General features: G+C 62.9%; 57 protein-coding genes, 1 pseudogene and 1 riboswitch (1 of these 59 only partly in view). Of the genes and pseudogenes, 30 read left to right on the forward strand and 28 right to left on the reverse strand.

The window, feature by feature from the left end:
- The 4 genes from AC59GX_RS19850 to AC59GX_RS19865 form a co-directional block, all read right to left on the reverse strand.
- A partial coding sequence (locus AC59GX_RS19850; RefSeq protein WP_497302435.1) for a chloride channel protein occupies positions 1–949 on the reverse strand: 949 nt, incomplete at its 3' end.
- Positions 950–1004: 55 nt separating this feature from the next.
- On the reverse strand, positions 1005–1286 hold the full coding sequence (locus AC59GX_RS19855; protein ID WP_132833781.1) for a hypothetical protein: 282 nt from the start codon (positions 1284–1286) through the stop codon (positions 1005–1007).
- A gap of 25 nt (positions 1287–1311) precedes the next feature.
- Entirely contained in the window at positions 1312–3087 is a 1776-nt protein-coding gene (locus AC59GX_RS19860) for an SLC13 family permease (RefSeq protein ID WP_056019265.1), read from the reverse strand.
- 37 nt (positions 3088–3124) lie between these two features.
- Entirely contained in the window at positions 3125–3562 is a 438-nt protein-coding gene (locus AC59GX_RS19865; RefSeq protein ID WP_056019268.1) for a DUF202 domain-containing protein, read from the reverse strand.
- A 1138-nt stretch (positions 3563–4700) separates the two neighbouring features.
- Between AC59GX_RS19865 and AC59GX_RS19870 the strand changes: the two genes are divergently transcribed.
- On the forward strand, positions 4701–5285 hold the full coding sequence (locus tag AC59GX_RS19870) for a recombinase family protein (RefSeq protein WP_037535053.1): 585 nt from the start codon (positions 4701–4703) through the stop codon (positions 5283–5285).
- A 4-nt stretch (positions 5286–5289) separates the two neighbouring features.
- A pseudogene (locus AC59GX_RS19875) lies at positions 5290–8268 on the forward strand (Tn3 family transposase).
- A gap of 63 nt (positions 8269–8331) precedes the next feature.
- Here AC59GX_RS19875 and traA read toward each other — a convergent pair.
- Positions 8332–11304 carry a Ti-type conjugative transfer relaxase TraA gene (traA, locus tag AC59GX_RS19880; RefSeq protein ID WP_056677703.1) on the reverse strand — a complete coding sequence of 991 codons (2973 nt, stop codon included), beginning with the start codon at positions 11302–11304 and terminating at the stop codon, positions 8332–8334.
- Between the two features lie 194 nt (positions 11305–11498).
- Between traA and AC59GX_RS19885 the strand changes: the two genes are divergently transcribed.
- From AC59GX_RS19885 to AC59GX_RS19905, 5 genes are read left to right on the forward strand one after another with little or no spacing between them, the layout of a single operon-like run.
- Positions 11499–11825 (forward strand): YnfA family protein, encoded by a 327-nt coding sequence (locus AC59GX_RS19885; protein ID WP_133032460.1) that lies wholly within the window; start codon positions 11499–11501, stop codon positions 11823–11825.
- A gap of 10 nt (positions 11826–11835) precedes the next feature.
- Positions 11836–12165, forward strand: a complete 330-nt coding sequence (locus AC59GX_RS19890) for a conjugal transfer protein TraD (RefSeq protein ID WP_133032461.1) — start codon at positions 11836–11838, stop codon at positions 12163–12165.
- 13 nt (positions 12166–12178) lie between these two features.
- On the forward strand, positions 12179–12403 hold the full coding sequence (locus AC59GX_RS19895) for a conjugal transfer protein TraD (RefSeq protein WP_133032462.1): 225 nt from the start codon (positions 12179–12181) through the stop codon (positions 12401–12403).
- The gene (locus tag AC59GX_RS19900; RefSeq protein WP_133032463.1) at positions 12400–12681 is read left to right on the forward strand and encodes a hypothetical protein; all 282 of its coding nucleotides are present in this window, start codon (positions 12400–12402) and stop codon (positions 12679–12681) included. Before AC59GX_RS19895 ends, AC59GX_RS19900 begins: the two co-directional genes overlap by 4 nt.
- Positions 12681–14231, forward strand: coding sequence for a type IV secretory system conjugative DNA transfer family protein (locus tag AC59GX_RS19905; RefSeq protein ID WP_207893472.1), 1551 nt, complete (start codon positions 12681–12683; stop codon positions 14229–14231). Before AC59GX_RS19900 ends, AC59GX_RS19905 begins: the two co-directional genes overlap by 1 nt.
- 579 nt (positions 14232–14810) lie before the next feature.
- Here the strand turns inward: AC59GX_RS19905 and AC59GX_RS19910 are convergent.
- From AC59GX_RS19910 to AC59GX_RS19920, 3 genes are read right to left on the reverse strand one after another with little or no spacing between them, the layout of a single operon-like run.
- Entirely contained in the window at positions 14811–15764 is a 954-nt protein-coding gene (locus tag AC59GX_RS19910) for a replication initiator protein A (RefSeq protein ID WP_056421025.1), read from the reverse strand.
- On the reverse strand, positions 15761–16099 hold the full coding sequence (locus AC59GX_RS19915) for a hypothetical protein (RefSeq protein WP_056421022.1): 339 nt from the start codon (positions 16097–16099) through the stop codon (positions 15761–15763). Before AC59GX_RS19915 ends, AC59GX_RS19910 begins: the two co-directional genes overlap by 4 nt.
- On the reverse strand, positions 16099–16752 hold the full coding sequence (locus AC59GX_RS19920; protein ID WP_056421020.1) for a nucleotide-binding protein: 654 nt from the start codon (positions 16750–16752) through the stop codon (positions 16099–16101). The genes AC59GX_RS19915 and AC59GX_RS19920 overlap by 1 nt, the downstream gene beginning before the upstream one ends.
- 443 nt (positions 16753–17195) lie before the next feature.
- Here AC59GX_RS19920 and AC59GX_RS19925 point away from each other — a divergent pair, with 443 nt between their 5' ends.
- On the forward strand, positions 17196–18308 hold the full coding sequence (locus AC59GX_RS19925) for a hypothetical protein (protein WP_056421017.1): 1113 nt from the start codon (positions 17196–17198) through the stop codon (positions 18306–18308).
- 1123 nt (positions 18309–19431) lie between these two features.
- Here the strand turns inward: AC59GX_RS19925 and AC59GX_RS19930 are convergent.
- From AC59GX_RS19930 to copC, 6 genes are all read right to left on the reverse strand, one after another.
- The gene (locus tag AC59GX_RS19930; RefSeq protein ID WP_133032464.1) at positions 19432–19830 is read right to left on the reverse strand and encodes a hypothetical protein; all 399 of its coding nucleotides are present in this window, start codon (positions 19828–19830) and stop codon (positions 19432–19434) included.
- Between the two features lie 3 nt (positions 19831–19833).
- The gene (locus tag AC59GX_RS19935; RefSeq protein WP_056421012.1) at positions 19834–20439 is read right to left on the reverse strand and encodes a recombinase family protein; all 606 of its coding nucleotides are present in this window, start codon (positions 20437–20439) and stop codon (positions 19834–19836) included.
- 235 nt (positions 20440–20674) lie between these two features.
- Positions 20675–21058, reverse strand: coding sequence for a MerR family DNA-binding protein (locus tag AC59GX_RS19940; protein WP_055763348.1), 384 nt, complete (start codon positions 21056–21058; stop codon positions 20675–20677).
- Entirely contained in the window at positions 21055–23529 is a 2475-nt protein-coding gene (locus AC59GX_RS19945; protein WP_082445487.1) for a heavy metal translocating P-type ATPase, read from the reverse strand. The genes AC59GX_RS19940 and AC59GX_RS19945 overlap by 4 nt, the downstream gene beginning before the upstream one ends.
- A 126-nt stretch (positions 23530–23655) precedes the next feature.
- Positions 23656–24585 carry a copper homeostasis membrane protein CopD gene (gene copD, locus AC59GX_RS19950; RefSeq protein WP_055763342.1) on the reverse strand — a complete coding sequence of 310 codons (930 nt, stop codon included), beginning with the start codon at positions 24583–24585 and terminating at the stop codon, positions 23656–23658.
- A gap of 1 nt (position 24586) precedes the next feature.
- On the reverse strand, positions 24587–24958 hold the full coding sequence (copC, locus tag AC59GX_RS19955; RefSeq protein ID WP_055763339.1) for a copper homeostasis periplasmic binding protein CopC: 372 nt from the start codon (positions 24956–24958) through the stop codon (positions 24587–24589).
- Positions 24959–25080: 122 nt separating this feature from the next.
- Between copC and AC59GX_RS19960 the strand changes: the two genes are divergently transcribed.
- The 13 genes from AC59GX_RS19960 to arsH all read left to right on the forward strand — a co-directional run bounded on the left by AC59GX_RS19960 (position 25081) and on the right by arsH (position 34546).
- The gene (locus AC59GX_RS19960; protein WP_055763369.1) at positions 25081–25353 is read left to right on the forward strand and encodes a hypothetical protein; all 273 of its coding nucleotides are present in this window, start codon (positions 25081–25083) and stop codon (positions 25351–25353) included.
- The gene (locus AC59GX_RS19965; RefSeq protein WP_055763336.1) at positions 25350–25790 is read left to right on the forward strand and encodes a periplasmic heavy metal sensor; all 441 of its coding nucleotides are present in this window, start codon (positions 25350–25352) and stop codon (positions 25788–25790) included. The genes AC59GX_RS19960 and AC59GX_RS19965 overlap by 4 nt, the downstream gene beginning before the upstream one ends.
- On the forward strand, positions 25787–26380 hold the full coding sequence (locus AC59GX_RS19970) for an RNA polymerase sigma factor (RefSeq protein ID WP_055763333.1): 594 nt from the start codon (positions 25787–25789) through the stop codon (positions 26378–26380). The genes AC59GX_RS19965 and AC59GX_RS19970 overlap by 4 nt, the downstream gene beginning before the upstream one ends.
- A gap of 43 nt (positions 26381–26423) precedes the next feature.
- Positions 26424–28361: a copper resistance system multicopper oxidase gene (locus AC59GX_RS19975; RefSeq protein ID WP_056405756.1), complete on the forward strand. Its 1938-nt coding sequence runs from the start codon at positions 26424–26426 to the stop codon at positions 28359–28361.
- Positions 28358–29569, forward strand: a complete 1212-nt coding sequence (locus tag AC59GX_RS19980; RefSeq protein WP_055763326.1) for a copper resistance protein B — start codon at positions 28358–28360, stop codon at positions 29567–29569. Before AC59GX_RS19975 ends, AC59GX_RS19980 begins: the two co-directional genes overlap by 4 nt.
- Entirely contained in the window at positions 29566–30312 is a 747-nt protein-coding gene (locus tag AC59GX_RS19985; RefSeq protein ID WP_268795171.1) for a PepSY domain-containing protein, read from the forward strand. The genes AC59GX_RS19980 and AC59GX_RS19985 overlap by 4 nt, the downstream gene beginning before the upstream one ends.
- 36 nt (positions 30313–30348) lie before the next feature.
- Positions 30349–30738, forward strand: a complete 390-nt coding sequence (locus AC59GX_RS19990) for a DUF305 domain-containing protein (protein WP_235516307.1) — start codon at positions 30349–30351, stop codon at positions 30736–30738.
- Positions 30739–30792: 54 nt separating this feature from the next.
- Positions 30793–31236 carry a DUF411 domain-containing protein gene (locus AC59GX_RS19995; RefSeq protein WP_055763320.1) on the forward strand — a complete coding sequence of 148 codons (444 nt, stop codon included), beginning with the start codon at positions 30793–30795 and terminating at the stop codon, positions 31234–31236.
- Positions 31237–31409: 173 nt separating this feature from the next.
- Entirely contained in the window at positions 31410–31742 is a 333-nt protein-coding gene (locus AC59GX_RS20000; RefSeq protein WP_055763316.1) for an ArsR/SmtB family transcription factor, read from the forward strand.
- An 11-nt stretch (positions 31743–31753) separates the two neighbouring features.
- Positions 31754–32182, forward strand: coding sequence for an arsenate reductase (glutaredoxin) (gene arsC / locus AC59GX_RS20005; protein WP_082445493.1), 429 nt, complete (start codon positions 31754–31756; stop codon positions 32180–32182).
- Positions 32182–33468 (forward strand): arsenic transporter, encoded by a 1287-nt coding sequence (locus AC59GX_RS20010; protein ID WP_055763311.1) that lies wholly within the window; start codon positions 32182–32184, stop codon positions 33466–33468. Before arsC ends, AC59GX_RS20010 begins: the two co-directional genes overlap by 1 nt.
- Positions 33465–33788: a YnfA family protein gene (locus tag AC59GX_RS20015; RefSeq protein WP_056421056.1), complete on the forward strand. Its 324-nt coding sequence runs from the start codon at positions 33465–33467 to the stop codon at positions 33786–33788. The genes AC59GX_RS20010 and AC59GX_RS20015 overlap by 4 nt, the downstream gene beginning before the upstream one ends.
- Positions 33788–34546, forward strand: coding sequence for an arsenical resistance protein ArsH (arsH, locus tag AC59GX_RS20020; RefSeq protein ID WP_055763304.1), 759 nt, complete (start codon positions 33788–33790; stop codon positions 34544–34546). Before AC59GX_RS20015 ends, arsH begins: the two co-directional genes overlap by 1 nt.
- A gap of 56 nt (positions 34547–34602) precedes the next feature.
- On the opposite strand, the gene AC59GX_RS20025 is transcribed toward arsH, so the two are convergent.
- Positions 34603–34818, reverse strand: coding sequence for a hypothetical protein (locus AC59GX_RS20025; protein WP_055763301.1), 216 nt, complete (start codon positions 34816–34818; stop codon positions 34603–34605).
- Positions 34819–34997: 179 nt separating this feature from the next.
- On the opposite strand from AC59GX_RS20025, the gene AC59GX_RS20030 reads away from it, so the two are divergent.
- Positions 34998–35186 carry a hypothetical protein gene (locus AC59GX_RS20030; RefSeq protein WP_041394287.1) on the forward strand — a complete coding sequence of 63 codons (189 nt, stop codon included), beginning with the start codon at positions 34998–35000 and terminating at the stop codon, positions 35184–35186.
- Between the two features lie 244 nt (positions 35187–35430).
- Here AC59GX_RS20030 and AC59GX_RS20035 read toward each other — a convergent pair whose 3' ends face one another.
- From AC59GX_RS20035 to AC59GX_RS20055, 5 genes are all read right to left on the reverse strand, one after another.
- Positions 35431–36117 (reverse strand): ZIP family metal transporter, encoded by a 687-nt coding sequence (locus AC59GX_RS20035; protein WP_133032467.1) that lies wholly within the window; start codon positions 36115–36117, stop codon positions 35431–35433.
- A 3-nt stretch (positions 36118–36120) separates the two neighbouring features.
- Entirely contained in the window at positions 36121–39354 is a 3234-nt protein-coding gene (locus AC59GX_RS20040; RefSeq protein ID WP_056677697.1) for an efflux RND transporter permease subunit, read from the reverse strand.
- A 3-nt stretch (positions 39355–39357) separates the two neighbouring features.
- Complete coding sequence (locus AC59GX_RS20045) at positions 39358–40512, reverse strand: efflux RND transporter periplasmic adaptor subunit (protein ID WP_243645710.1); 1155 nt, start codon at positions 40510–40512, stop codon at positions 39358–39360.
- An 11-nt stretch (positions 40513–40523) separates the two neighbouring features.
- Positions 40524–41789, reverse strand: a complete 1266-nt coding sequence (locus AC59GX_RS20050) for a TolC family protein (RefSeq protein WP_133032468.1) — start codon at positions 41787–41789, stop codon at positions 40524–40526.
- A gap of 420 nt (positions 41790–42209) precedes the next feature.
- Entirely contained in the window at positions 42210–42872 is a 663-nt protein-coding gene (locus tag AC59GX_RS20055; protein WP_055843156.1) for a cation efflux transmembrane domain-containing protein, read from the reverse strand.
- A 69-nt stretch (positions 42873–42941) separates the two neighbouring features.
- Between AC59GX_RS20055 and AC59GX_RS20060 the strand changes: the two genes are divergently transcribed.
- Entirely contained in the window at positions 42942–43346 is a 405-nt protein-coding gene (locus AC59GX_RS20060; RefSeq protein ID WP_235516308.1) for a MerR family transcriptional regulator, read from the forward strand.
- Between the two features lie 49 nt (positions 43347–43395).
- On the opposite strand, the gene AC59GX_RS20065 is transcribed toward AC59GX_RS20060, so the two are convergent.
- Positions 43396–44124 (reverse strand): DUF6118 family protein, encoded by a 729-nt coding sequence (locus AC59GX_RS20065; RefSeq protein WP_192143182.1) that lies wholly within the window; start codon positions 44122–44124, stop codon positions 43396–43398.
- Between the two features lie 375 nt (positions 44125–44499).
- On the opposite strand from AC59GX_RS20065, the gene AC59GX_RS20070 reads away from it, so the two are divergent.
- The 3 genes from AC59GX_RS20070 (at position 44500) to AC59GX_RS20080 (ending at position 47731) form a co-directional block, all read left to right on the forward strand.
- On the forward strand, positions 44500–45585 hold the full coding sequence (locus AC59GX_RS20070) for a sulfite oxidase (protein ID WP_043150693.1): 1086 nt from the start codon (positions 44500–44502) through the stop codon (positions 45583–45585).
- Positions 45555–46025 carry a YidH family protein gene (locus AC59GX_RS20075; protein WP_207893473.1) on the forward strand — a complete coding sequence of 157 codons (471 nt, stop codon included), beginning with the start codon at positions 45555–45557 and terminating at the stop codon, positions 46023–46025. Before AC59GX_RS20070 ends, AC59GX_RS20075 begins: the two co-directional genes overlap by 31 nt.
- Before the next feature lie 241 nt (positions 46026–46266).
- Positions 46267–46343, forward strand: a riboswitch (Fluoride riboswitch).
- 23 nt (positions 46344–46366) lie between these two features.
- Positions 46367–47731, forward strand: coding sequence for a voltage-gated chloride channel family protein (locus AC59GX_RS20080; RefSeq protein WP_056421043.1), 1365 nt, complete (start codon positions 46367–46369; stop codon positions 47729–47731).
- Positions 47732–47740: 9 nt separating this feature from the next.
- Here AC59GX_RS20080 and AC59GX_RS20085 read toward each other — a convergent pair whose 3' ends face one another.
- From AC59GX_RS20085 to AC59GX_RS20110, 6 genes are all read right to left on the reverse strand, one after another.
- Positions 47741–48217 (reverse strand): hypothetical protein, encoded by a 477-nt coding sequence (locus tag AC59GX_RS20085; RefSeq protein WP_056421040.1) that lies wholly within the window; start codon positions 48215–48217, stop codon positions 47741–47743.
- A 13-nt stretch (positions 48218–48230) separates the two neighbouring features.
- Positions 48231–49475 carry a molybdopterin-dependent oxidoreductase gene (locus AC59GX_RS20090; RefSeq protein WP_200910428.1) on the reverse strand — a complete coding sequence of 415 codons (1245 nt, stop codon included), beginning with the start codon at positions 49473–49475 and terminating at the stop codon, positions 48231–48233.
- Between the two features lie 107 nt (positions 49476–49582).
- Entirely contained in the window at positions 49583–50734 is a 1152-nt protein-coding gene (locus AC59GX_RS20095) for a TDT family transporter (protein WP_055843147.1), read from the reverse strand.
- Complete coding sequence (locus AC59GX_RS20100) at positions 50731–51603, reverse strand: LysR family transcriptional regulator (RefSeq protein WP_055843145.1); 873 nt, start codon at positions 51601–51603, stop codon at positions 50731–50733. The genes AC59GX_RS20095 and AC59GX_RS20100 overlap by 4 nt, the downstream gene beginning before the upstream one ends.
- Positions 51604–51691: 88 nt before the next feature.
- Positions 51692–52741 carry a malate dehydrogenase gene (locus tag AC59GX_RS20105; RefSeq protein WP_497302436.1) on the reverse strand — a complete coding sequence of 350 codons (1050 nt, stop codon included), beginning with the start codon at positions 52739–52741 and terminating at the stop codon, positions 51692–51694.
- Positions 52722–53891: a YncE family protein gene (locus AC59GX_RS20110; protein WP_056421035.1), complete on the reverse strand. Its 1170-nt coding sequence runs from the start codon at positions 53889–53891 to the stop codon at positions 52722–52724. Before AC59GX_RS20110 ends, AC59GX_RS20105 begins: the two co-directional genes overlap by 20 nt.
- Positions 53892–54135: 244 nt before the next feature.
- On the opposite strand from AC59GX_RS20110, the gene AC59GX_RS20115 reads away from it, so the two are divergent.
- The 4 genes from AC59GX_RS20115 (at position 54136) to AC59GX_RS20130 (ending at position 56955) form a co-directional block, all read left to right on the forward strand.
- Complete coding sequence (locus AC59GX_RS20115) at positions 54136–54615, forward strand: hypothetical protein (protein ID WP_043150680.1); 480 nt, start codon at positions 54136–54138, stop codon at positions 54613–54615.
- A 23-nt stretch (positions 54616–54638) separates the two neighbouring features.
- On the forward strand, positions 54639–55019 hold the full coding sequence (copM, locus tag AC59GX_RS20120; RefSeq protein WP_244647482.1) for a CopM family metallochaperone: 381 nt from the start codon (positions 54639–54641) through the stop codon (positions 55017–55019).
- A complete protein-coding gene (locus AC59GX_RS20125) occupies positions 55016–56434 on the forward strand; it encodes a YncE family protein (protein ID WP_133032469.1) in 1419 nt (472 codons plus the stop codon). The genes copM and AC59GX_RS20125 overlap by 4 nt, the downstream gene beginning before the upstream one ends.
- A 299-nt stretch (positions 56435–56733) precedes the next feature.
- Positions 56734–56955: a hypothetical protein gene (locus tag AC59GX_RS20130; protein WP_056019259.1), complete on the forward strand. Its 222-nt coding sequence runs from the start codon at positions 56734–56736 to the stop codon at positions 56953–56955.
- Between the two features lie 28 nt (positions 56956–56983).
- Here the strand turns inward: AC59GX_RS20130 and AC59GX_RS20135 are convergent.
- Positions 56984–57303 carry part of the coding region annotated (locus AC59GX_RS20135) for a chloride channel protein (protein ID WP_497302437.1) on the reverse strand (this coding region is incomplete at its 5' end). The annotated region continues 533 nt past the right edge of the window, so 320 of the 853 annotated nt are shown.

Raw genomic sequence — 57303 nt, forward strand, 5'->3', positions numbered from 1 at the left:
CCGCGCACTTGACGACGAAGATGGCGGCGAGGAAGCGCAGCGATACCTCGGCTTCAAGATTGAGGTGGAGGGCGCCGTGACCAGCAGAGAGAATTTGCGGCGTGAGCATCGCCAGAGGGATGAGCAGAAGACCGCCCAATATCGGCCGGCAAATCGAGGGTATCGGCAGTTTGCGTGTAGCTGCTTCCATCTCCGCAACAGCCCGCATCAGCAGTATACCAGCGCCAGCGGCACAGGCCCCAAGACCGGCGTAGAGAAGGTAGTGGAACGTCTCGATCTGTTCGCCTGCATTAGCCGCAACCAGATACGGTTGAGCACCAAACGCCTGCGCCACAAGGACACTCGCCAGGCACGCCGCAGCGACAGGTGCCAGCGCTGATATCGTATAGGCCCCGATTACGATCTCAAAGGCATAGAAGGCCCCAGCTAATGGAGCCCCGAATGCACCTGCGATGGCGGCGCCCGTTCCGGCGCCGACCAAGATGCGCAGATCGGACCTGCGTAACGCAAACCAGTTGCCGCTGAGCGAGGCGACGAGCCCTCCCAACTGCGCATACGCCGCCTCAAGCCCCACAGACGCACCGAAGCCGTTGGAAAGGATCGTTTGCCCGGAGATAACGAGGCTGTCGGACCATGACATGCGACCACCATGAAGGGCGTTCGCCTCTACAGCGTCGACCATCCGGCGCCGGCGAGCATGAGTAACCCAAGAGAAGAGTGCGAGGACGGCTCCACCAGCCGGCAGGGCAAGTAGAGCAAGGTAAGGGATCGTCGTGGCCGCACTCAGCCTTTCATCCGGCGACAAGGCATAAAGCAGATGCTGCATCGCCTGTGCGAGCGTACCCTGGACGACACTGAGCAATCCGGCTGCACTGCCGATCATGATGGCCAGCACGATGAGTGCAGCTTCGCTGGATCGAAAAGCTTTACGGAGCCACGATGGCGCCACCCGACCAGATCCAGGTGGACTAGCTGCGCTATCGATCAGTGGCGCTGAAGCCATGTCAGTCGGCGTCCTGCATCAAGGTTGCAAACAGGGCTGCGGCGAGAACGGCGCTCGAAAGCCACATCACAATCGACAGCGTCCAAGACGTCGCCAGTCCAGCTGCCGTGATTGTTGCAAGCAGTAGGACGATGAGAACGGGCATGGCTGCCCGCGAGTGGAAAAAACGCATGAAGCCGCCTACGCCTGCTACATCTGCGGTGCCACAACCTTCCGAGCCGCCCGGTACGCTTCCTCGCCACGGACGCCATTCAGTATCTTCGAACGCCTGCGGCTTGGCCATGCTGCCCATCAACAGTACCCGGCGATCAGTGCAGTGGCCAAGTCCACATCACTAGAGGCGTACCAACCAAGACCACCAGAACCGATAGTGGTGCGCCCAGCCGGGCGTAATCGCTGAAGCGGTAGCCCCCAGGACCAAAAACCAAGGTGTTACACTGATGCCCAATCGGCGTCAGGAAATCGCATCCTGCCCCGATAGCGGTCCCGATGAGGAAGGCTTCGGGGCGATATCCGAGGTCATGCGCGAACACCGCCGCGATTGGCGCCATCACCAAGACCGTCGCGGCATTGTTGAGAAACGGCGTCACAGCCATCGCCGCTACGAGGATCAGGGCGACCGCGCCCCATGGCGGCAAGGAGGCCGCCAGATGGGCAAGCGAGGTCGCGAGTACATCCGACGCGCCGGTGGTGCGCAGGGTTTCACTGACCGGAATGAGCGCGCCCAGCATGATGAGAATTGGCCATTCGACGCCATCATAGGCATCTCGCAGCGGTAGCGCTCCGGTCGCCATCATTAGACCGGCAGCGGCGAAGAAGGCGACGGCCACAGGCACATAGCCGGTCGCGGTTACGGTCATCGCCACCGCGAGGATGATAAGTGGTAGGAAGCGACGCTTCGAACTTCCCAGACGCAGGGCACGCTCTGCCAGCGGCAGCGTACCGAGGTCACGCATGCGTTCCGGCAAGAGTGTGAGGGGTCCTTGAAGAACAATGACATCGCCGGCGCGCAAGACGGTCTCGCTGAGCTGCTTGGTCAGCCGTTTGCCGGCGCGCGATACCGCGATGAGATTGACGCCATAGCGTTGCTGAAGCCGCAGTCGTCCAGCGGACTGGCGGACCAACACGGAGCCGGTGGTGATGACCGCCTCAATGACGCCAACCTCATCATCTTCGCTGCCTTCCGGTAGGTCACGATGCTGTCCGGCAAGTGCTAGGTGGTCACCCGCAATGACACGCTCAAGCGTATCCGGGTCACCGCCCAAGATCAGCGTGTCGCCGGCAGCCAGAAGGAACTCGGCCGTAATGCTCGTGCGCACATCGTCACGGACAACATTGGCGATCGTCACCTCATTATCATGACGGTCGATGAAGGACTCAACCGTTTCGCCGACAGCGGGCGATCCGTCTTGGATGGTCGCCTCAGTGACATAGTCCGTGATGTTTAGAGCTTCGCCCATGGTCGGCGCTGCGCGGCGTTCCCTGGGCAGGAGGCGGTAGCCGAAACGCAGGAAAATGAGGCCGACCACAAGCAGGCCCAGCCCCGTTGGCAGATAATCGAACATGCCGAACGGCTCACCGGTCATCTGCTCTCGTACTCTGCTGACAATAATATTCGGCGACGTACCAACGAGGGTCATCAACCCGCCAAGGAGCGAAGCGAACGACATCGGCATCAGGAACACCGAGGGGCTAGTGTCCGATTTCTTCGCCGTCTGCACGGCTGCCGGCATCAGCATAGCCAAGGCACCGACGTTCTTTACGAGCCCGGACGATACCCCGACTGCCGTAGTCAGCACCACGAGTTGCGACCGGACGCGTGTCACGCGCCGCGCCAGTATCCCGAGCGCGCTCTCGATTAGGCCGGAACGCTGCATTGCCGATGAGATCACCAGCGCCGATCCAACGATGATAACGATGTCATCGGAAAAGCCAGTAAATGCCGCTTTGGGCTTCACCAATCCCAGCGACAGCCCGGCAAGCAGGGCGATGATGGCCGTGACATCATAGCGAAATCGGCCCCAAAGAAAGAGGCCCATCATGCCAATCAGCAGGCCAATCGACATAAGTTGCGGCGTGGTCATGCAAGCAGAATCCGTAAAATGGCGATAGTCACGCCGGTTATTGCAGCCAAATCCCGACGAGTGCCGCCAAGACGGCAATCGCTAGGAAGCCGTTCACAGAGATCAGCAACCAAGCCGGCAGTCGCTGAGTGTCGGGCCGCGGTGGGGCGATAGGAATCATTTCACGCCAGACCGCTGCAACGAAGCAGAAGCCGCTGAACAGGATCAGGACGGTTGCGGTCGCACCGGCAAGCCAGCCGGGCACGATGTTCTCAAGCAATGCGCGGGCGCCAATTCCTGCGGCTAGAGCGGCAAGCCCGGTACGGACCCAGGCTGCGTAGGTGCGCTCCGCTGCCATGACTGTTCGATCGGCAGCAAGCTCCGTGCGCCGATCGGCGCTATCTGCTTGCTGCTTGGCGCTATGCTCCAACCGGTCCGCACCGTGAACGAATGGGCCGTTGAAATCACGGGTCAATGACAGTCGTTCGTTGGCCATGGATGATCAACGATACCCACACGCTTTCAGCACATCGAATGTTAAAAAGGATCATGCCGAATAAGTTATCGAGGTTAGCAGATCCCCCGCCTTCACAGGTGTCAAAACCGGCTGGTTGCGGCACGAAACCTTTCTCGAAAACGATCCAGACCGTGCGAAAACTCCAACCCCGAATGTAGCGTACTAATATAGCTGCGTGTCGGTTGCCAGGTGATTGGCTATCTTGCGTCGCAGCCATATCTGGCGACGTTATGTTTCGAGCATCACGTCTGTATCGGGGGCGGCGGTGAGTTTTCGCACGGTCTGGATCGAATTTCGGGAATGTCCGGGTTGGGCAGGAAAGCGGAACGGCGGCTTTCGGGAAGGTGCTGGCGATGGCCGACATTCTGTGGCGCTGCCTCCTTTTACAGGAGTATCTATCGTTACATTCACACGCTCGGCGGTCTGCTACGATCGAACTCCATTTTGAAGATTCCGTCAGACCTCAAAACATAGGTGCAATGATGCCAATCTTCCTGACTCTCTTTAAGCATGTCACGCCTTAGGGCGGATAGAGCATCATTGACGGATCGGTTCATGGTTCTCTCACCTTCCACCCCCTCAACAAGCTTACCGTTGCACACGACATCGTAGCGCCTCTGTATCCAGTCGTCATGAACTTCTGCCACGATCCATACTTCGGATACAGAAGTCGCTAGCATTGGAGCAATTGCGAGGGCGATGCTCTCCAGCTGACGGCTACTTTCCATTTCTGCATTTACCTCCGATGCCAGATTATATCAGCGTAATCGCTTTTGCGATCCATTTTACCGCGCTTGCCCATTGGCCGTAACTAGACAGCTTTACCAATCCCGAGCGCCCCGATTGCAACTCATGTCTGGAAAGTTCCCCATAATCCCACTGAACGAATGACTACTACCGGGACTCCGAATTACTAACCCGAGCGTCCGGGTGTGGGCGTGAACGGCCCTGCCGTTTTTAAGCGCCGACTAGCCCCGCCAGTGTCGGAAAACACATGATAGCCGACACCCCTGACCTGGGCCTTCGCCGAACCACACGCGCCTCGGCCCATAACGATCGACAAACCCTGTCGCTTTGATAAAGTGTGCGACAACATGCTTTTGATGGTTTGTCGTACATGCTCGTCGGATATATGCGGGTATCGTCGGCTGACGATCGCCAAACGGTCGATCTCCAGCGGGACGCGCTAGTCGCAGCCGGCGTCGATCATCGGAATCTCCATACCGACAAGGCATCCGGCGCGCGCGACGATCGACCGGGCCTGAAAGCCTGCCTCGACTATCTGAACGCGGGCGACACGCTGATCGTGTGGAAGCTCGACCGGCTCGGGCGCTCGCTGCCGCACCTGCTGACGATCGTCACCGACCTGAAGGCGCGCGGCATCGCGTTCCGGTCGCTGACCGAGCAGATGGATACGACCACGCCGCACGGCGAGTTGCTGTTCTCGCTGTTCGGCGCATTGGCGCAATATGAGCGTGCGCTGACTCGCGAACGGGTGATGGCGGGACTGGCCGCTGCCAAACGCCGGGGACGCCAGGGCGGTCGCCCGCCGATGATCGACGCCGAAACGCTCGAGCGGATCACCGCCGCGCTGGATGGTGGGGCGAGCAAGGCGTCCGTCTGCCGGACCTTCAAGGTGCCGCGCTCGACCCTGCTCGGAACGCTGTCGCGGATCGGCTGGACCGCACCGGCCAAAGTCTGATTCGATGCCGCGTCGCGCCGTCCAGTCGGATGAGCAACGCGCGGCGTTGCTTGCGCTTCCCGACGACGAAACCCTGCTCGTCCAGCACTGGACATTGAGCCAGGACGATCTGGCTGTCATCGTGCGCCGGAGACGGCCGCATAACCGGCTCGGTTTCGCGATCTAGCTTTGCGCGCTGCGCTATCCCGGCCGCCTGCTTCGCCCCGGGGAACTGATTCCCGATACCCCGCTCGCATTCGTTGCCGAGCAATTGCAGGTCGAACCCGATGTGCTGGCCGACTACGCGACGCGCGGCCCGACCCGGTACGAACAGCTCGATGCGCTGCGCGACGCGTTCGGTTTCACGCCGCTCAGTCGGCCGCTGCGAACAACATTGCAGGAATGGCTCCTGCCGATCGCGCTAACGACCACCAGCGGGCCCCGGCTCGCGCGGGTGCTGCTGGATGAGTGCCGGCGACGGCGCATCATTGTGCCGGGCATCAGTTCCGTCGAGCGGATGGTCGCCCAGGCGTTGCTCGATGCCGAACGCCATGTTGCCGAGCATCTCACCCGAGGACTGGACGCCGGGCAACGCCAACTGCTCGACGCCCTTCTTTTGCCTCATGCCGGCACGAACCAGAGCGATCTGGCCTGGGTGCGGCAACCACCCGGCAAGCCGGGCCGCAAGACGTTTGCCGCCATCATCGAGCGATTGACACTGCTTCGAGCGATCGGGATCGATCCCGATATCGCCGCAGGCGTACATCCCGAACGCCTGCGACGCCTGTGCCAGGAGGGTGCGCGGCTGACCGCGCAGCACGTTCGGACGCTGCAAGCGACACGGCGTCGCGCCACATTGGTGGCGACCATACTTGAAACCATAGTGACGCTCACCGACGATGCGGTGCTGATGTTCGATCGCCTGCTGGGCCAGATGTTCCGGCGCGAGCAGAACAGCGCGGACACGGCGCTCAAGCGTGACCGACGTACCATCAACGGCAAAATCCGGTTGCTCGCCCGGCTCGGCGATGCCCTGCTTGCCGCCAGGGTGTCGGGTGGCGACATCGCCGCTGCGGTCGAAGCAACGATCGGATGGGACGATCTCGGCCGCGAGGTCGATGAAGCCCGCAAGCTGATCCGTCCCGATGCCGTCGATCCCGTCACGATCGCCGCCACCAATTACCCCGTCCTCAGACAGGTCGGTCCCTCGTTCGTCGCCTCGTTCACATTCGGGGCGGTGCCAGCCTGCCATGCGCTCGCGCGAGCGGTCGCGATCATGCGCGACCTTCATCTCGGCCGCCTACGAAAGATACCGACCGACGCGCCGGTCGGCTTCATCCGGCAGGCTTGGCGTCGGGGGATCGGCTCCGACATTCCGGATCGCAGGATCTATGAACTGTGCGTGCTGGTCGAGCTTCGCGACCGGCTTCGCGCTGGCGACATGTGGGTCGAGGGAAGCCGGCGATATCGTGCCGTCGAGCAGCAACTCATTTCCGGACGCGTATTCGCCACCATGCGCGCGGCTGGCCCATTGCCAATCCCGGCACCGGATACGGCCGGTGTCTGGCTGGCCGAACGACGCACCCGCCTTGCCCGTCGATTGGCCGAGGTCGAGCGAAAGGCGGAAACGGACGCGCTGGAAGACGTGCAACTCAGTCTCGGGAGGCTGCGGATTTCGCCGTTGAAGGCGGTCACGCCCGAGGAAGCCGATACCGCGCTTGCGCCACTCTATGCCCATCTACCCACGATCCGCATCACCGACCTCCTTGCCGAAGTCGATCGATGGACTGGGTTCAGCCAGTGCTTCACGCATCTGCAAAATGGGCTTGTCGCCGATGAACCACGCGCGATCCTGACAGCGGTACTCGCCGATGCCACCAACCTGGGCCACACGCGCATGGCGGAAGCCTGCAATTTTGTGACCCAGCGCCAGCTCGGCTGGCTCGCCTCATGGCATCTGCGCGAGGAGACCTACGGCCGCGCTCTCGCCCGGCTGGTCGATGCCCAGCACACCGCACCGCTCGCCGCCCTGTTCGGGTCCGGCACCTCATCCAGCTCGGACGGTCAGAACTTCCCGCTCGACCGACGCGCCCAGGCAACCGGCGCGGTCAATCCGCACAAGGGGACGGAGCCGGCCATCTCCTTCTACAGTCATATCTCGGATCGCTACGCGCCGTTCCATTCCACCGTTATCTCGGCTTCCGCGAGCGAGGCGGCGCAAGTGCTCGACGGGCTGCTCCACCACGGCGCCGATCTGCACATCGAAGAGCATCACGTCGATGGCGGGGGCGTCTCCGACCATGTGTTCGCGCTATGCCATCTGCTCGGATTCCGGTTCGCGCCGCGCATCCCAAACATCGCCGCACGCCGCTTGCACTTGTTCGACGGCATCGAACCCGGCCCCGATATCGCGCCGCTGGTTGCGGGCAGGATAGACGAAGGTCTGATCGCCGCGCACTGGGACGACGTGTTGCGATTGGGAACCTCGATCCGCACCGGCGTCGTCAGCGCATCGATCATGCTCGAACGGCTCGGCGCCTACCCGCGCGCCAACGGCTTGGCACTGGCATTGCGCGAGATCGGTCGCGTCGAACGCACGCTGTTCACGCTCGACTGGATCGAACAGCCCGAACAGCGTCGCCGCGCCACCCGCGAACTCAATAAGGGAGAAGCAGAAAATGCACTGAAACGCGCCATTTTCTTCCACCGCATCGGCCGTATCCGCGATCACGCGCTGCAAGCCCAGAGCCATCGTGCGAGCGCGCTTAATCTCGTCGCCGGTGCCATAGTCCTGTGGAACACGACCTACTTGCAAGCCGCCCGGATGCATCTCGCCAACCTTGGCCGACCGGTCCCGCCGGACTTGCTCCAACACCTATCGCCGCTCGGCTGGCAGCACATCAACCTCACCGGGGATTACCTCTGGACCGATCCCGATGCGCCGTCCACCGCGCTCAGGCCGCTCCGCCTCATGCGCGCCGTCGAAGGTCTGGCAAAACCTTAGCGTATATCTGGGTCCGTTCTATGTACCGACCCCAAACCGGATCGTACCCGAAAGCACGAACCGTCACCGGCTCATCCCCCGATCCCGGTCGCGCCCACGATCGAGCGACGACGACAGCGCATCGCCGATCGACCGCTCGCTTTCCTGCTTCAGCGCCAGGTCGGGTGCATGGCGACGCAGTGCGGATTCGAGCTGCGGGTCACGGTGCAGCCCGCCCGCCGCCTTCTCCATCCGCTCGCGCAACCGCTCGGCACCGGCACTGTCGCCGGCCCGCTCCATGCCTGCCCGCGCCTGCTGCATTTTCTGCCAGCCTTCCACGAACCGCTCGGCACGCGCGTCCGGGTCTAGCCGCACACGCTTCTCGTCGGCCATCGCGCGTGCCGCGCCAACTGTATTGCCGCCCGACACCTGCTCGATAAGCTTCGGATCACGCGCAAGCGCCGATGCAAGGTCGCGCGCGGCATGGGGACGGGTCGCGTCCAGCCTCTCGCCAGCCTTCTGCAAAGCGCTCTCCTGATGCGGCAGCACGGGCAGACCCTTGTTGCGCATCCGGCCGATATCGCCCGCGGCACGTGCATAGCGTTCGATCGCCTTGGCCTGAGAGACGTCCAAGGTGGTGTTAATCGGACCCCCCTGGCTGCGATCACGGGCGGTGTTAATCGGACCCCCCTGCCCGTGATCGCGGGCAGTGTTAATCGCCCCCTCTTTCGCGACAGCCGGCTTTGGCCGGAAACCGGCAAACATGCCCTTGGCCTTGTCGCGCACCTTCTCGACCATCTGGCGTGCGAGTTCCGGGAACCGGATCTCGCGCCGATCGGCGAACGCCCGCGCCTGATCCTGCTCGGGCTTAGCGTAATCGCCCGCCATGTCCTTGCCGCGTTCGCGCGACAGAGCGCGAACAAGCTGGCGCTGGTCGGTGAAGTCGTCGCGGCCATAGTGAAGCTGCACGTCGTCGCGGTGCCGCGACATGCCGACATAGGCGCTGTGGCGGTCCATGCCCGGAGTGGCGAGGACATGGGCGCGATCGACCGTCACGCCTTGGGATTTGTGGAACGTCGCCGCATAGCCGTGATCGACATGGGCATAATCCTTGGTGTCGAACGCGACCCCGCGCCCGTCATCGAGGCGCACCGCCATGCCCTCGGGCGATACCCGCTCGATCGTCGCCAGCGTGCCGTTCTTGACCCCCATGCCGCGCTCGTTGCGAAGGAACATGATGCGGTCGCCGGTCGCGAACTGCCGCTCGCCGCGCTCGGCCTTCACCGTCACGTCATCGCCAAGGTCGCCGCTCGCGCGCAACCGGTCGCGCGCCTCGCCATTGAGGCTCTGCACCTCGGCGTTGGTGTGGGTGAGGATGATGCGGCTCTTGCCCGGCTCGGTCTGGCGCGCGCGATCCCAACCATCGACCAGCGCGCCCCGCGCCGCCTCGCGCGTGTCGGCCGCGTGGACCGTGCCCTTGCCGTCATAGGCGTGGATCGCCTCGCCGGTGCGCCCGGTCGCCAGCGCACGTGTGGCGTCGCGCTGCCAGTCCTCGCGCTGCCGGCGTATCTCGGTGATCTCGGCCGCGCCGTGCCGCTCGGTGACGCTGCGGAACGCCGCGCCCGCCTCGATCGCCTGCAACTGCTCAGGATCGCCGACCATCACGACCTTGGCCCCAGCATCGCGTGCCTGGGACAGCACCCGCTCCATCTGGCGCGAGCCGATCATGCCAGCCTCGTCCACTACCAGCACGTCCTTGGGGCCTAGCTGCTCGCGGCCCTGCCCCCATGCGTGTTCCAGGCTAGCGATGGTGCGGGACTGGATGCCCGATCCGCCCTCAAGGTTCTCGGCCGCAATGCCCGACAACGCCGCGCCGCGAACCGTGTAACCCTGCCCCTCCCATGCCTCGCGCGCCACGCCAAGCATCGCCGACTTGCCGCTGCCGGCATAGCCGACGACGGACGCCAGCCCCGCGTCGCCGGTCACATGATCGAAGGCGTCGCGCTGCTCGCCCGACAGGACAAGGCCACGCCCCTCGGCCGCGCCGATCGCGACGTCACGATGCCGATCGGCGACGCCATGCTCGCCCCGGCCCGCCAGATCGTCGCCGGCACGCTCAAGCCGGTTCTCCACCGCAATCATGTCGCGCGACGTGAACCGCTCCTGGTCGCGTCCATCCTTCCCCAATGCGACCAGCTCAGGGCTGGCGCGCACCGCCCCCATCACCTGGTCGAACTGCTCCTTGCCGTCGCTGTGCCGGAACGCGAACGTCGCAAGGTCACGGACGGTGAACGTGGCCTGCTGCCGCGTGAGGGCGTCCAGCGCGACATTGGGATCGGCGATGATCTTCTCGCCGTTCTCACGAGCGATGCGCGTGTGATCCTCGATCCGCTCCGCCTCAAGCCCCTGCTCCGGACGACGCGATGCGGCCGGGCCGATCTTGTGCTGCGGCTCCAGCCCGATCCCCTGCGCCTCGTAACTGCGGTGGTCGATGCGACCCTCAATCCCCAGCTCGGCCATGCGCTCGTTAACGTGAGCGCTCCACGCCTCGCGCCAGTCCTTCAAAAGCTCGGTCGAGTTCCAGTCGCGGTTCTTCTTCCCGAACCCCTCCAGCCCCACGTCGCGCATCGCAAGCATGACATGCGCGTGCGGCTTGGGCGTGCCGTCCTTCGCCTTGTCCCAATGCACGTTCAGATCAGCGACCATCCCGCGATCGACAAACTGCTTCTTCACGAAATCGCGTGCGAGCTGGACGCCCTGCTTCTCGTTCATCTCACGCGGAATCGAGAACTCCACCTCACGGGCAAGCTGCGCGTCCTTGCGCTTCTCGCCTGCCTCAACCTCGTTCCACAGCGTCGTGCGATCGTTTAAACGCTCTGGTGCGCCCTCCGGCAACATCACCTCGGAGTGAATCACGCCCGCCTTGTTGCTGAAGTCGTGATCGCGGTTCAACCGATCGTCGTGCAGCTCAGATGCGGAACGATAGGCGGCGCTCGCGACGGCGCTCGATCCGTTTGCGCGGCTCACAACTTTGGCGGAGAAATGATAGATCGCCATGACGCTCCGCACACTGCCCTACTTAGCGCACGTCGGCAACGACGTATAAGCGCGCACTCCCGATCTGCTGCGCATCTCCTGATTGACTTGGTGCCTGTGTTTGCCCTTTCCTGCTTTACCCTCATGCCGGGTGCGTTAAAGTGGTGGCATCAAGATGCGGAAGTGAGGCGATGCCGACATTAGGTTCACTGACGATGACCAGTGCGATCTACCTCGCTGCGGCACTTGCTGAAATCGCCGGCTGCTTTGCTTTCTGGGCATGGATGAAGCTTGGGCGATCGGCGTGGTGGATTGCGCCGGGGACGGTCTCGCTGGCGCTATTCGCCTTCTTGTTGACCCGCGTCGATTCTGATGCGGCCGGGCGGGCGTATGCTGCCTATGGCGGCGTCTATATCCTCTCGTCTTTGTTGTGGCTGTGGCTGGTTGAGCATCGTGCGCCCGATCGGTGGGATATGATCGGTGCAACCATGTGCATCGTTGGGGCGGGTGTAATCCTGCTCGCGCCGCGATCCGCTTTGTGAGGAAAAAGGTATGAGGAAGGTTCGCGATTACGATGCTGAGCTAAAGGCGCTGAACGACAAGGCCCGCTCGCTCAAGGCGAAGCGGGTTGAACAGCTAGGCCAGCTCGTCGCTGCCACTGGTGCCGATGCGCTTGATGCGGAAACCCTAGCCGGCGTGCTGCTCGATGCGATCGGATCAAAGGACGCCAGCGCGAAGGAGGCATGGCGCGCAAAGGGCGCGGCCTTCTTTCAACGGCGCGGGCGCAAAGGTGGCGGCGCTGCTGCGATCGACGGATCGGGCGCTGCGACTGAATCGGGCGGCGACGCTGCGGGCGGAAGCGGCGGAACGGCGAACGGATAGCAGGGGCTGGGTCGTGCAACGTCGCGAACGAACACGCCACCTGATTGAGCTAGGCGGCCTCGTCCAAAAAGCGGGCCTGGTCGAGCTGACCGACGACGATCGTGCCACCCTTTACGGCGCGCTGCTCGATCTTGCCGGGCGTGGTCGTCACGACGATTCTGGCGACATACTGGCGCTATGGAAAAGACGCGGAAAACGCGCGTTCGACGCAGAGGCGGAAGGGAGCGAGGCGCAATGAGCGATTTCGATATCGAGACGATCCGCTGCCAGGTCCGCGCGATGGATTTCGTGCGCGGCACGCCAACGGAAATCGCGATGTGGCACGAAGACATGGCGGACTCGCGCGCCAACCTGGTCATCGAGGACATGATCCCGACGCCTAACGACGATGCGTTTTTCACAATGATGCTGGATGAGGGTGTACCCCCTCCCCTCGTCTCGCAAATCCTGCTTCGGCTGCTCGATCATCCCGACGCCGATCGGTCTCTGCCGATCACGCCGATGGCGGCGCACTGATGCCCAGGCGACGGATCAGCCCGCTTCTCGCCGTCTTCGTCGCCTTTGTGGTGCTGATGGCGAGCAATGCCTGGCTCAAGAGCATCTTCGGTTATGGCGAGATAGCGACCGACATTCCGTTCCTGCTGGCCGGCGCGATCCTGTTCCTGGCGTGGCGCTTCAACCGGCGTGCCGCCAACCAGCGCAATGATCTGCTCGGCTCCGCCCGTTTTGGCGACCGTGCTGACGTGCGGAAGCTGGAAGCGAACGGGGATCTTCTGATCGGCCGCTCGGCGAGGTCGGGGAAGCTGCTGCACTACGACGGCGCGGCGCATTTGCTGACGATGGCACCCACCCGCTCAGGTAAGGGTGTCGGTACGATTATCCCCAACCTGCTGCTGCTCGATCGCTCGGTGATCTGCATCGACCCCAAGGGCGAGAACGCTCGCGTCACCGCCCGTGCGCGTGCCGCCAAGGGCAAGGTCTGGTGCCTCGATCCGTTCGGCGTGTCGGGTCAGCCCCCTGCCCGCTACAATCCGCTCGACCGGCTCGATCCCGCCAGCCTCGATCTCGCGGAAGATGCCAACACCCTCGCCGACGCGCTGGTGCATGACGCGCCGGGACAATCGGGCGAAGCGCACTGGAACGAGGAAGCCAAGGCGCTGATCGCCGGGCTGATTCTGCACACCGTCGTCCACGAACCCGCCGATCGCCGCGTGCTGGCAACGATACGCGACAAGCTGACGCTCGCCCCTGCTGGCTTCGCCGCGTTGCTGGCCGATATGCAGGACAGCGCCGGGGCCGGTGGCCTGATAGCGCGCGCGGCCAACCGCCAGCTCGGCAAGTCCGATCGCGAAGCCGCTGGCGTGCTATCCTCGGCGCAGCGCCACACCCACTTTCTTGACAGCCCGCGCATTGTCGCCAGCACCGCCGCGTCCGATTTCACCTTCGCGGGATTGAAGGACACAACCGCCACCGTGTTCCTGTGCCTGCCGCCTGATCGGCTCGATACCTATGCCCGATGGCTGCGGCTGCTGGTGAGCCAGGCCGTCACCGACATGGCGCGCTCCACCGCCCGCCCTGCCCGGCCCGTGCTGTTCCTGCTCGATGAGTTCGCCGCGCTCGGCCGCCTTGAACCGGTCGAGCGCGCGATGGGGCTGATGGCGGGCTACGGCCTTCAGCTCTGGCCGATCCTTCAGGACATGCATCAGCTCAAAGCCACCTATGGCGAACGCGCCGGCACGTTCATGTCCAACGCCGGCGTGATCCAGACGTTCGGGGTCAACGATCATGCGACCGCCGACATGCTCTCGCGCACGATCGGCGACACGACGATCGAATACGATACCGTCAGCACGTCACGCGGTACGGGCTGGGGCGAAAATCGCGCCGGGCCTTCGGAGAGCGTCAGCGGGCACGTTTCGGCCCGCCGGCTCGCCACGCCAGACGAAATCATGCGGATGCGGCCCGATCAACTCCTGCTGCTGCGCCAGGGTGAACACCCGCTCGCGGTCGAGAAAATCCGTTATTACGATCAACGCGAGTTCGTCGGCCTGTTTGATCCGGCCTGATTCAAGCCCGGTGGGGCCAATCGCGGCGCTCAACGCCCCGAACAGCCTGAAAGCCTGCTCCCTGCGCTCACAACGCCTCTAAGCGACTATAGCGAGCGGTTCCATCGCCACTTGCCTCACTTCTTTCTCGCCTAGCTAGCGGCGCTTGCGCCGCTTCTGTGACGCCGAAGGCGGCACGAAAGGAAAGAGCATCGGCCGTTAGGCCGATTCCATAAGCCGTCCTTTGGTTCGTCGAACGGTGCAGTGACATTAAGTGATTCTGTTAAATAGGAATCTTAAAAAGGTTAAGGGTCAAAAAGACCCTAGTTTCTGCCCTGTTTTCAGTACCTTACCGATATAGGCGGTGGGTGAAACCCCGTGATTCGGTGTGTGAAACCCCGATAGTGCGGTGGGTGATCCCCCGACGAAAAGGTGTGTGAAACCCCGACTCTGGCATGGCTTGAACGGCTCTTCCGTGCCAGTTATCCACAGCGCGAACGCTGCATGACGCTGGCCGGAGCTTGCCCGACTCTGCCCGGCAAACCAGCAGGTGTGTGAAACCCCGATAGTTGTGGGCTTTGGTGGGTGAAACCCCGATAGTTAGCGACGGCCGGCCAGCCGGTCCATTCGGGCGTCCACCTCTTCCGTACGCCGACGATCGGCGTCAAGGCGGGCTCGCCGCTCCTCCTCCACGCGCATCTTCTCGGCCAGTGCTAATGCTTCGGCCTCACCGCGGAGCCTGAACAGCACAGCCGGGCTTTTGTCGGTCGTTTCAGCTGCGTCCATCGTATAATCAGGCAGCTGGTCAGCCTCGATCACGCGCCGAAGCATCCGATTGAACTCTTTGGGCTGGGCATCACTGCCTGTCTTGTCGCGAAGCACCTCGACCCGGCACAACCACCCCCCGCGCTGCGTGCCTGCATGTTTGCGCGCGATGCGATACAGCGCCCGCTCTAAACCTCCGGACAGGAGGAAATAGTCAGGGTGCATGGTGAGCAACGACTTCTCGTTGACGATCCCCTCATAAACCCAATCCGAAAGGGTCAGCGTCATGCCCCGTGGCTGCTCGGTCTCGGCGTCGGTGTCGAAGGTCCAGCTATCGAGCCAGTTGAAGCCGGCCTTCTGCCGGCGCTTGGTCGCGCGGATTGAGGTGGTGATGGAGGTCGTCTGGAGCCTAAGCAGCGCCGCCTGCAACTCTTGATAATCCCTGCCGCCAGTGCCGCGTTTGATAGCTCGCAACAGGTCATAAGGCGTCGTGGTCAGCGTGCGCGGCAAGTCGTTCAAGCCCTGCTGCTTCATGCGATTAAGGGTAGATGCCGCCCATATCAGAATGTCGGCATCCCAAATCGTCGCCATTCCGTAGTCGGGGATCGCCTGCACGCGCACCCACGCCTCGCCATCGGGGCTGCGATACTCGATGGGCTTGAGGCGCTTGCGCTTCTGCAACGAGAAAAACGGACGCTCCATAACTTCCCGCTGGTCCTTGAGCGGGAGGTCCCCAAGCGCCGGGATGAACAGGTCGAACTCGGGATTGGGATCACGCCGCTTGCTCACGGGGCGAACCTAGTGTGGCCCCGCTTGACCAAATACTGGCGGAGCAAGCGCTCGGTGATGACGGTGAGGGGTTCCCCGCCCTCCTCCACGCTGAGCTGGCGAAGCGCGCGGTGCATGTCCTCGGGAATGTGGATCAGCACCGGCTTCTTGCCCGGGTGGCTGCTGCGCCGTTCCGGCGCTGGCGATGCTGGCGTGTCGGCCGAACGCCGCGATCGGCGTGGCGCTGCCGCCCGCTGCGGCTCGGGTGCTGACTGAGGAGCGAGAGCGGGATTCGGCGCTAGTTCCTCGACCTCCTCATCGAAGATGCCGGCAAGCGCGGAAGGCTTCTTCGCCATTATGCCGCCTCGCTTACTGGCTTAGTCGTAAAGCCGCTTAGTCGCTTAGCTTCGTCATAGGCTGCGCGCAGTTCTGCCGCCGCCTTGCTGTCCGGTTCCGTTTCCGCTGCGGTACGTCCAAGCGGCGTCGCCTTGTAGAAGTCCTTGCGGAAGTGAAGGCGGCTGTCGAACATCGTCACGCCCTTGGCCGCGAACCCGGCATGGGCCTCCTGCCCCTCCCCGCCCTGGTGCGGAACCTGGGTCAGAATGACGGCGAAGGGAGTGCCGGCCTGCTGCACTTGCTTGACGGTCTGCAACACCGAATGAACGTCCAGCCCGCGCGGCGCGACGGGGATGATGACGAAATCTGCCTGCTCGGCCGCAAGCATCGCAATATCTTTGGAGTTCGCCGGCGTGTCGATGATGATAAGGTCGATCTTGCCGCTACCGCGTCCGCGCGAGACGTGAAGCGGCAGGCCGGCGACGCTGCTGTCCTTCACCGTCACGTCGTCGTCGTCGCGACGCTCCGACCAGTAGAGCGCTGATCCCTGACGATCGTCGGCATCCAAGATCACGACTGACGCGCCTTCGCGCGCGGCTTCGACGGCAAACCCTGTAGAAAGGGTGGTCTTGGATTGACCGCCTTTTTGCGCGATCACGGCCCATACTTTCATCGCTGCTACCCCTACTAATCGGCTGAGCTACTTATGCCGCTTAACCGCTTAGTCGTAAATAGCATTAATCGCTTAGCCTAACCTCACTAACTTGGCCCCTCGATCGGTCATAGCGGGGCGTCTGAAGTTCCAGCATGCAAATGATATTGACCCTACATCCCCAAGGTACGCGCTTAGGTTTGAACATCTGCGTTGGCGGCTTTTGGCTGGCATAGCACCGCCGGTATCACGCACGACACTCTCTCCTCGCGAGGCGCTTGAAACAGCGTACACACTTCATCGCGTGACGTACCGCGCGACCGATCGGCGATGAGATTTCCTTGATATGGTCCGGTGTTCTTGAACACCTTGAAACCCTTGTTTTCCTTAATTCCCTTGATGACCTTGATGGGTGCGTTTTGACATGCTAAGGCCGCATTATGTTAGACTCGGGAACTGTAGCTATGGACGACAGTGAGGCCGAAAAGCGGGTTCGTGGAAAGGGGCGGGGAAGCAACTTTTTCGCGCTCGGGCATGAGGTTAAGGATCAGCTCTGGTCGATGCCGACGACCAATCGGCTTAATCTGGTGATCGCTTATCTTGTTCTCTTGGCCGGCACGGGTAGCGATCATCGCCTCACTAAATGGTCAGCTAAGGCGTGTGAGGAATATACGGGGCTGGGGAAGCCGCGGGCCAAGCACGCTATAGGCGAGCTCGTGGCCTCGGGTCTCGTCAAGCGCACTGACGCTTCCTCACGAATGATGCCGCAATACGAACTGCCGCCACTGGCAATTGACGCAGAGCCAGTCTTTCTACCGGTTGCTCTAGTTACAGGCTTATCGGGCGAAGCCTCCATGCTCCGACGCGTTCGCGAGACTGGCGACGCAATGGCACTTAGGATGCTGATCGATCTTTACGGGCTGATCTCTCTCGATGCTACTCACGGCATACCGCTCGAACACCTCCGAGGCGGCCTTAGTCAAAACGATGAGCCTAACGCGCGGAAGCTGGCTGACGTTGGCGCGCATGGCGTATGGGGTATTACGCGGGGCAGCTATCGCGGTGGAGGTGGAGAGTGGGCGTCTTTCCACCGCGCGAAGGCCAAGGACAGTTCCGTTGCCTGGAAGCCGTTCTGGGAAAGGCTCGATCTGCTTAAGCAAATCGGAGCAGTCTGGTATGAGCCCTGGCTATTTGACAGCGCCGCGACCGATGCCGAACCTATCATTCCGCTCGATCCGTCCGGTTATTACCCGGTTGCGGAACCAGACGACGAAGCCCGGCTAACACGATCGGCGCTGGATGCGGCGCGAACGCTAGTTGGTGAGGAACGCGAGTATCTGTTTGAGCGTGCCGACTTCTACGTTCCCCTGACGTTGCATCGGCAAACGCCAGCTTATCGAGAGGTTGCTCGACTGCGGGTTGAAGCGGACACACCTGGTCGTCGGCTGTCGTGGAAGAGGCGGCGCATCATCATCGAACAATATCAGCAAGCATTCGACCAGCTCCGTCACGATGCTCTAGAGGGGCGGTTTGATCGGCCAATGCGACTCGGTTCTACGCTGGAACCTGCACTGTGATCCAGGTAGCGGTCGATGCTGCCGGCTTCGCTGGCGCGTGCGGCGGGATTGCCGCGATCATCGGCGCGACTGCTACGCTCGTTTGGGCATGCCGGCGTGATCCCAAGAGCGGCGAGCGAACCATTGCGCGTTTGCCGCCACCTGCTGAGTAGATCCGTGCCAGGGCAAATTACGCGGTCTCAAGAGAGGTAGGTTGAGGACCCACATTAACGCAAGCGCGATGAAATCGCTTAATCGCTTAATCGCTTAATCGCTTAGCACTAATGATATTACTGAATCAAAGTGGTTTCTGCTTTCGTTTCGCTCCCGGCTGACTCATAGAATGGTATGCCAATCGCGCGCGAACATCGCTGGCTATATCCGATCGATTGGCGCGAGTTGTCCGCCCTTATTCGCTTCGGTCGCGCCAAGGGTCGCTGCGAGCATTGTCAGCGTCCGCACGGTTGCGACGTGCTACATCTCGGCAACGGCGTGTGGTGGGACGAAGATGCGCGCCGTTGGCGGGATGGGCAGGGCAGGAGAGTTCGCCGCCTAGCCAGTCCTGCGGACCTTGCCTTAGTGCAACCGGGGTTCGTCGGCATCGCTCCGCCTAGCGCACTACATGTTACGCGCGTAATCCTCGCCAGCGCGCATCTGAACCATGATCCTGGCGACAACAGGCCGCACAATCTCGCCGCGCTTTGTCAGCGGTGCCACATGCGTCATGATGCGAGCGAACATCGCCGACGCCGCTGGCTCAATGCCTTTCGCCTGCGTGCGATCGGTGACCTATTCGCCTGATCAAGATTTCGCCCGCGGGGCTCGATTTCAAGATAGGTGGGCAAAACAGACAACGCGACGGTATGATCAGGGACTTCGCTCTCACTAAGGCTTCCGCAACCTGTCCACGTCATGGTCTGCTTAGAAGCCCACATCCGGCATTCTCCCGATGCCAGGTTGAATATCGCGAGAAGGTCCACTAGTTAGATCGTATAAAGCGAATTGAAATTAGCGATTTGAGAGGTGGGAAGCGCCGCCCCACACACCAGACTCTTTGGGGTAAGGTAGAGGCTTCGGCCGAGAGATCACGGTTGGCAACGTGCTCAAATCGCTTTGGGGAGGGCTCACGCTCTCCCCTTTTTCGTTATAACGCCACCACACGACCCGCCTTCACGCGACTGGTGAACTGATACGCCTTTAAGCCATAAGCGCTCTTTACCTGATAGGTGCCGCCGGGTGACAAGCTGAAGCCGATCGCAACCATCGCAAAAGAGCCGACTGCTGTTTGCAGCGCGTCCAGCAAGTAAAAAGCGTGCGGGTGCTTGGGGTCTTGGCCGATGAACGCTGGATTGGCGATTAGACCAGGAAGGGCGGCCATTATGTCCGCGTACTCCAATGGATGATCGATCGCGATATGAGCATGCGCTGCTTTGCTCACCGTGACCGAGCCGGGCACGAGGTTAGTTCCCAGCCGGGCGTTGATGCGTCCGACAGGCAGCGGCCCAAGCGTTAAACCAGGGTAGTGGGGTGGAGCTGCGGCCATGCCTTAGCTTGCCTGCATGCTCAGCAAAACTGCGTCGGCCGTTTCCTGACGCGCTCTATAATCGCGTAACACGCGCTGCACTGTCGAGCGCGATACGCGGAACAGGCTCGCGAGCTGGGCGGGGGAGCCCTGGCCGGATTCCACCTTGGCGATGATCTCAGCGCGCTGCGGCCCTGTTAGGCTTGGCCGGCGTCCAAGGCGCCGCCCGGCGCTGCGCGCGTGCGCCAGCCCGTTCATGGTCCGCTCGCGGATCATGGCGCGCTCGAACTCGGCGAACGCGCCAAGCATCTGCGTCATCAGCCGGCCGGGTGCGGTGGTGGTGTCAATCGCCTCGGTCAGCGACCGGAAACCCGCACCGGCTGCGGTGATCGCTTCCAGCGTGAACAAAAGGTCGCGGAGGGATCGGGACAGCCGGTCGAGTTTCCACACCACCAGTACGTCGCCGGCCTCCAACGCACCGATCGCGCGCGCCAGCTCGCGGCGGTCGGCCTGCCCACCCGATGCCTCCTCGCTATAGATCGCATCGCACCCAGCATCGCGGAGCGCGCGAAGCTGCGGGTCTATGTCCTGGGAGTCACCTCGGGACACGCGGGCATAGCCGATTTCCATGCATTTATTCTGGCACGGGGTTGTGACACCTGCAAACCCTTGAAAACGCTAGGGCAGGGTGGCGGTGTCAAAACCGTTCGGTTTTGACACAAAGCTTCCTCGAAAACGATGGTCTTTTGGGAACGATAGATCTTTCCCAAAAGCCGTTTTCACACGAGAAGGGAGAACACTAGAACCGCTTGCGAACGCCCACAGGCGGTAGAGCGCGGCACGCTAAGCGCCGCGCTCGATCGGATTATTCAGCGAGGCTTTCGATAATTGGGCACTCCGGGCGATCATCGCCGTGACAGCGCTCAACCAAGTCGATCAGCGCCAATTGCATAGCTTTCAACGCGCGCGCCTTGCGGCCCAGCTCGGCAGCGCGCGCTTTCGCCAGCGCCTTAACTTCGGCGCTCGACCGATCCCGATCCGACCACAAGCCGAGTAGCGTGCGGATCTCCTCGATTGGAAACCCAAGGTCTCGCGCGTTGGCGATGAACCGCAGCCGATGAATGTCCACTTCCGAATAATCCCGGTAGCTCCCGCGCCGGAGCGGTGCGGGCACAAGGTCGATCTTCTCGTAGTGGCGGATCATGCGTTGCGAGACGCCGCTGGCCTCCGACGCCGCCCCGATGTTCATAGTTTCACCGTGTTCAGACGCAGCGCGTTGAGCACGACGGTGAAGGAAGAGAGGGCCATCGCAGCGCCAGCCAGCATTGGTGACAGAAGGATGCCGGCAACGGGGTAGAGCACGCCGGCCGCGACGGGCACGCCGACCCCGTTGAACAGGAATGAGAAGAACAGGTTCTGCCGAATGTTCCGCATCGTCGCACGGGCGAGCTTGCGCGCGCGCACGATCGCCGAAAGATCGCCGCGTGTGAGCGTCATGCCCGCGCTTTCTATCGCTACGTCGGTTCCCGTCCCCATCGCGAGCCCAACGTCGGCAGCGGCCAGCGCCGGGGCGTCGTTGATACCGTCGCCGGCCATTGCAACCTTGGCACCATCAGCTTTCAATTCGCCGATGATCCGCGCCTTATCTTCCGGTCGCAGATCGGCGCGTACATCGTCCAGGCCGCCCACGGCGCGCGCAACCGCATCGGCCGTCCCGCGATTGTCGCCCGTCAGCATGATAACGCGCAGACCTTCCTTGCGAAGAGCCGCGATGGCGTCGCGCGCCGAAGGGCGCACCGGGTCAGCAACCGCGAGCAAGCCCGCGAGTGCGCCGTCGATCGCGATCAGGATGACGCCGGCTCCCTCGCTCCGATGGCGATCGGCCGAAGCGTCGAGTGACTGGGGATCGGCACCGACCCGGCTCATTTGTGCGGCATTGCCGATCACCACCGATCGGCCGCCAACCGTGGCACTGACACCCATGCCGGTCTGCGAAGCGAAGTCTGCGACCGTGGCGAGTTGCAATCCGCGTTCCTTGGCGGCGACGACGATCGCGTGGGCTAGCGGGTGTTCGGACTGTCCTTCGACAGCCGCAGCGAGCGCGAGCATGTCGTTCTCTCCAACGGTGCCGGTTGCCTCGATCGCGACCAGCGACGGCTTGCCTTCCGTTAGCGTGCCCGTCTTGTCGATGACCAGCGTATCGACCTTATCGAGTGCCTGTAGGCTTTCGGCATTCTTGACGAGCACGCCGGCCTGCGCGCCGCGGCCGGTGCCAACCATAATCGACATAGGGGTCGCGAGCCCGAGCGCGCACGGGCAGGCGATCACCAGCACGGCGATCGCATTAAGAAGGGCGTGACCCATGCGTGGCTCGGGACCGACCAGCGACCACACCACGAAGGTCGCGACCGAGATCAGCACGACCAAAGGTACGAACCAGCCCGATACCCGGTCGGCGACCGCCTGGATCGGGGCACGGCTGCGCTGCGCTTCCGCGACCATGCGGACGATGCGCGCCAGCATCGTGTCCGAACCGACCGCGCCGGCTTCCATAACGAGGCTGCCCGTGCCGTTCACCGTCCCCCCCGTGACTGCGGCATCGACTTCCTTGAGGACGGGGGCCGGCTCGCCGGTGAGCATGGATTCATCGACCGAGGAGCGACCCTCGACCACCACGCCATCGACCGGGATCGCATCGCCGGGGCGGACCCGCAACCGATCTCCGGTTGCCACGTCGGCAAGGCTGACTTCTTCCTCTGACCCGTCAGACCGCAACCGTCGCGCTGTCTTGGGAGCGAGGTCCATGAGGGCGCGTATCGCGCGGCCAGTCGCCGCTCTGGCGCGCAATTCGAGAACCTGTCCGAGCAACACCAGTGTCACGACGACGCCGGCAGCTTCGTAATAGACTGGGACCATGCCCCCGTGCATCCGGAACGTCGCAGGGAAGATGCTGGGCGCGAGTGTTGCGACCAGGCTGTAGAGGAATGCCGCACCGACGCCGATCGCGATCAGCGTGAACATATTCAGATGGCGGGTGCGAAGCGACATCCACCCCCGCTCGAAAAACGGCCATCCCGCCCACAGCACAATTGGCGCAGTGAGTGCGAGTTGGACCCAAGGCGAAGCGGTAGGGCTAACAACATGGAGCCCAAACATCTCGGCGAACATCGAAACAATGAGCAGCGGAACGGTGAGCGCTCCTGCTACCCACAAACGCCGGGTGAAATCGACTAGTTCTGGATTGGGACCGTCATCGAGCGACGGCTCTTCCGGTTCGAGGGCCATGCCGCAAATGGGGCACGTTCCCGGCCCTTCCCGACGAATCTCAGGGTGCATGGGGCACGTCCACATCGCTCCCGGGGTTGCCACCGGCTCGGGCTTTGGCTTGGCCCCAAGGTAGGCATCAGGGTCAGCGACGAACTTGGTTCGACACCCTGCACTACAGAAATGATACTCGTGCCCGGCATGCTCGGCATGGTGCGCTGTTTTTGCCAGATCAACGGTCATGCCGCATACCGGGTCGGTCACTGTGGCAGAAGGTTCTCCGCCCGCTTTCCCTGAGCAGCATCCTTCCTTGGCAGCTTGTGGAACAGCCGGAGATTTGGAGGACGAGCAGCAGGACGCGCCCGCCTCGCGCTCGATCGCAGCAGCTTTATCAGCTTGCTTGTTCGAGCACCCGCAGCCCCCGGCCAAATGGGCGTGGAAATCAGGGTCGTTCATAGAAAAACTCCTTCAACCCGAGAGCATGTAGGGTCTGACACCGTGTCAGGGTCAAGCCCCCCTTCCAACGACTCACGGCACCTAATTAAATTACGTCGCAAAGCTCGATTGCCCTCAAACCAATAGCTACATGGCCGACGCAGGGGGTTCGAGCGTGCCGAGCCAACCTACCAGCACGAGGATCGCGACCACGCACGAAGCCTCGACTGCAAGACTTGTTCGCAAGGTTCGCAGCGCGCCTTTATAATCGCCTGCTGACACCGATCGTTCGAATGCCGGTGTAAAGCGGAAGCGGTTAAGCGAAGCGAGTCCGAGCATCCCACCCAACAGCACAAGCTTGGCGATCAAGAGCCTGCCGTAGACCGTCGTGCCGAGGGTCGGGAGATTGCCAAGGCCAACCAACAGCCAAGCGTTGATGAGGCCGGTGATGACGATCGTACCGACGACAATCGTGCCGGTCAGACCGAACCCGTGCAGCGCTCGATAGGTCAGTGCGAGGTGGGCGGCATCGGTGCGCCGCGCTGGTCGTGTCACCAGCAGCCCAAGCCCGAGCAGCGCTCCCACCCACGCACCAGCGCTCAGGAGATGGAGGATATCGGCCGCCAGATGCACCCACCCGGTCGCGCCTTCGTCCATCGCCCCGTGCCCCGTCCAGGCGAGCGTTGCGAGAGCGACGCCGGAAAAGATGGCGACCAAGCCAAGCGGCATCGTGCGCCGCGCCGCTATTAGGGCAGCGATAGACGCCACCAAGAGCGCGATCATGCGTACTTTCCATGCCGTGCCCGTTGCGGAGTCAGAGAGCAGCATTCCGACTGCTTCCCGATCGATCGGCCACGGAGGTGCACCTGCCATCGCGGCTGCGAGCAGCGCGACCGCTATGCCGGAGAATAGCAGGGCGAGAAGCCCGGTCCCGAACAGCCAAGGGCGGAAGGCAAGCGCGTTGCCGCGCTCACCGACCTTCAACCCGTAGAGGCCGAATGCCGAGAGGCCGAACAGCCCGCTCAGCGTCACGTAAAGCGCGAAGCGAACCGCGATCAGCGGCCAGTCGGCTTCCACCTTACTTCACCGTGAAGGCGTAGTTTCCGGTGATGCGGTGTGTGTCGGTCGAGACCACATGCCAGGCAAGCTTATAGCTACCCGCGCCGAGCGGCGACTTGGGCGTGACGACGAGGGTGCGACCGTCCGAGCCGACAGTTGCGGTCCCGACGACTTTCATTGGTGCGTGCGTCATGCCGCCATGCCCGGTCATCATCAGATCCGCACCGGAAAACTTGGGCATCAGCTTCTCGCTGAAGCGCAGTGTGACATTGGCGGGCTTCGCGACCATCGCATTCGGTGCCGGGGATGCGGATACGAGTTTGGGATGGGCCTGGGCGGCTCCGGCAAGGCCGAGAAGGACGACAGCGGTAGGAAGGAAGACGCGACGCATGGGAATACTCCGATCAGGTTCGTGCCTGTTCTACGCGGCCCGGCCGCTCGCCCCTCATGACGGAAGTCGAGGGGTGATGGGCATCGCTGCGTAACAAGTGGTAGAGGCGCGGAGTGGACAGCATGGACGATCTAGACAGAACATTGGCGAGGCTCGCGGGCGCACCCGTGCCGGCATCGCTGGACGGGATCGAAGCGCAGGTGTTCGCACGCATCGGTGCGCAGCCCGTCGCACGGTTGACCGGATTGGGCGTCGGGGGCGTGATGGTCGCAGCGCTCGCGATCGGCATGGTTGGCGCGGAACTTCCGGCGACCGCCAGCCCTGCGGTGTCGCTTTCGCCGCTCGGGGGCGCATCACCACTGGCGCCATCGGTCTTGCTGATTGGTGAGCCATGACATCGACCAAGCGGCTTATCGTCTGCGTTGTACTGGCCTTCCTCGCGGCTATCGCAGGCGTATTTCTTGCGCGCGTGTTGCTGCCCCAGCCTAAGCAACCGGGCACCGCCTTGCACGAGGTCCTGCACCATAAGCTGGCGCTTGATGGCAATCAGCAGGCCCGGCTGAAAAGCCTAGAGGACCGGTTCGCGGTGCAACGCCACGCGCTGGAATTGGAAATGCGCGCGGACAATGCACGGCTAGCCGAGGCCATTGAGACCGAGCATGGCAACGGCCCCAAGGTGACCGCCGCGGTCGATCAGAGTCATGCGGCGATGGGCGAGTTACAGAAGGCAACGTTGGCGCATATCTTCGCCATGCGGCAGCTTTTGCGCCCGGATCAGACCCCCCAATTCGATGCTGCGGTGGTGAAGGCGCTCACCGACGACCAAGGGTGAGCCTCGATTGGACCACCCTGTCCGACGGCGAACTGGCGACGCTCAGCATCGCTGGCCGACAAGCGGCATTCTCCGAAATCATGCGTCGCTATCGTCAGCCTATATTCCGGCTCGCGCGCGCCTTTGTCGGCGAGGCCGACGAAGCGCTCGATTTGGTTCAAGAGACGTTTGTCGCGGCGCATCAGGCGATGCCGCGCTACGATACACAGCGGGCGATGAAAGCATGGCTTTCTACGATCGCCGTCAACAAATGCCGGGATTGGGCAAGGAAGCGCGCGGTCCGTCGGTTTTTCTCCTTTGCCGCACCGCTCGACGAACAGGCCGAGACGATCGCGGACGATCAGGTAGCAATCGATGACGCAGCAGCCGATCGGCAGGAACTTGCCAAAGTGACGCGCGCCATCGCGACCTTGCCGATGAATCTCAAAGAACCGTTGGTGCTCCGCACGATCGAGGGTTTGAGCCAGGCGGAAACGGCCGATGTATTGGGGATCAGCCAGAAGGCGGTCGAAACCAGGCTATATCGGGCTCGCGCGCGCCTCGCCGAAAATTTGAAAGAGAACCAAGGGGTAGGCGCACGGGACGCGTAAGAGGTGAGACGGGCCGGCAGCGGCTCAATCCCAAGGAGCTACCATGTCGCGCGTTCTAGACCGCCGCCAATTGCTGCGCGGTGCCACTCTTGCAGGAGGCGGTGTTGCGCTGTCGGCATATATGCCGGCATGGGCGCAGCCTGTTTCCGCTGGTATTGTGAAGCCGCTGCCTACTGTATCGGGTGATGAAATCCGGCTCCGGGTCGCGCACCAGATGATGATGATCGACGGACGGCAGAGCCACGCCATCGGCATTAACGGCACTGTGCCCGCACCGCTGATCCGGCTGCGGGAAGGTCAGACCGTGCGGCTGCATGTCGAGAACGGTCTTGATGAGCAGACCTCGTTGCACTGGCACGGCCTGATCGTGCCGTTCCAGATGGACGGCGTGCCGGGCGTTGCCTTCCCCGGCATCGATAAGCGCACGACCTTCACCTACGAGTTCCCGATCGTGCAGGCCGGCACCTATTGGTATCACAGCCATTCCGGGTTGCAGGAGCAGATGGGGCTCTACGGCCCCATCGTGATCGACCCCAAGGGCGTTGACCCGATCCAGTCGGATCGCGAGCACGTTATCGTGCTGTCCGACCACAGCCAGCTCCACCCGCATCGCATCTTCATGAAGCTCAAGAAGCAGTCGGGCTATTTCAACCGGCAGCAGCAGACGCTCGCCGGCCTGCTCAAGGGCGAGGACCAGCCGCTCAAGGATCGCCTCGATTGGGGCAAGATGCGGATGGACCCGACCGACGTCGCCGACGTGACGGGTTCAAACTACACCTATCTCGTCAACGGGCATGGGCCGCAGGACAATTGGACGGGGCTGTTCAGGCCGGGCGAGCGGGTGCGGCTGCGTGTCATCAATGCGTCCGCGATGACGACCTTCAACGTCCGGATTCCGGGGTTGAAGCTGAGCGTTGTCCAGGCGGACGGCCTCAACGTCCGTCCCGTTGAGGTCGACGAGTTCCAGATCGGCGTGGCCGAGACCTACGACGTGATCGTCACTCCATCGGACGAGCGCGCCTACACGCTGGTCGGTGAGAGCGTGGACAGGTCCGGCATGGCGCGCGCAACGCTAAGCCCCCGCGAAGGCATGGCCGCTGAAGTCCCTCCACTTCGCAAGCGCCCTGTCGCCACCATGAAGGACATGGGGATGGACATGAACATGGATATGTCGGGCGGCGGTTCGATGCAGGGCATGGACCATAGTGGCATGCCTGGAATGGATCACGGATCAATGGCCACGGCTGAAAAGCCCGCCGCTGCGATGGACCACGCGCAGATGGACCACGGTGCTGCCGGTGCCGGCGCGGGCGGAATGGCCGGGATGGATCACGGCGCGATGCAGTCGGGTGCTACGATGCCAGGCATGGCAGGTGCGCCCGACGCCGCAGGTGGTATGGCAATGGGCGGCATGGCGGGCATGGACATGAACATGCGCGACTTTTCGAAAGCGCCGGGCGTGAAGAAGGGGCCGGGTGTCCAGACCATCTCGCCGATGCCGATGGATCGTACCGGCGACCCCGGTCAGGGTCTGGAGAATGTCGGGCATCGTGTGCTGAATTACCGCGATCTGGTCGCGGTCGATCGCAATCCCGATCTGCGCGCGCCGTCGCGCGAGGTGCAGATCCACCTTACCGGCAACATGGAACGCTACATGTGGGCGCTCGACGGTGAAAAGCTGTCCGAGGTGAAGGCACCGATCCCATTTCTTGCTGGCGAGCGCGTCCGCGTCACGCTGGTCAACGACACGATGATGGGCCACCCGATCCACTTGCACGGCCACTTCTTCGAATTGGTGACGGGGCACGGCGCGTACAGCCCGAGAAAGCATACCGTCATGGTCCAACCGGGGGGCAAGGTCAGTTGGGACGTGACCGCCAACGAGGGCGATTGGGCATTCCACTGCCACATGCTCTACCACATGCACGCGGGCATGATGCAGGTCGTCCAGGTCCGTTCGGCGAAGGGAGAGGCGGCATGAAGGCGCTGCTTCTCGCCGGGATCGGCGCGCTGGTCGCCACGGCACCTGCCACGGCGCAGACGATGGACCATTCAATGATGCCGGGCATGAGCATGCCGGGCATGAAAATGCCGGCGAAAAAACCGACCGCTAGATCGAGACCGGCCACAAAGCGGGCCCCTGCCAAGAAGGCAGCGACTAGGAAGGTCCCGGCAAAGCGTCCCTCCAAGCCTGCAGCCGATCCACATGCCGAACACACGATGCCCGGCATGGACATGAGCGGTGCGAACGCGGCCGATCCGCACGCCGGCCACGACATGTCCCAAATGTCAGGCATGAACCCTGCTCCGGCTACCGCAACAGGCGAGCACACCGGCCATGATATGTCGGCGATGCCCGGCATGGATATGGCACCCGGCCAGCCAACGCAGCATGACATGTCTTCAATGCCGGGAATGGCGACCGTGCCTGTCGGTACAGACCTGAAGCCGGGCAATGCGCCCGCGCCTGCACCATCTCCGGTGCTGGCAGCGTCTCGCTATTACGGCGAGGCAGCCATGAGCGATGCCAACCGCGACCTGCGCCGCGAGCATGGCGGAATGACCTACTACCAAGTGCTCTTCAACCTTGCCGAGTATCAGGCGCGCAAAGGCGGGGACGGCTATCGATGGGATGGCGAGGCTTGGATCGGGGGAGACATCAACCGTCTCACCCTGAAGAGCGAAGGCGAGGGCACATTTGGCAAACCGCTCGAAGCGGCCGAGGTGCAGGCGCTCTACAGCCGTGCGCTCGATCCCTATTGGAACCTTCAGGCGGGCGTCCGCTACGACTTCAAGCCGAACCCTTCTCGCACCTACGCGACGGTCGGGATCGAGGGGCTTGCGCCCTATTGGTTCGACGTCGAGGGGGCACTGTTCCTTTCTGACAAGGGCGACGTGCTTGGCCGAGCCGAGGCATGGTACGACGAGCGAGTGACACAATTCTTCGTCCTTCAGCCTCGCGTGGAAGCCAACTTTGCAGCCCAAGACGTGCGCCAGGACGGCATCGGATCGGGGCTTACGGACCTCGAACTCGGGCTCAGGCTGCGCTACGAAAAGTCGCGTGAGTTTGCGCCCTACATCGGCGTGTCGTGGGAAAGGCAATTCGGCGACACGGCACGCTTCACGAGAGCACGCGGTGATGACACGGGCGGCTTCAGCTTCGTTGCCGGCGTGAGGACCTGGTTCTGAGGAGCGGCAGGCTCCGCCTTCATGTCGGTGCCAGCAAGCTTCATCGCTGGCTGGCACTGATTATCGGGGTGCAGCTACTGCTCTGGTTCTCCAGCGGCTTGTTGATGAGCATCCTGCCGATCGAGCGGGTACGAGGAGAACACCTCGTTGCACGCGAGAACACGGCGACGATCGATCCGGCTCAGGAGTTTGCTTCCCCGGCATCGGTGTTGGGCGCTGCCCCCGGCCCGGTGCGCGAACTGCGCTACACGACCTTGTTCGGACAACCCGTCGCCGAGTTGACGATGGCTAACGGCACGGTCCGGATGCACGACGCCCGGACCGGTTTGCCGATGCAGCGTATCGATGCGCCCTTTGCGCTACGAGTTGCACGCGCGGCATATCGCGGCCCCGGTGTCCCTGTTGCGTCCGTCATGTTTGCTCGAACAGCGAGCACGGAGTTTCGTGGCAAACTGCCGGTCTGGCGTGTGGAGTTCGAGGACGCCGAGACGACGCGCGTGTTCGTGTCACCGGAGAACGGTAGGATTGTCGGTGTCCGAACGGGTACGTGGCGGCTCTATGATTTTTTCTGGGGCCTCCACATCATGGACTGGAAAAACCATGAGAACTTCAACACCCCTTGGATGATGGCATTTGCAGCTGGGGGGCTAGCCCTTGCGGTGGCAGGCGTGGTGCTGCTCTACATGCGCTGGCCGCGCCGCAGGCAAAGAAAAGTCCAAGGGGTGCACGACGTTGCCGCGTAACTCTCTCTAGGTGGGGGATACCTCGGGAGAACGACTATGAAGACCATTACCACGATCGGCATGTTAGCCGCAGCGCTCGCCGCCAGTCCGCTTGCCGCACAGAGCAGCATGGCGGGCATGGATCATAGCCAGATGCAGGGAATGGATCATTCCAAGATGATGAATGATCCGGGCAATCCTTACGCCGCATCCGAGATGGACATGCATCAGAAGATGATGGCCGCGAAGCAGGGAGACGCATCGGAGATGTGGACCCGCAAGATGATCGAACATCATCGTGGAGCCGTTACCATGTCGCGCGTGGCGCTTCGGGACGCGAAGGATGCCGACACGAAGCGGATGGCGCAGATGACCATTACGAAGCAGGAAAAGGACATCGCCGAGCTTCAGGGCTGGCTCAAGTCGCATGGCAAGCGCGCCCAATAAGGCCGCTGGCAGGAACCCCGCCCCCGGGCGGGGCTTCACCAAAGGAGTTTAGCAATGAAGTTTACGATCCGGAGTGCGATCGTCGCCGCAGCGATGATGACCCCGGCTGTGGCCTTAGCGGCGAACAGCATTGCCATGCACCGCGATCCAGGGTGCGGCTGTTGCGAGCAGTGGGCCAAGCAGGTCCGTCAGCAGTTCGGGCGCAACGTGCAGATCATCGATGACGCTCACCGCGATGTGCTTCAGCGCAAGATGGGTGTCCCCGCCGACCTCAGTTCATGTCACACCGCGGTAGTCGACGGTATGGCATTTGAGGGCCATGTACCGATTGCCGACATGAAACGGGTGCTTGCCCAGCATCCCAAAGGCGTAAACGGGCTTGCCGTGCCGGGTATGCCGGTGGGATCACCTGGCATGGAAATGCCGGGCATGAACGCACAGCCCTATGAGGTGATCGCGTTCGGACCAACCGGACGCAAGGTGTTCGCCCGCCATTAAAAGAGGGAGGCGCGGACGCCTCCCTCCCATTTACTTTTCATGCCCGACATGTCGTGGCCGGCATGGTCTTTACGCCTGCCGCTTTCATGTCGGTGCAGGGCGTTGTCGGAATCGATAGTGGTTTGAAGATCGTGAGAGCTTTCATAACTTAACATATCCGCTATGCCGGATGCATGGATAACGATTCGGCTATCATTGCGCTTGGTGCGCTCGCGCAAGGCACACGCCTCGACGTGTTTCGCCTGCTGGTTCGCCACGAACCGGACGGCATGGCGGCGGGTGAAATTGCCCGTCAGCTCGACGTGCCGCAGAACACCATGTCCGCGCACCTCGGCATTCTCGCGCGCGCCGGCATCGTGCGCTCGGAACGGCATAGCCGGTCGATTATTTACCGTGCCGATCTAGACGGGCTGCGCGCGCTAACGCTGTTCCTCGTCAAGGATTGCTGTGCCGGCTCGCCTGAACTGTGTGCGCCGCTCCTGGCCGAACTCACCCCCTGCTGCTGAAAGGACGCCCCGTGGCCGTCGATATCGTGATCTATCACAACCCCGAGTGCGGCACGTCGCGCAACACGCTGGCGATGATCCGCAATGCTGGCATCGAGCCGCACGTCATCGAATATCTGAAAACCCCACCCTCGCGCGTGTTGCTGGTCGAGCTGATCGACCGCGCCGGGATCACGCCCCGCGATCTGCTACGCGAGAAGGGGACGCCCTATGCGGAGCTGGGCCTTGGTGACGATGCGCTGTCAGACGACACGCTGGTGGACGCGATGATGGCGCATCCGGTCCTCATTAACCGGCCGCTGGTCGTCTCGCCGCTCGGCGTGAAGCTGTGCCGACCGTCCGAAGCGGTCCTCGATCTGCTGCCTGATGCCCAACAGGGCGCGTTTGCCAAGGAAGACGGCGAACAGGTTGTGGATGCTTCGGGCCAGCGCATCGCCTGATGCTGCTCGCGTTCGCTATCTTCGTCGTCACGATCGCGCTCGTCATCTGGCAGCCCAAGGGCCTGGGCATCGGCTGGAGCGCGCTAGGCGGCGCGGCCGTCGCGCTACTCGTCGGGGTCGTTTCGCTCTCTGACGTGCCGGTGGTGTGGGGCATCGTCTGGAACGCGACCGCGACGTTCGTCGCGATCATCATCGTCAGCCTGTTGCTCGATGAAGCCGGGTTCTTCGAATGGGCGGCGCTCCACGTTGCGCGCTGGGGCGGGGGGCATGGTCGTCGGCTGTTCGTGCTGATCGTCCTGCTCGGGGCGGCGGTGTCGGCGCTGTTCGCCAATGACGGCGCCGCGCTGATCCTGACGCCGATCGTCATCGCGATGCTGAGGGCCCTGGGATACAAGGACAAGGCGACGCTGGCGTTCGTCATGGCGGCGGGGTTCATTGCCGATACCGCAAGCCTGCCGCTGATCGTCTCCAACCTCGTCAACATCGTGTCGGCCGACTTCTTCCGGATCGGCTTTGCCGATTATGCCTCGGTGATGGTGCCGGTCGATCTGGCGTCGATCGCCGCGACGCTGGTCGTGCTGCTGCTGTTCTTCCGGCGCGACATACCCGCCAGCTACGATGTGGCGCAGCTCCGCGCGCCCGCTGATGCGATCCGTGACCATGCCACATTCAAGGCGGGCTGGGTCGTCCTCGCCCTGCTGCTCGCCGGCTTCTTCTTGCTCGAACCTATCGGCGTGCCGGTCAGCGCCGTCGCTGCTGCCGGTGCCGTGCTCTTGCTGGTCATCGCCGCGCGCGGCCATGTCATCCAGACGCGCAAGGTGCTGGCCGGCGCGCCGTGGCAGGTCGTGATCTTCTCGCTCGGCATGTACCTGGTCGTCTATGGCCTGCGGAATGCCGGACTGACCGACCATCTTGCCGGCCTGCTCGATCGCACCGCGCAAGGCGGCGTTTGGGGTGCGGCGTTCGGCACCGGGATCATTGCCGCGCTGCTGTCGTCGGTGATGAACAACATGCCGACCGTTCTGGTGGGTGCGCTGTCGATCGACGCGACGCACGCCACGGGCGCGATCAAGGAAGCCATGATTTACGCCAACGTGATCGGGTGCGACCTTGGCCCGAAAATCACACCGATTGGCTCGCTCGCGACGCTGCTCTGGCTGCACGTCCTCGGGCAAAAGGGCATTCGGATCGGCTGGGGCTATTACTTCAAGGTCGGCGCGACGCTAACGATTCCGGTGCTGCTGGTAACGCTCGCGGCACTCGCGATCAGGATCAGCATGGGATGACGGCACTCGTATATCTGGCCGCGTCGCTCGCGGAAATCGCAGGCTGCTTTGCCTTTTGGGCATGGTTGCGGCTGGGCAAATCGCCCCTGTGGCTGGCTCCGGGCGTGGTATCGCTTGTGCTGTTCGCCTGGCTGCTGACACGCGTGGACAACGATGCAGCAGGGCGGGCCTATGCAGCCTATGGCGGCGTCTACATCTGTGCATCGCTGATCTGGCTGTGGGCTGTCGAAGGGGTGAGGCCCGACCGCTGGGACGCTGGTGGAGCGACACTCTGCCTGATCGGCACCTGTATCATTCTGCTTGGCCCAAGGACCGCCTGATGCCGCTTCGCGCCCTCTCTGACCCCGATCATCTACCCGCCCTTGATCGGCGCTATGCGCTCGATCGTCCTGCCCTTGGGCTGGGCGCTGGTGATCCACCTCCGCGCATACTGTTGCTCTACGGCTCTTTGCGGGAGCGGTCCTTTTCGCGGTTGTGCGTTGAGGAAGCCGCTCGCCTGCTGCAATTCTTCGGCTGCGAAACGCGAATCTTCGATCCTTCGACGTTGCCGCTGCCCGATCAGGTGACGGGGGACGATCACCTGGCCGTCCACGAGCTACGCGAACTGTCGATGTGGTCGGAGGGGCATGTGTGGTGCAGCCCCGAGCGCCACGGCCAGATCACCGGCATCATGAAGCTGCAAGTCGATCACCTGCCGCTGTCGATGGGTGGGATGCGCCCGACGCAGGGCCGCACGCTTGCCGTCATGCAGGTGTCGGCCGGATCGCAGTCGTTCAACAGCGTGAACACCCTGCGCGTCCTCGGCCGTTGGATGCGAATGGTGACGATCCCAAACCAATCGAGCGTCGCGAAGGCGTTTGCGGAGTTCGACGAAAGCGACCGAATGAAGCCTTCGGCCTACTATGATCGGATCGTGGATGTGATGGAGGAGCTGGTGCGCTTCACGGTCCTTCTACGCCCGCACACCACGCAGCTTGTTGATCGCTATTCCGAGCGAAAGGAGGCAGATGTGCCGATCGATAGCGCCACGGACCTTTCGAGCATCGCAACCTCGCCAACGTACCGGAAAGGCGAGTAAAGTTCTCTTAGTGTGGCGAACCGCTCCTCCGACATTGTGCATCACTGAGTGTGCTTCTAGATGCATCCAATGAAACGCCGGGCTCGCCCATTCTCCAAGATATTGCGTTCCATGGCGTTTTTCGTCCTGGCAGTGATGTTGCTGGTCCGGCTTGGCCCGCTCTGCGAGACGATGGCGATGGCCGCGCCTCCGGCTGCGTCCGCGATGATGGACTGCGCCAGCAAATCAGCAGGCGCTCCCATCAAAAAGGCACCTGCGTCGGCCTGCGCCATACCGTGCGTTGCGGTTGCCGGCGAAACCGTCGAGCATATCGGGCTGGTTCCGTCCTCCCATCTATCGCCTTGGCCAGCTCCACAGACGGGCCTTTTGGGCATGGCATACGCTCCGGCCACGCCCCCTCCGCAAACCGTGTGACGTCGAACACCATCACACGTAAATTTCGGAGAATATCATGACCAAGTTCAAGCTCATCAGCGCTGCCTTCGCCCTCACCCTGTCGACTGGCGCATTCGCCGCTGTCGCCAATTGCTGCGCCGACATGGCGTGCTGCAAGGACGGTGCGGACTGCTGCAAGGATGGCGCAAAAGCCAAGGCCGCGGACTGCTGCGATCATGCCAAGGGCGGCATGAAGCACGGCTAAAAGCTGGATAGGGGCGGGCAGCCGCCCCTATTTTCCTAGTCTACATCTACCCGCCGCGGCACGCCGTCGCGCCATGGTCGCTGTGACGAGCGGAGAGTTACCCGTAGGGTTGAGGCTCTTCCCCGAACCGCATCCATCGTTCGGCCCATCTCGCGTGCGATTACCGCCAGAGTCTGCCTGGCCTCGATACGCCGACGAAGCTCGACGTCATCATCATCGGTCCAAGACGTTCCACGTCGAGCGGTCAGCCCAAAAACTCCTCGATCAGGAGCAATCCCAAAAAGCCGATGAAAAACATGGCGCTGATAAGCGGGGTATCGGGCTTCTCGTGCGCCTCCACCAATAGCTCTTCCGTCACAAGGTAGAGCAGCGCCATCAAACCGAAACTGAGAAACCCGGCGATGACGACGGGCGGAAACGTCGCAACGGGAGTCGCTATCGCCGCACCGATCGGCAGCAACAACGCGATCCCCATCGTAATCGCGATGATCCGCGCCTTGGACTTGATCGTCTCGCCCAGCTCGGTCGTCACGGTCAGTCCGAGAAACAGCACCTCCAACGTCAACGCGATCGTCAGCAACATGCCAGCCTTCCCGCCAGCGACGAACGCCAACCCGAGAACAAGCCCGTCGATCAGGATGTCGACCGCGACCGCACCGAGCATGGCGATCGGTCCACTGGCGCGACCCTCAAGGGCTTTGAGCGACAGCATCACGAGAATGCCAAGCGCGCCGCCTGTGAATGTCGCGATCGGTGAACCTTCGTGCATCACCTGGGGCAGGATCTCGGCTGCCGCTGCGGCGAACACGACGCCTGCCGCCAAGTGCTGCATGGCGCTTACGAAGGCATCACTTGGCCGTCTCGATACCGCGAATAGCGAGCCGATCAGTACGGCGACGACGGGAATGAGCGTGAAGGCAACGGCCTGCATAGCTTAAGCCCTCACGCTGTCATGACTCAAAGGCGGCAGTTCGATGTGTCCCCCTGATGGGGCTGGCAGCTCGCGCCGTCCGAAACGAGCGTAGAGCGTCGGCAGCACGAACAAGGTGAGCAAGGTTGCGGATATCAGGCCACCAATGACGACGGTCGCCAGCGGCTTTTGCACCTCGGCTCCAGCACCATGACCAAGTGCCATCGGCACGAAGCCAAGCGACGCAACGAGCGCCGTCATCGCAACTGGCCGGAGCCGCGCCAGAGCGCCTTGATGCGCCGCTACCGCACGACCCATGCCTTGCCGCATCAGATCATGGATGGACGACACCATGACCAGCCCGTTGAGAACCGCGACACCTGATAGCGCGATGAAGCCGACTGCCGCTGAAATGGAGAACGGCATGCCTCTTAGCACCAGCGCAAGGATGCCTCCGACCAGCGCCAGCGGAACGCCGGTAAACACGATCAACGCATCCCTGACGGAGCCAAGCGCGCCGTAGAGCAGGAACATGATGACCACGAAGCAGATCGGCACCACAACGCTAAGCCTATCGCGGGCAGATGCCAGGTTCTCGAACTGACCGCCCCATTCGAGATACGTGCCAGGCGGCAATTTCACCTGAGCGTCGATGGCTGACCGGGCATCAGCCACGACACCGGCCACGTCTCGATCGCGCACGTTGGCCTGCACCACGACACGCCGCTTGCCGTTCTCGCGGCTGATCTGGTTGGGACCATCGACCACGGCGATATCCGCCACTGTCGATAGCGGTACGAAGCCGCCACTGCCGGTCGGCACCGGCACCTGAGCAACCGCCGTCAGATCGGATCGTGAGCTTTCGGCCATCCGGATCACGACGGGGAAGCGACGATCGCCTTCAAAGATCACGCCAGCCTGTCGGCCGCCAATGGCTGCGGCAACCGTGTCCTGCACGTCACCCGCCGTCACCCCGACGCGGGACATGGCAGTGCGGTTCGGCCGGATATCGAGCATCGGCAAGCCTTCGGTTTGTTCAACCCGCACGTCTGCTGCACCCCGCGTCTTTCGAAGGATGCCGGCTATCCGATCTGCGGTCGCGTTCATCTCGCCAAAGTCGTCGCCAAAGACCTTGATCGCGATGTCGCCGCGCACGCCTGCAATCAGCTCGTTGAACCGCATCTGGATCGGCTGAGTGATCTCATAGGCGTTGCCGGGCAGAGTGGAGAGCCGCTTTTCCAGCCGCTCGACCAGCTCTTCCTTGGACAGGCCGGGGTCGGGCCACTCCTTCTTCGGCTTCAGGATGACGAAGGTGTCGGTCGCGTTAGGCGGCATCGGGTCCGATGCGATTTCGGACGTGCCGGTGCGCGAGAAGGCGAAGCGGACCTCAGGGGCCTTGGCGAGTGCCTTTTCCACCTGGAATTGCATCGCCTGGCTCTGATCGACCGATGTGCCCGGGATGCGGACCGCCTGCACGAGGATGTTGCCCTCATCGAGCTGCGGCAAGAACTCCTGCCCCAATGTCGTAAAAGCGGCCCCGGCGAGTGCCAGCGCACCGATCGCGACGCCGATGGTGAGGGTGGGTCGGCGCATTGCCGCATCAAGTCCCGGCTCATAACGTTTCCGGAGGAAGGTGACGACGCGGCTTTCCTTCTCCTCGACCCGCTTGCTGAGACAGATCGCAATCGCTGCCGGTATGAAGGTCAGCGATAGGATGAAGGCGAACACCAGAGCGATGATGACCGTGAGCGCCATCGGCTCGAACATCTTGCCTTCGACACCCGTGAAGGTGAGCAACGGCGCATAGACAAGGATGATGATAGCCTGCCCGTACACCGATGGCCGGATCATCTCGCGCGCCGACGCCGCGACAATCCCGAGACGTTGCTCGATGGTCAGCACGTCATCACGACCATGCTGCGCCTCGCCCAAACGCCGTAATGCGTTCTCCACAATAATGACCGCGCCATCTACGATCAGACCAAAGTCGAGCGCACCAAGGCTCATCAGATTTGCGGAAACGCCCGCCTCCAACATGCCGATGCTGGTCAGCAGCATCGTGATCGGAATGACGCAGGCCGCGATCAGCGCCGCGCGGAAATTGCCAAGCAGCGCAAACAGAACGACGATTACCAGCACCGCACCTTCGGCGAGGTTGCGGGCAACCGTCGAAATTGTGGAGTTCACCAGCTCGGTCCGGTTCATGACCGGCTTCACGACAACATCGACCGGCAAAGAGCGGCCGATCTGCGTCAGCCGTTCGGCAACGCCGGTCGATACCGTGCGGCTATTCTCCCCGATCCGCATAACCGCGGTGCCGACGACAACTTCATGGCCGTTTTCTGACGCCGATCCCATGCGTAGCGCCTGCCCGGTGCGAACGGTCGCGATCTGGTTAAGCAGGATCGGAACGCTCTCGCGGGTGGCAACGACGGTACGTGCCAGCTCGTCGGCGTTGCGAACACGCCCATCCGATCGAACCGCCAGCCCTTCTCCGTTGCGGTTGACCACGCCAGCGCCCGCGCTGGTATTGCTGCGCTGAAGGGCGGTGGTGAGATCCTGAAGCGTTAGCCGCATTGCCGCCATGCGCTGTATGTCCGGAATAACGAGATATTCCTTGGTGTAGCCACCAAGGGAGTCGACGCCAGCAAGCCCGGCCGTGCTTTTGAGCTGCGGCGTGACGATCCAATCCTGTACGGTGCGCAGATAGGTCGCCTTGTCGGCGTCGCTGACAAGGTGATCCCCCTCGGGGGTGATATAGCTGGCATCGCGCTGCAAGCCGGGTTCGCCGTTGCGGTGGTGAACTTGGTCCAGCTCGCGATATTCGACCGTCCACATGAAGATATCGCCGAGGCCCGTAGCGATCGGCCCCATCTCGGGGTTCACACCTTCGGGAAGGTCTTCCTCAGCGGTTCGCAGACGTTCCGCGACCTGCGCTCGCGCAAAGTAGATATCGGTCTTTTCACCGAAAACCGCTGTGATCTGGGCAAAGCCATTGCGACTTAGCGAGCGGGTATATTCAAGGCCAGGAATGCCCGCGAGCGCGGTTTCGACCGTGAACGCAACCTGCTTCTCGATCTGATCGGGGGAGAGGGCAGGAGCAACGACATTGATCTGCACCTGGTTATTGGTGATGTCGGGTACGGCGTCGATCGGAAGCTGACGCAGCGCGCCAATCCCGAGCAATGCAGCCGCGATGGTGAGAAGCAGGACGAGCCAGCGCTTCTCGACGGAGAGGGTGACGATGCGACCGATCATGGCTCAGTCCTCATCCCCGCCTGCACCCTTGCCGAGTTCGGCCTTGAGCGTGAAGCTGTTGGTGGAAGCGATGCGCTCCGAGCCGGTAAGGCCTGCCGTTACGGTGACTTGCCCGCCGTTGGTGCGACCAAGCGTCACGGGAATTGCCCGGAATCCTGTCGCAGTGCGGACGAACACGAACGACTTGTCCTCGATCATCTGCACTGCGGCCGATGGCACGGCGACGGTGCGGTCCCCGGTCGCAGGAACGAGGATCGATACGTTGACCGTTTCGCCGACGCGCCATGTGCTGCCGGCGTTGTCGAGGGTAGCGATCACCGGCACCAATCGGGTCGTCTCGTCCAGAATGGGGGATACGAACGTGACGCGCCCCTCCTGACGCCGCCCCGGTGCCGTCACTTCGACACGCACGCCGGGTTTCACCCGACCGGCATCGGTGGGGACGAGTGAGGTGGTTACAGTGACCTTCGACAGGTTGGCGACGCGGAACAGCTCTGCATCGGCCGCGACCGCCTGCCCGAGTGTAGCGGATCTCGCGATGACCTGGCCGGCGATCGGCGAGCGAACCGCGATGCGGTTGAGCGCGCCGCCTCCGCTGCCCGTCGCTGACAATTGCTGCTGCGCGAGGCGAAGGGCAATGCTGGCCTCCGTCGCTGCCGTCCGCGCTGCGACCAGATCCTGCTCTGGCGAAACACGTTCAGCGAACAGGCGCTGTTCGCGGCGAAGGTTTGATTGGGCGAGTGCGGAACGCGCGCGCGCGGCTTCTACCTCCGCTTTCAGTGATGCCGCTTCCCGGCTTTCGATGATAGCCAGCGGGTCTCCCCGGCTGACTGACTGCCCGAGATTGCTGGTGAGGGAAACGAGCCGACCGCCTACGGAGGTGGACACAACCTGCACACCCTGAGGATCGCCCTCGATCGTTGCCGATAGCTCGATCGCTCCGGCCACGCCGCCTACTGTAGGACGCGTAACCTCTATCCCGGCATCCGCAATCTGCTGCGCGGACAGGGTGACGATATCCTTTGGACCCTCCTTGGCTTCGCTGGCCTCGGCACCTTCGGTCTTCTCGGCTCCGGCTTTCTCACCGGCCTCGCCGTTGCCACCCCCGCCGCATCCGGCAAGGAGGACAGCCAGGGTCACAGGTGCGAGCGCCCGCATGATGGTCTTCGTCATTGATTGGTTTCCTCGGTCGAGGGCGCTGCGGCAACGAGCCGTTCGAGGCGTGCCTTGGCGTCGTGATAGGTGGCGAGCGCATCGATCGCGGCGGTTCGTGTTTCGGACAGGGTACGTTCGGCATCGAGCAAATCGAGCTGACCGAACTTGCCCTCCCGGTAGCCGATCCGGGCGATCCGAGCGGCTTCGCTTGCCGACGCCAATGCCGGCCCGCTGGCGTTGCGAGCGGTCGTCGCGGCATTCGCGACGTTCGCCTGTGCGCTTGCGATATCCTGCGCGGTATCCAGCTCGGCCGCGCGACGTAGCGCCTGCGCCTGATCAGTCTGCGCCCGCGCCTGCGCCACTGCCGCCTTGCCGTTGTTGAACAGTGGGAACGGGATCGACAGCCCGAACACCGCTGCCACGTCGTTCGTAGCCTCAAGCCGTCGTGCGCTGGCGCTGAGTGTCACGTCGGGAATGCGCTGCGACCTAGCAAGCCGCACCTGTGCCTCTGCCGTTGTCACGTCCGCGCGTGTCGCCGCCAATGCCAGCGTCCCGGCGGTCTCGATCGGCCGCGCTGGACCAAAGCCCTCGACACGGCCGAACCACACCAAGTCCAACGGTCCCGTGAGGGGTTGGCCGATCCGTCGGGCAAGATTGCTTCGGGCGACCTCGGCAAGCCGCTCTGCGCGCTCCACAGCCGTCTCCACGTTGATCCGCAATACATCGGCGCGCTGCTGTTCGAGCGGTGATGCTCGCCCCGCTTGAACGCGGACGCCGGCTGCGCGCGATGCTTCGCGGGCGATACCGGCCTGCTCGCGCGCGGTCACCAGTCGGCGTTCCGCTGCGGTCGCCTCGATGTAGAGCTGCGTGATGGCAAGCCGTAGATCAGCCTCGGCCAACGCCGTGCCTATCCTCGCTCGATTACCAATCGCATCTGCGACAGCGATCCGTGCCGATCGTTTGCCACCCAACTCGATCGGTAGTGCCAGACCTGCCGTTGTCTCGGCGCTTCGAAGACCGCGATATTGGCCGCTGCCGGCAATGTTCTCGGTCTCGGCGACGATCGACGGGTTCGGGCGGTAGCCGGCAACCGTGCGGCCTGCTTGTGCTGCCCGGACGCCAGCCGTGGCAGCCTCAAGGCTGGGGGCGCTGGCTCCGGCAAGCGAAAGCGCCTGCTCAAGGGTGAGCGGGGGACTGGTCGATGTTGGATCGGCTGACTGCGCCTGTGCGATCGACGCGCACGACGCCACGGCCAATAAGGCCGCAATAAAACGGTGCATGGGTAACGGACTCCTGACGAACCTTGGGCATCCGCACGGGCTTTCCCGGCGGAATTAGGCGTTGGTCAGGCTTGGGGAGGACGTAGGGCTGGGTCCGACGCTACCGGGGCCTTGGGCGCATTGCGCCACATCGATGCAGTCATACGAACGCTGCTGGCTGGTCCGGTTGAATCGGACGCGATCGGCACGCCGACATGATGGCCGTGGCAACCACCATGATGGTGAGGATAAGCCTTGTCGGCGTCTGCCGGCACTTGGTCGGCATCGCCGTCGCAATGATCGAGGGAGCTGACCGCTGTGGTATCAACGCACGTCACGCCTTCGGTCGCATGCGCGACTGATCCAAGCCCGAGCATAAGCACGAGCATGAAACTGAGGAACAGGGCGGAGAGGCGGTGCATCGGCCCGCGCCTTAGCAGCTTACCGACTGCCATGTAACGACTGCTGGTAAGTAGCGGGGGCGGGTGAGGGCTCGCTACGCATTTCGGCGCGTGCCTGCCGCATGATCTGAACACCGCCCGATATTCCCAACACAGCCATCAAGGTGGCGACGGCGAGATCAGGCCACGCGCTGTTGAGGCCGAACACTCCGCCTGCGGCCAGTACGACGGCGATGTTGCCAATCGCGTCGTTACGCGAGCAAATCCACACTGACCGCATGTTCGCATCACCGCTTCGAAAGCGGTACAGCATGACCGCGACTACAAGGTTCGCGATCAACGCGGCGATGCCGACCACGCCCATAATTTCGGCATGGGGCGTTGCTTCGTGGAGCGCCCCCCATCCCGCCGCGAACAAGACATAGACGCCTAGCAAAGCAAGCGTCGCCCCCTTCAACATCGCAGCGCGTGCGCGCCAGGCTATCGCCATTCCGGCAACGCCAAGGCTGATTGCGTAGTTCGCAGTATCCCCAAAAAAGTCGAGCGCGTCGGCTTGCAGCGCCTTCGATCCACCCGTGATGCCGGCAACGATCTCGATAACGAACATGCCGCCATTGATGGCGAGCGCAATCCATAGCGCGCGCCGCCACTTAGGGTCGTTGAGAGTGTCCGCCTTGTCGGACGCGCAGCTTGTGCAGGCCATATTCGCCACCTCGATAGAATCGATCTGACAGCCTATATGCACCCTCTAGTCGCTAGAGGGTCAAGCGCTGTGTCTGAGAAACTGACGATCGGAAAACTGGCTGGTGCGACCGGCACGAAAGTCGAGACGATCCGCTACTATGAGCAGATTGGCTTGCTGCCGGCTCCTGAGCGATCGGCGGGGAACTATCGGACCTATGAGGGCGCGCATCTACGCCGCCTGTCCTTCATCCGTCGCGCGCGTGATCTTGGCTTTTCAATCGATCAGGTGCGCGAGCTTATGGGGCTTGCCGATCGGCGCGATCAGTCCTGCATCGCCGTCGATGTCGTTGCCAACCAACACCGCGACGCGATTAGACGCAAAATTGCAGACCTCACCGCGCTTGCTGGTGAACTCGACGCGCTAATAGATTCCTGTAGCCGCAACACCGTCGCCGACTGCCGGATCATCGAAGCACTTGCCCCTTCCGCATAGCGCATCGCTGCTGTCCGGTGGAATGATCGGCTTGCACCGCTTGGGCACTTCAATCCGTGGAGCTGACGATCGCACTTCTTGCCGCCACGTCATCCCGACTGATCTCGATGGTACAGCGCACCGTCTTCTTAGTCCTCACAGCTATCTTGTAGCAGGCTTGCACAGCCTTGCGATTTGCGGTGATGATCCGATCGGCTGCCGCGATGTTGGCGAAAGCATCCGGCCCAGCAGCTCGCATGAGGCGCTGCCCGGCTTCCCATTTCGGTAGGTCAAGCGTGCGCGCTGCCATCCACTCGGGCACCTGCCACTTCCCCGGGAGCTCGCGCGCGATGATCCCCGGCACGATCGTCCATAGCAGCGCCCCGCCCAGGCACGCTCCCGCACCGACCTGCCACAAGGTACGGCGCTGCTCGTCCGCACGGCGGGCAGAACCGCCGATACCGTGCAAAGCGGTCGTCGCCTTGTCCATCTTCTCACCGGCGGTCGCGATCATGCGCCGATCCTCGTCGCGGGCATGGCCGCCAGCCGCGACGATCCGGTCGGCGACATAGCGCGGCGCGACATTGTCCTCGGCCGTTTTCGCCAGCACGCCGACATTTTGCATGGTCGCGTTGAGCGCCTTCGCCATTTTCCCCAGCGTCTCGCTGTAATCGGGTATCTCCGGCACCTCGGCGCGCTCCGCGGACAGCCGCTCGACGGCGCGGCGCAACAGCGCAAGCTCACCGCGGACACCTTCAAACGCCTCCGCTGCGGCGTCCGGTTCGTGATCGTCACTCATGCACTTCTTCCCCTTTACTGCATGAAACCACAAACCGGGGTCGGTACATAGAATGGACCCAGATATACGCTAAGCGCCGACAGGTCTGCTTGGGTGTCCGAAAACACCCGTTTGTCGCGCATCTGCGATGGCGACAGGGTTTTCCGTCATCCCTAGTACCTAGCGACGACTTTTGGGACAAAGCCGTCGTAGCAAGTCCAGCCACATCGCGACGATCTACGGGAAAGGCTGTCTGGCGCTCGGCGCCTTCGCGCGACGGCATAGTGATCGCTCCACCGCCGTCTAGAAAGGGATAAGCTATCGAAAGAGTCTGGGTGACATCGCCTAGCAAAACGATCGATTTCGCTATTGATTTCATCATGGTAGGCCGCTTGCATGACCGCATCCGATCGCGCCGAACAGAATCTGATCCTCCGCTGTCCGGAGCCGCTCAATGCGGAAACGCCTCCGGATAAACTGATCACGTCCTTCCTGACGCCGCAGGCGAATTTCTACATCCGCAGTCACGGACCTACGCCGGAGCTGGCCGACGATCATCGTATAGCGCTGGACGGCTTGGTCGACCGCCCGCGCTCCTACACGGTCGCCGAACTTCAAACGGCATTTGCGACCCGGACAGTGACCGCGACCATGCAGTGCGCCGGCAATCGTCGGGCACATCTTCAAGACGTGGAAAAGACTTCGGGCGATCCCTGGGACGTGGGCGCGATCGGCAATGCGGCTTGGACCGGCGTCGCACTGTGCGACGTACTCGCCGCGGCCGGCATCCAAGATGGCGCGTCGTTCGTCGGCACTACGGGGGCCGACGACGTGGATGTCGATGGTGAGACGGCGCCGTTCGGTGCCTCGATCTCGATCGCCAAGGCGCTAGAGCCGGACGTGCTCATCGCCTGGGGCATGAACGGCGAGGTGCTGGCCCCCGAACATGGCGCACCGCTGCGGCTCGTCGTGCCGGGCTATGCGGGCGTTCGTAGCGCCAAGTGGCTGACGCGCATCGAGGTGCGCGATCGCCCGTCCGATGCGCCGATCCAGGCCAAGGACTACAAGCTCTTTCCGGCGTCGGTAGCGAAGGAGGACGCGGATTGGGACCGGGGCCTGACGATCGAGGAGATGCCGCTCAACGCTGCGATCTGCGCCCCCGTGGACGGCGCGCATATCGGCGCCGGCGCATGCGAAATCGCGGGCTATGCGGTCGCCTTCGGCCGAGCGGTCTCGCGCGTCGAGGTCTCCGTCAATGACGGCACCGACTGGCTGCAGGCGGAACTGACCAGCCAACCGGATTCACCCTGGAGCTGGACGCAGTGGCACGTCACGGTCGATCTCTCGCCCGGGCTCCACGTCCTGGTCGTGCGCGCCGTCGACGGTGCCGGGCAGATGCAGCCCGAACGGCCCGAAGCGATCTGGAACTTCGCCGGCTATCTCTCGACGGCTTGGCATCGCATCACCGTCACCGCTGGCTGATGGACGCGCCGCACAACGCCGATCGGGCCCATGCGAAGCTCGCGGAGAGCGCGAGCTCGCTAAAGGACAGCGCAGTCCAGCAGGTGGACAGCGCTGATCGTCGCACGGAGCTTGCTGCAGACCGCACAATCCTCGCCGGCGAACGCACCTATGCCGCCTGGGTGCGTACCGGCCTGGCGGCGCTCGCTTCCGGGATCGGCGCGCGCGCGCTGCTCAAGGACGTCGTGTTCCCGTGGCTGGCGACGGCGACCGGGACGATGCTGATCCTGTTCAGCGCCTTTTGCTTCGTCGCCGCGGTGTGGCGAGAGATGGGTGCCGGCGCCCCGCCGCCACGACCGGACATAAAGCGCCTGCCCGCGGCGTTGCTCGTGGTGATGAACGGGTTTCTCATGCTCGTGTCGCTGGCCGCGCTCGTCGGCATCTGGACGGCACGCTCGTAGCGCAGCGACGCCAACCGCGCTGCGAGCCGATCAGCTCCAGCAGCGCATCGGCGGCTTTCGTGCGGTATAGCTCCTTGCGACGCAGCTCGAGAACGACGCGCGGGCCGAAACCGATTGGTCCCGCATGCAACGTAACCGGAGTCGGTACATATAACGGGCTCAGATAGACGCTAACGACCGGCCGGTCCGAGCATTTGCCCGACCAACATGCCCATTGACGGTTGGGGCAAACGTCTCATAGATCGACTTTGGCAATGGATTTCTGCCGGGCAATTTGGCCGAACCGCTCTGATAAGAGCTGATGATTCCTACTTGGCGCCTTCGGGCAGCAAGGAGGAATTGTGCGCGCTACCTTTCGCAATCTCGTCGGCACGCTGAACGTCGCGGCATTCATGCGCGATCGTCACGACCATGCGATCTCTGTCCTGCGCTGGGCGCTGATCTTGCTGCCCATGGCGGCACTCGTCGGGACGCTATGTGCGGCGTTCCTGTTGAGTCTTGATACCGTTACGCGACTGCGGTTCGCATCGCCCTGGCTGCTCTATCTGCTGCCGGTGGGCGGGTTCGTGGTCGGATTGCTCTACCATCTCACCGGGCGCTCGGTGGAGGGCGGCAACAACCTGATCGTCGAGCAGATCCACGAGCCGGGCGGCGGTGTGCCGCTGCGGATGGCGCCGCTCATCTTCTTCGGCACAGTGGTGACGCATCTTTTCGGTGGCTCGGCCGGACGTGAAGGCACCGCAGTCCAATTAGGCGGAAGCCTTGCCAGCGGTTTCGGCCGCGCGCTCCACCTCGATGCGGGCGGCACGCGCATCCTGTTGATGACGGGGATCGCAGCCGGGTTCGGCGCGGTCTTCGGCACGCCGATCGCAGGCGCGGTCTTCGCGCTCGAAGTGCTGGCGATCGGCCGCGTCGAATACTCCGCGCTAGTGCCTTGCCTCGTTGCAGCGCTAGTCGGCGATTGGACGTGCCTCGCCTGGGGTATCCATCACGGCGTCTACCCGATCGGCGCGTCGATACCGGTCGATGCGCTGCTCGTGACGAAGGCAGGTGTTGCGGGGATCATATTCGGACTGGTCGGTCTGGCCTTCGCCGAAGCCAACCACCTGGTCGGGGGATGGCTCAAGCGGATCGTTCCCTATGGTCCGCTACGTCCAGTGATCGGCGGGGTCTTCGTTATCTCACTCGTCTTCCTGTTCGGCACGCGCGACTATCTGGGCCTGGGTGTCCTGGCAGCGAGGCACGACAGCCTTACCATCGCCAGCTTCTTCGGACCGGACACGCATCCGTGGAGTTGGGCGATCAAGCTCCTGTTTACCGTCGTCACGCTCGGCGCAGGTTTCAAAGGCGGTGAAGTCACGCCGTTGTTCTTCATCGGCGCAGCGCTCGGTAACGCGCTGGCGCCTTTCTTGGGCGTGCCGACGGGCCTGTTCGCCGCGATCGGCTTTGTCGCGGTCTTTGCCGGGGCTGCCAATACCCCGCTCGCCTGCACCTTCATGGGGATTGAACTGTTTGGCGCCGGCTATGCGGTGCCGATCGCCGTCGCCTGTTTCGTGGCCTATCTCTGCTCGGGCCACAACGGCATCTACCTGTCGCAGCGCGTTGCGATACCCAAGGTGCCCGCGAACGGCCTCGCGCCCAATGCAACACTGCGCGAGACACGTACACGCCGCACAGCACTTCGCGCCCAGAACCGCGTGTCGTGAGTTGATGGCTTAGCCTGATCCCCCCGATACGTCGGGCGAAGCCTTCGGATCGGGGTCTTGCGCCTTGCCCTTCGCGGCGCCCGGCTGCTTTGCGCTCATGGCAGTCAGATAAGCGACGATCGCCGGTACGTCGGCCTGGGCCACAGGCGCCTTATAGACCTCGCGCATCTTGGTGACCTCCGCGGTCCACTGATCGGAGGAGAGTGGCGGCTGGTTCAGCGCCATGCTCGCCGAATGACACGAGGTGCAGTTCGCATTGATGACGTCGGCATGCGGGCCGGCGGGATATTGCCCTTCGTCGGTCGGGAGATCGACCGAGGTGGACGCCAGCGAGAAGCCGCGCGCCGAAACGCTTGGCGGCGGTGGTGCGGTCGGGGCGGCAGGCGGCGGGGCGATGCGGCTGTTCGGGGCACCGATCGCAAGAAGCAGAACGACGGTCGCGCCGACGAACCCGAACGACAGCGTGCCGATGGAAGGCGTTTTCATGGGGGAGCGCTCCTCAGCCGACGACGATGTTGGTGGTTTCAATGTTGCCGCGCATGAACCCGCCCGGGTTCCAGATCGGTGTCATCGGCTGCGCAACGCCGGCGGTGTTCCAGCAGCGCGACATCAGCCTGGTCGGGCCCGCATGGCTGAGCGGCACCTGCGCATCCCAGCGGCGGAAACTGTATTTGCCGTGATCGGGGCCGAGCGTTGTCTTGTACCAGCTCTTGCCGTTGTCGGTCGACACGTCGACCTTGGCGACGCCGCAGTCGCCTCCCATCGCAATGCCGCCCAGCGGGATCGACCGGTCGAACGCGATCGCCTGCCCTTCGTCGAGGCTCGTGACCCAACTGCGCGGGATCATCCTGTTGATCGGGACGGCCGGGAAATCCTTCTGGCCAGGCCGCACGTTCGCGCCTGGAGTGTCAGGGATTTTGTAAGCCTTGGCCATCCAGTAACCGTCGTCGGGTGCGGCGAGCACCTCGATGTCGTTCAGCATCTTGACCCAATAGGTCGAATACCAGCCGGGTACGATCAGCCGGACCGGGAAGCCGTTGAGGAGCGGCATCTGCTCGCCGTTCATTCCGAACGCCAGCATCACTTCGCCGTCGCGTGCGTGGTCGATCGACAGCGACTTGGCGAAATCCGGTGCGCCCGCAACCACCGGCTGGTCGAGCGCACCGAACCGTACCGCGACCGCGCCCGGCTTTACGCCGGCGATGTCGAGCACGTCGCGCAGGCGCACGCCTAGCCATTTGGCGTTGCCCATGGCCCCGTGGCGCCACTGCGCGCCCGCGACGGGCGGCTGGAACAGCGCACGCGAATTACCCGAGCATTGGTTGATTGCCGCCAGCTCGACGCGCGGCAGCTTCAGCAGTTGCGCGAGCGAGATCGACAGCGGCCGCGTGACCGCGCCGTGCACCTTGATCCGGAATGCCTCGACATCGATCGCGGTCGGAATGTCGGCCCAGTGCCAGCGGACGAAGAACTGGTCGTTCGGCGTAAAGACGTCGCCATTGAACACGCTCATCGGCGTTTCCAGCAGCGGCGGGTGGATCCGCTGGAGGATCATGCTGCCCTTGCCGGGGAACGCACTGGTCATCGGCCGTTCCGATGGGCCACCCGGCAGATGCAGGTCGACCATGCTCTGCGCCAGCGCGGGTGCGGCGATCAGCGCGCCGCTGCCGATCGCAGCCTCTGCGAGAAAGCGACGGCGGTTCGTCTCCTGCGCCAGTTTCATATCCAGGCTGTCCACCAACATTCTCCCGTTTCTGTCATGATCTGTATGCGCGACCTGTCCGCCGGTCTGCCCGGTACGGGTCGATCGGATGCGCCGGTTCGATCCGGCAGGACGATCAGTTCGGCCCTTTAATTGGCTTGGGCGATGCAGGGCGACACGAACAGGTTTCCGCGCCAGCCGCCTGCGACCGTCTTGGCGCCGACCAGCAGCCACATCGCGGCGAGTGCGATCGTGAGGACGGTGCCGACGATCCCGAAAAAGCCGAGCTGGAGCGTCGTGCTGAGCTTGAAGGTCGCGACCGTGTAGACGCCGAGCGGGAAGGTATAGCCCCACCACCCAAGGTTGAACGGAATGCCCGCGCGCCAGTAGCGGATCGTGATCAGCGTCGCGAGCGCCAGCCACCACAGGCCGAAGCCCCAGAGCAACAGCCCGGCGATCGTGCCGATTCCTTGCGCCACTGCGCCGATCTGGCCGAGGCCGTTGGCGGCGAGGATCGCGGGCGCGTCGCTACCGAGCACCAGCATCCCGAGCGCACCGGTGCCGATCGGACCGAGCGCGAGCCAGCTCGAGGCGGCCATGCTCTCGTGCGGCAGCTTGTGGAGAGCCATCCGCAGGATCAGGATCGCAAGAATGCCGAACGCGACCGGCACCGAATAGGCCCACAGGACATAGGAGGTCGCCAGCACAACGAACTGATGATGGGCGTCCGCCAGATGCGGTGCGAGCAGGCCTCCGCTCGCGCCTGCGACCTCGGCCGCGACCACTGGCAGGAGCCACACCGCGGTCATGCCGTCGAGCGAATGTTCGTGCCGGGTAAACATGAGGTAGGGGATCGCTACACCGCAGGCGAGCGACATCGCGACGTCGATCCACCACAATGTCTCGGCGATCGGGATCACGCCGGCGCCGAACCGCGGCAGGCCGAACGCCAGGAACCCGTTGATGATCGTCGCGAGGCCCATCGGGATCGTACCGATGAACATCGATACGGTGTTGTGCCCGAAGATCCGCCGCGCCTCGTGCCCGAACATGGTCCAGCGCGCGGTGTAGAGCCCGGCGAACAGCGTGAAGAGCGCGATGTTGAAATACCACAGTGCCTCGCCGACCGGGTGCAGCGATGCGCCGACCCCCGGAACCTGCGGCAAGGCCAGCGCGAGGATGCCGGTGCCCATCGTCGCGGCGAACCAGTTGGGGGTGAACTGCCGGATCATCTCGCGTGGAGAGTCGAGCCGGCTGAGCGGCTTCAGGCCATCGAGAACGGGTTTCAAATCGGCGGTCACTTGCCAGTCTCCTTGATGAGATCGGTCAGCGCATCGGCCGCCCGGGTACGATAGCGCTCTTTGTGCCTCAGCGCGTAGAACGGACGCCGCGGCAGACCGAGCGGCAGATCGTGCAACGTTCCGGCCGCGATTGCAGGTGCGACGACATGCTGCGACAGGACCGCGACGCCTGCGCCAGCCTCGACCGCGCTGCGGACCGCCTCGTTCGACGGCAGGGTCAGCGCGGTGGTGAGGTCCGACGGATCGACGCCGCGCTGGCGCAACACCTCCTCGAACGACGAGCGCGTGCCCGATCCCTGCTCGCGGATAATCCAGCGCGCGGCGCGGATCCAGTCCTCGTCGATCGTGTCGGCAGCGCGGTTGCTAACCAGCACCATGCGGTCGTTCGCGACCGTCCAATGCGCGAGCGCGGGCTCGTCGATCACACCTTCGACGAAGCCGAGCTCGACTGCGCCGTCGAGCACGCGCGCCGCGGCCCCTTCCGTGTTGTCGATCGCCAGTTCGATCGTGATCGCGGGGTAGCGCGCATGGAACGCCGCTAGCTGGCGGGGCAGCCAATAGCCCGCGATCGTCTGGCTTGCGACCAGCCGCAGTGTGCCGCGCTCCAGCCCGGCATATTCGGCCAGTGCAAGTTCCGCGCTCGCCGCACGGCCAAGGACGGCGCGCGCGTCGATCAGAAACATGCGGCCCGCTTCGGACAGTTCGATCCCGCGGCCGACCCGGTGGAACAGCGGCACGCCGTGCCGAGCTTCTAGCGCGGCGATGGCAGCGCTTGCGGCCGACTGCGTCACATTGAGCGCTTCGGCAGCGCGCGTCATGTGCTCGCGCTCTGCGACACCGACGAAAATCCTGAGTTGTTCGAGGGTCATGCCCGATCTCCTTGCCCCAATGATAGGGAAAGGAGATCAATCGAACCAACCAAAGATTACGGTCATTCCAATCAGATATACCGATTGGTCATTTCAGAATGTCGATAACCGCCTCACGTTCATCGACCAGTTCGGCAATCGTGCGATCGAGCATCGATCGCTGGAACGGATCGAAGGTAAGGCCTTCGATAAGCGCATACCCACCGCTCATGCAGTGCACCGGCACGCCGCACACCAGTCCTTGCGGGATACCGTAGGAGCCATCTGACACCACGCCCATCGACACCCAATTATCGCCTGCGCCGTGCACCCAGTCGCGCAGATGGTCGATCGCTGCATTTGCGGCCGACGCGGCCGAGGACGCACCCCGTGCTTCGATGATCGCGGTTCCGCGCTGCGCAACGGTGGGGATCAACGTTTCGCGGTACCAAGGCTCGTCTCCGATACGGTCGGCAAGCTTTTGGCCATCGAGTTCGGCATTCCCCCAGTCGGCAAACATCGTTGGCGAATGGTTTCCCCAGACGACGAGCTTCGTAATCGCATCGACACCGACACCCGCCTTGGCCGCAAGCTGTCCTTGCGCGCGGTTGTGATCGAGGCGGATCATCGACGTGATGTTTTCGGCAGGAAAACCCGGTGCGCTTTGCGCAAGGATCCAGGCATTTGTGTTGGCGGGATTGCCGACGACCAGGATCTTGGCGTCGCGTTTGGCCACTGCGTCCAGCGCTGCGCCCTGCGTCTTGAAGATCGCTGCGTTGGCAGCGAGCAAATCACGGCGCTCCATGCCCTTCGAGCGGGGACGAGACCCGACCAGCATGGCCGCATCGATGTCCTTGAAAGCCACCATCGGATCATCAGTAATGATCACATCTGCCAGCAGCGGGAACGCGCAATCCTCCAGTTCCATGACCACGCCGCGTACTGCGTCCATCGCCTGCGGCACGTCGAGCAGTTGAAGGATAACGGGCTGGTCCGGTCCGAACACGTCACCCTGCGCGACCCGGAAGAGCAGCGAATAGCAAATTTGTCCTGCGGCACCGCTGATCGCGATCCTGACGGGGGGCTTGGTCATTTTGGAAAGGGCTTTCGTTGGAAGATTACAGACGGTGTAAGACCGATCAACGCGCCGCCAGGGCAAGCGCCGCATCGCGCCCGGATGGCACCAGATTGGCGAGACCTTTTCCTGATCGCACGGCACCAGGAACGTAGATCAGGCTTTGCGCATCCGTACTGATCGGGATCGTCGACGCGGTGGTGTACGTCAGCGTGTCGATCCCAGCGACCTTGTTGGTTCCGGCCAGGCTGGCATAGATCCTCGTACCATCGCCCGACGGCCAAACCGCACTCGGAGCCGCTTGTAGCGGGACGGTTGCCACAGCCTCCAGGCTGTCGGTTCTATAGACCTTGATTGCAGGTTGATCGCCGCCAACGCTGACATAGGCAAAGGAATCGTCTGCGCGCTGGGCGAAGTTGACCGCGCCCGTTGCTGGACCAGTGTTTATCACTTCGCGTACCGCAAACGGCGGTTTGGCAGCAAAGACCGTGGTCGTGCCGCTCTCGCGGCGTGTTGCCCAGATCTGTTTGCCATCTGGCGAGACCGCGATTGCTCCCGCACCTGCACCGTTGCTGGCAACGTGTCCGACGACGCGCCGATGCTCGACGTCGACAACCAGGATGGACGGCCTTTCAGTAAGCGATACAAAGGCATAGCGTCCGTTTGGCGACAGGATGGTCGCGCCCGCTCCGCCACTTGCTGGTACGCGGGTGATCTCCCGCGCTGTCTTAGGATCCACGACCGCGATGGCATGTTCATCGCCGAGCGAAACCCAGAGTTCGTGCCCATTGGGCGTAAACGCGACGGCGGTAGGCGACGTCTGGAACACGGTCCGGCCTCGTTCCGTGTTCGTGGCCAGATCTACGAGCGTCACACTGTGCTGCGCTAATGCCGATACCGCCAGGGTCCGCCCGTCACGCGTTGCAGCCAGGTGCTGGACTTTGGGGCTGGAAAAGCTGGGCTCAGCTATCGCGCTTTTGGCGAGGTCGATCCGTCCCAGTTCGTTGCCCGCTGCAGGATCGATGACAACGATCTTCGTCGATGTAGGGTCAGACACATAGATCCGGTCATGATGGCTGAGGTCGATATCAGCCTTCGACCACGGTGCCTGAACCGCCTTGATATCGTAGGGAAAGTCGTCCGCCGCAGGTGCAGCCCAATAGGCCTGAGCGATCGCCGGGACTGGCGCTACGGAGGCCAACATCGCGGCAACCAGAACGATCGCAGCTTTCATCGTTTGATCCTTATCACGGACCCGGCGGGTGATCGTGCCGGTCCGATGCCGCTAGATCGACCGATATGTCCCTCGCGTCCAACGCATGGTCGCGATGATTTCAATACGAAAACGCGATTATAGATCGCCGACCGTTCCTGTTAAATGATTGGAATGACCGTGGTTATGCGTTGGACCGACCGCCCCGCCGCAATCATCTATCCTGTCACGCTCGGCATTCATCGAGACGCGCGGAGACTTCCTCATGGCAACACAGCCGATCTACGATCTCGCTACCGAGACACTCGTTGCTCCTAAGCCTGTGCGTCGACATCTCGCAATCGTGCCGGATGCAGGCAATTATGACGAGCTGGAAAGAACGGCTCCAGGCATCGCATCGCGCGGCGTCCATCCTGCCACGTTGGGCTTGCTCGTCGGCGTGTATGCAGCAATGTTGCTGACTTTCTGGACCTTCTTCGCACGTGATGCAGCTACGGCGCTCGTCCTGACGGTCGTGTCGGTCTTCATGATCCTGTATTTCGGTCTGATTGCTGGCGGCATCGTACTCAGCGATACTCCCGCCCCCGGCGAACCCCTCCGTTCGTTCTCGGAGTTCATCAAGGGCCCGGTCGATATCTTGACGGGCACGATCACAGGGCGCGAAGCGGCTATACAGATGCTCTTTCTCCCGGCCTGCATGGCCGTGCTAGCAACGATTATCGGCATCATCGCTCGCGTGTCGTAAACAGGAAAACTAGGGACAGGACGATGAGATCACGCATGACCTTGCTGATGGCGATAGGCTTGTCCGTATCGACCGCTGCTATCGCGCAAACGGACGGCTTCGCGTCCGCGATGGATGCGGCGATGACGCGGATGCACGGCGCGATGATGACTGGCTATTCAAACGATCCCGATCGCGACTTCGCAAGGATGATGATCCCGCATCATCAAGGTGCGATCGACATGGCTGAGATCGAGCTGCGTTACGGCAAGGACGAACGCCTGCGCCGGCTTGCGCAAGGGATCATCGTCGAACAGCGTCAGGAAATCGCGGTGATGCAGGGCATCCTATCCGAAGGCGGCGCGTTGTCACGTCACACCGGACCGACCGCGACTGGTCACCCCCATCACGGAGACCGTCCATGAAGCGTTTCACCCTAACCGCCTGCACCGCCTTGTGCTTTTCAGGCCCTGCGTTTGCCCAGCAAGTGCCCAATGCGACCCCCGACATCCCTGTCAGCGCGCAGGACCGGTTCTACACGTCGGACCAGTTCTCCAACACCGTGTCGGTGATCGACCCATCAACCAACACGCTGCTCGGCGTCATCAAGCTCGGCGACCAGACCCCCGCCAACCTCAGCCCGCTCTACAAGGGGCAGCTGCTTGTCCACGGCATGGGCTTCTCGCCCGATCGTAAGACGCTGGCGGCGATCTCGATCGGTTCGAACTCGGTGACGTTCATCGATACCGCGACCAATGCCGTGAAGCACACGACCTATGTCGGGCGCTCGCCGCATGAGGCGTTTTTCCGCCCCGACGGTCGCGAAGTCTGGGTCGCGGTGCGCGGCGAGGATTATATCCAGGTGCTCGACGGCAAGACCTTCGCGCCGACCACGCGCATCCCCGTTCCTAATGGCCCCGGCATGACGATCTTTTCGCCAAACGGGAAATACGGTTACGTCTGTTCGAGCTTCTCGCCCGAGACAGTTGTGATCGACACCGCCTCGAAGAAGATCGTCGGTCGCGTCAAGCAGGCGAGCCCGTTCTGCCCTGACATCGCCGCGACGCCCGACGGTAAGCAGGTCTGGTTGACGCTCAAGGACGTCGGCAAGGTCATGGTGTTCGACGCCAAGCCACCCTTCGCAGTGCTCAAGACGTTCGATACCGGCGCGATCACCAACCACGTCAATATCGCCCGCAATAAGAATGGCCAGTTCGCCTTTGTGACGGTCGGCACCGAGAATGTCGTGAAGGTGTTCCGCACCACTGACTTCGTGCAGGTGGCGAGCATCCCGGTCGGCGCGCTCCCGCACGGCCTATGGCCGTCGGGCGACGGCACGCGGATGTATGTCGGGCTGGAGAACGCCGATGCGGTCGCGGCGATCGACACAGCAAGCAACACCGTCATCGCGACGATTCCAATCGGTCAGGGGCCGCAAGGCGTGGCATATGTTCCCGGCGCGGTGCCGGTAGGCGATGGCCGTGCAAACCTGGTGCCGCTCGCGCAGGCCGGCATGAAGATCCAGCTGACTCTATCCGGGACTGGGCGCAGCCAGGTCACGCTGTTCGATCAAGGCCAGGTCCAGATTTTGCAGGCGGCGGTTGCGGGCCTCAGCCCAAAGATGCCCTATGTCCTTGGATTATCCTCCCACGCTGACGGCAGCGGCGTGATCCAGCCTTTGGCGAAGTTCATGACCAATCCGGCGGGCGGCGCGATAGTAAACACGCTCGGACCGCTCCGCCAGATCGTCAGCGACGCGAAAGGCGACATGCGCCGTTACCTCGTCATTGCTCCGGGCGACCCGATGATGCCGGGCGCTGTCGTTCAGGTGCAAAAATGAGGATTCCGGTGAAACCTGCGCCCCGCTGTCCGTGTCCGGTATATTCGGCATGACGCTGGGCTAGGTCGACACGACGTCTCGAGAGTGTCGGAAAGCACTTGTTTGTCGCACAATGGTGATTACGACTGGGTTTTCTACATATCGGGCCGCTGAATGCCGACAATGGGAAGGAAAGCGGACTGGCTGCTTTAGAGAGGGCAGGTGCGCTCCACTACCTGGTGCACTTCCATTTCGTCGCAGCAGGATGCCTTTACGCCTAGCTCATTACAGGCCCCGATCCGGCGCCGCATCGGCCTTCCGTGCCTGCCCGCCTGATAGTGCTGGGGGTCGCCGTCGTGATCCACTCGATCATGTCGCAGCTGCTCTACGCCGGGCTGTTCGTCGCCATATCCGTGCCGGTTGAACAGTTTCGCCGCGGTGCGGAGCTGATGTCAGTACATGGCGCCCAACTCGCCGGAATGGGTCTGCGATGCGGCATGTTCTGGGTCAAAATCGAAGCCCGGCTTAAGCGAGACCGGTAGGACGAAGCGTTTGCTGCGTGCCGGCTGGTCAGCTTTCTCCAAACAACTCACGTTGCGCCTTGTCCAATTCCTCTGCGTAGCGGCGTCGCGCATAGCTCTCGGAGAGGATGCCGAGAACTGCCCCGTCGCTTCCAACTACCGCCAGTTCGTCCGCACCTTCGGTATCGAACGTAGTCATGACGCTTCTGATGTCTGAATCCGGCGTAAGGGCGAGACCCGTGTGGATCGCCAGCGACCCGATCGGTGCCTTCTGATCGACCTCTTCGGCAAATGCACTGGCAGTCTGTACGATACCGCCATAATTTTCGTGGTCATCGACTAGTAGGACCCGACTTGTGGAACCAAGCG

Source organism: Sphingomonas sp. 320_CC, assembly GCF_059691795.1.

Excerpts from the sequence above, each read along its gene's own strand:
- AC59GX_RS19855 (WP_132833781.1), bottom strand. The coding sequence starts at position 1,286 with ATGGCCAAGCCGCAGGCGTTCGAAGATACTGAATGGCGTCCGTGGCGA.
- AC59GX_RS19860 (WP_056019265.1), bottom strand. The coding sequence starts at position 3,087 with ATGACCACGCCGCAACTTATGTCGATTGGCCTGCTGATTGGCATGATG.
- AC59GX_RS19865 (WP_056019268.1), bottom strand. The coding sequence starts at position 3,562 with ATGGCCAACGAACGACTGTCATTGACCCGTGATTTCAACGGCCCATTC.
- AC59GX_RS19870 (WP_037535053.1), top strand. The coding sequence starts at position 4,701 with ATGCTCGTCGGATATATGCGGGTATCGTCGGCTGACGATCGCCAAACG.
- traA (WP_056677703.1), bottom strand. The coding sequence starts at position 11,304 with ATGGCGATCTATCATTTCTCCGCCAAAGTTGTGAGCCGCGCAAACGGA.
- AC59GX_RS19885 (WP_133032460.1), top strand. The coding sequence starts at position 11,499 with ATGACCAGTGCGATCTACCTCGCTGCGGCACTTGCTGAAATCGCCGGC.
- AC59GX_RS19890 (WP_133032461.1), top strand. The coding sequence starts at position 11,836 with ATGAGGAAGGTTCGCGATTACGATGCTGAGCTAAAGGCGCTGAACGAC.
- AC59GX_RS19900 (WP_133032463.1), top strand. The coding sequence starts at position 12,400 with ATGAGCGATTTCGATATCGAGACGATCCGCTGCCAGGTCCGCGCGATG.
- AC59GX_RS19905 (WP_207893472.1), top strand. The coding sequence starts at position 12,681 with ATGCCCAGGCGACGGATCAGCCCGCTTCTCGCCGTCTTCGTCGCCTTT.
- AC59GX_RS19915 (WP_056421022.1), bottom strand. The coding sequence starts at position 16,099 with ATGGCGAAGAAGCCTTCCGCGCTTGCCGGCATCTTCGATGAGGAGGTC.
- AC59GX_RS19920 (WP_056421020.1), bottom strand. The coding sequence starts at position 16,752 with ATGAAAGTATGGGCCGTGATCGCGCAAAAAGGCGGTCAATCCAAGACC.
- AC59GX_RS19925 (WP_056421017.1), top strand. The coding sequence starts at position 17,196 with ATGGACGACAGTGAGGCCGAAAAGCGGGTTCGTGGAAAGGGGCGGGGA.
- AC59GX_RS19930 (WP_133032464.1), bottom strand. The coding sequence starts at position 19,830 with ATGGCCGCAGCTCCACCCCACTACCCTGGTTTAACGCTTGGGCCGCTG.
- AC59GX_RS19935 (WP_056421012.1), bottom strand. The coding sequence starts at position 20,439 with ATGGAAATCGGCTATGCCCGCGTGTCCCGAGGTGACTCCCAGGACATA.
- AC59GX_RS19940 (WP_055763348.1), bottom strand. The coding sequence starts at position 21,058 with ATGAACATCGGGGCGGCGTCGGAGGCCAGCGGCGTCTCGCAACGCATG.
- AC59GX_RS19945 (WP_082445487.1), bottom strand. The coding sequence starts at position 23,529 with ATGAACGACCCTGATTTCCACGCCCATTTGGCCGGGGGCTGCGGGTGC.
- copC (WP_055763339.1), bottom strand. The coding sequence starts at position 24,958 with ATGCGTCGCGTCTTCCTTCCTACCGCTGTCGTCCTTCTCGGCCTTGCC.
- AC59GX_RS19960 (WP_055763369.1), top strand. The coding sequence starts at position 25,081 with ATGGACGATCTAGACAGAACATTGGCGAGGCTCGCGGGCGCACCCGTG.
- AC59GX_RS19965 (WP_055763336.1), top strand. The coding sequence starts at position 25,350 with ATGACATCGACCAAGCGGCTTATCGTCTGCGTTGTACTGGCCTTCCTC.
- AC59GX_RS19975 (WP_056405756.1), top strand. The coding sequence starts at position 26,424 with ATGTCGCGCGTTCTAGACCGCCGCCAATTGCTGCGCGGTGCCACTCTT.
- AC59GX_RS19980 (WP_055763326.1), top strand. The coding sequence starts at position 28,358 with ATGAAGGCGCTGCTTCTCGCCGGGATCGGCGCGCTGGTCGCCACGGCA.
- AC59GX_RS19990 (WP_235516307.1), top strand. The coding sequence starts at position 30,349 with ATGAAGACCATTACCACGATCGGCATGTTAGCCGCAGCGCTCGCCGCC.
- AC59GX_RS19995 (WP_055763320.1), top strand. The coding sequence starts at position 30,793 with ATGAAGTTTACGATCCGGAGTGCGATCGTCGCCGCAGCGATGATGACC.
- AC59GX_RS20000 (WP_055763316.1), top strand. The coding sequence starts at position 31,410 with ATGGATAACGATTCGGCTATCATTGCGCTTGGTGCGCTCGCGCAAGGC.
- AC59GX_RS20010 (WP_055763311.1), top strand. The coding sequence starts at position 32,182 with ATGCTGCTCGCGTTCGCTATCTTCGTCGTCACGATCGCGCTCGTCATC.
- AC59GX_RS20015 (WP_056421056.1), top strand. The coding sequence starts at position 33,465 with ATGACGGCACTCGTATATCTGGCCGCGTCGCTCGCGGAAATCGCAGGC.
- arsH (WP_055763304.1), top strand. The coding sequence starts at position 33,788 with ATGCCGCTTCGCGCCCTCTCTGACCCCGATCATCTACCCGCCCTTGAT.
- AC59GX_RS20025 (WP_055763301.1), bottom strand. The coding sequence starts at position 34,818 with ATGGCGCAGGCCGACGCAGGTGCCTTTTTGATGGGAGCGCCTGCTGAT.
- AC59GX_RS20030 (WP_041394287.1), top strand. The coding sequence starts at position 34,998 with ATGACCAAGTTCAAGCTCATCAGCGCTGCCTTCGCCCTCACCCTGTCG.
- AC59GX_RS20035 (WP_133032467.1), bottom strand. The coding sequence starts at position 36,117 with ATGCAGGCCGTTGCCTTCACGCTCATTCCCGTCGTCGCCGTACTGATC.
- AC59GX_RS20040 (WP_056677697.1), bottom strand. The coding sequence starts at position 39,354 with ATGATCGGTCGCATCGTCACCCTCTCCGTCGAGAAGCGCTGGCTCGTC.
- AC59GX_RS20045 (WP_243645710.1), bottom strand. The coding sequence starts at position 40,512 with ATGCGGGCGCTCGCACCTGTGACCCTGGCTGTCCTCCTTGCCGGATGC.
- AC59GX_RS20050 (WP_133032468.1), bottom strand. The coding sequence starts at position 41,789 with ATGCACCGTTTTATTGCGGCCTTATTGGCCGTGGCGTCGTGCGCGTCG.
- AC59GX_RS20055 (WP_055843156.1), bottom strand. The coding sequence starts at position 42,872 with ATGGCCTGCACAAGCTGCGCGTCCGACAAGGCGGACACTCTCAACGAC.
- AC59GX_RS20065 (WP_192143182.1), bottom strand. The coding sequence starts at position 44,124 with ATGAGTGACGATCACGAACCGGACGCCGCAGCGGAGGCGTTTGAAGGT.
- AC59GX_RS20070 (WP_043150693.1), top strand. The coding sequence starts at position 44,500 with ATGACCGCATCCGATCGCGCCGAACAGAATCTGATCCTCCGCTGTCCG.
- AC59GX_RS20085 (WP_056421040.1), bottom strand. The coding sequence starts at position 48,217 with ATGAAAACGCCTTCCATCGGCACGCTGTCGTTCGGGTTCGTCGGCGCG.
- AC59GX_RS20090 (WP_200910428.1), bottom strand. The coding sequence starts at position 49,475 with ATGTTGGTGGACAGCCTGGATATGAAACTGGCGCAGGAGACGAACCGC.
- AC59GX_RS20100 (WP_055843145.1), bottom strand. The coding sequence starts at position 51,603 with ATGACCCTCGAACAACTCAGGATTTTCGTCGGTGTCGCAGAGCGCGAG.
- AC59GX_RS20110 (WP_056421035.1), bottom strand. The coding sequence starts at position 53,891 with ATGAAAGCTGCGATCGTTCTGGTTGCCGCGATGTTGGCCTCCGTAGCG.
- AC59GX_RS20115 (WP_043150680.1), top strand. The coding sequence starts at position 54,136 with ATGGCAACACAGCCGATCTACGATCTCGCTACCGAGACACTCGTTGCT.
- copM (WP_244647482.1), top strand. The coding sequence starts at position 54,639 with ATGAGATCACGCATGACCTTGCTGATGGCGATAGGCTTGTCCGTATCG.
- AC59GX_RS20125 (WP_133032469.1), top strand. The coding sequence starts at position 55,016 with ATGAAGCGTTTCACCCTAACCGCCTGCACCGCCTTGTGCTTTTCAGGC.